We start from the raw sequence: 57,671 nt of genomic DNA, 5'->3' as shown, positions 1-57,671 counted from the left end.
GTAAGTTTGCCTGTGTACCAGAACTGCAGAAAATCGCCGCTTTATATCCATGACGTTCAGCAGACCACCGTTCTAAATCATTGACGGTTGGGTCATCTCCATATACATCATCCCCAACAGGAGCAGTAGCCATCGCTTGCTGCATCGACGGAGTCGGGCGGGTTACGGTGTCAGAGCGAAAATCTATCATTATTTTTAGCTTCCTATTGATCTGAAAGTATTAGCTTAGCTCACTATATCATCACGTCCTCATACGCGGAACCGCATGTTTTCAACCCAAGGTGAGGGGCAGAGGTAATGTTTTTGACAAAAATAAAACCTGTCACATTTTAAAGAAAATCGTTTTTTTAAGAGCTTTTACTACATTGAGTAAAGCATTATTGACTAAACTATTAGTAAGGGGTGTGGATTCGGAGGGACAGATCATGTTAGCTGAATATCGGAAATTTACGTTACCCGGAAAAGCTCATCTCCATGCTAGCGTTAAAGTGATCCCGACCGGTGAGGTGGAAGTGTTTATTAAGGAAAAACATGATGAGTTGCACGCTGATTTTGATGAGTTGTGCTTCTATTCATGCGGAAAGAACACGGAATTGATATGCAAAGAGCATGCTGGTCAGGATAAGGTTCGTTGGCATATAGATTTAGCAAACGAAGATGCCAGAGAGCTTGCGAAGCTGATCGAGTCAGCCGAAGAAGAGTTCGAAATACTGATGCGTGATTTATGAAGTGCTTGTCGGTTGGCAAACGGCAGATGGTATAAGCCCTACTCAATATGTAGGGCTTATTTTTGTGGCGTTAATGTAAAGGCAATTAGGCCGACGGTAGGTCAATTTTCTTAACCGATTAATATCAAGCCTTTCGCAAAGCCCAAAGCATCCAGGTTGTCAAAATGGCACTGCATAACGGCAAAGCAATCCAAACGCCATTGACACCGAATAATTTTGCCAACACGAAAATGAACAACGTGATAAAGATCAGTTTGCCACCGGTTAGGATTGATGCCTCTTTAGCCTGGTTAACCGATTGGAAATACGTTGCACCAACTAGCAGCATACCTTCCATGGGAAGCCCCCAAAAATAGCGTTGCATGCCGTTGATTGCCTCGGGTTGAAGTGTCGGATTATTACCGGCAAACAGATAAACGACCCACTCAGGGAAGCCGTACAGAATAAACAGACCAAAAGCGGCCACGATCAGTGTGGTCGCAAATGCGATGTTACGTACCTTGATAACGCGATCTTTCAGCCCAGCCCCTGTGTTATAGCTGGTGATCGGCTGAATGCCTAGCGCAATGCCTTCAAAAACCAGATAAAAGAAGGCTTCTGTATAACTGACAATACTGTAGGCCGCAACGTGAATTGCACCGCCTACCCAGAGGAAGGCTTTGTTATGCAGAATAAGTACCACAGACAGATACAGGTACATAAGCAGACTTGAGCTACCGAGGCGTAATATTTGAGTAACGATGTCCCACTTTAACTTCAGGCTGTCCCAGCCAAACCGCAGGCTGCTTCTATCGCTAAAGAAATGCTGCAGGCAGAGTAGGCAAGTCGCAGCCTGGGAAAGCATGGTGGCGATGGCAGCCCCTGTCAATCCGTAAGGAAAGACCACTATCAGTAACCAATCGAGAACGATATTGAGGATCCCGCCAAAAATCATGATCAGAGTTACGCGATTGGGCTGGCCATCATTTCGAAGCAGTGATGAAAAAGCCATGGAGATGATCGGAAAAGCGCCCAATAAGAAATACCAGAAAAGATAATCGGAGGCCATTGCCAAAATTTCGCCTTCTGCACCGATCCACAGCAAGATATCGCGCCCGAGTAAGATACCGGCACTGCAAAAAAACACGGAGGCGATCAGGCATAATGTCAGTGCATTTCCGACAATTTTTCTAGCCTGCTCGGTTTTCTGTTCGCCCAGTTTGATAGAGACTAACGCCGAAGATCCCATACCTAACATGGCACCGATGGCGTATAGAATTGAACCGATAGGGTAGCCAAGGATGATGCCTGCAAGTCCTTTTTCACCCATGACATGGCCAACGAACATACCATCAATAGCGACATATACTCCGGTGATTAACATTGCCGCGATAGTTGGCAAGGTATAACGCCAGAACAGACGGAAGATAGAATCATCACGTAATGATATAAATTGGGAAGAGCTGGATGCTGGCATAGTGAATCATCATTAATCAGGTTTGAAGGGGGCAGAATTAAGGTTGGCAGCGAGATTATAATCTTACGCTGCTTGCCATCTATATCGGGTAGTATGCCGTCAGCACAATGTATTTGTGCACAACTTTTTTATCTCCACTGCGTTTGAGTGGGTGATGAAGCTGTAATTGCCCTTCGACCAAAGAATAACGGTCAGCAATGCTGTCAGGTAGTGTACGTGATGTGTCGAGTAAACGAATGCCATCAAGACGGTAGTCATCCAGGTTTTCTGGTACTTGTCCCATCCACCATGCGGGAATTTCTTTACTGGCTTTACTGCGATCGAACCAATGGTCAGCGACAAGTAATAAGTGGTTGTTTTTACTTGGTTGGTATTTTTTCATTACCGTATCGATGGTCTCAACAAGTGCTTCTCGACGGGCGAGGTTGGCACTTAACAGATGATGAGAAATGATCCAAATTGTAAAGTCAGCTGAGCTGATGCTGAATATCGGTTGTGGCAAATCATTCTCATCGTCGGTCTGTTGCAACTCCACATTGAGTCCCGCCTGCTGGAAGGTCGCAATTATCCGGCGGCAAAGTGCCTTACCCAGATGGTTTTCGCGCATACCGCGATTATGCACTGTTGGGTAATGTTGCTCGCACAATTGTAAGCAGTCATTCTGAAATTGTTGAATGCTGACAGCAAGTAGATCACAGACCAAGAATAGCTAACCCCAAAAAAGCAACGATATAATTCAGAGATCTTATTAAACAGATAGTTATATCGTTCATGTTGGTCAGAACAGTATAACCCGAATATTATCGTGGATGATTCGGTATCGTAACAGAAAAAAAGCGATTGTCTTGCATCAATTCAATGAATTACAGGTGATTAGAGCAATTAGTATCTAGAAGCGTGAGCGAGGTAAAAAACAAGGTCCAATCTCACTGAACGGCCAGATTGGAACCTAATAAAAAATGATATATATCGACTGGTTAATGGCGATGAGACTCTAGGTGAGAAGGCATCGTTGGAAGCCAGCGTTTAATTGTTTTCCAGCGGCAGGCGAGCAAAATGGCCGCTACGATCAAATACAACCCCGGCTCAATGACCCCGGATTTCACCGACCAGTAATAATGAACCGGTGATAAGATCAATGCCAGGTAGACCCAATTATGAAGCTTTTGCCATTGACGCCCCAGTCGTCGTTGCATCCCTCGGGTGGATGTTGCCGCTAACGCACCGAGAATAATCCAGCTGATTGCGCCCAGCGTGAGGTAAGGGCGAGAGATGATTTCGCTACCGAGCAATTGCCAATTTAAGCCCAGATCTAAAATCAGATAGCCAGCCAGGTGCAAAGCAGCCCAAAAGAAACTGTACAGTCCCACCAACCGGCGTATTTTGACCAATGCACCTTGTTTGAAATATCGTGCGACAGGGGAAATCAATAAGGTAAACAACAAAGTATTCAATGCTGCTTTACCGGTGAAGTGGCTGATCCCTTGAATGGGATCTGCGCCTAGATTTCCCGTTAAGGTTTGCCCGATCAACAGTAGCAAGAAACCCATCGAAACCGCATGAATGAGTATTTTTAACCAGACTATCTGTCGCGGGGTAATTTTCATCAGAAATGTTTCCTTAAATCCATACCTTCATATAAATAGGCAACCTCTTTTTCATAGCCATTGAAATGTAAACTGGGCTGGCGACGACTACTGAACAGATTGCCTTCACCAATAAAACGTTCACTGGCCTGACTCCAGCGAGGGTGATCGACCTTAGGGTTAACGTTGGCATAGAAGCCGTATTCATTGGGTGCCAGGCGATTCCAGGTTGTTGGCGGCTCTTTATCTGTCAGCGTGATGCGTACAATAGATTTGATACTTTTAAACCCATACTTCCATGGCACAACCAAACGAAGTGGAGCACCATTCTGTGGCGCGAGAGTTCGTCCGTACAAACCGACAGATATTAACGCTAGCGGGTGCATCGCTTCATCTAAACGCAGGCCTTCTACATAGGGGTAATCGATTCCTCCGCCAATACGACGTGATGCTTGCCCTGGCATCTGTTCGGGATCATAGAGGGTTTCAAATGCGACATATTTGGCAGTGCTTTTGGGATCGGCAAGTTTGATTAAATCGGCCAGTGGAAAACCAATCCACGGAATATTCATTGACCAGGCTTCAACGCAGCGTAATCGGTAGATACGCTCTTCAAGAGGAAATTTCTTGAAGATATCGTCGTAGCCTAGAGTGATCGGCTTGTTGGCTAAACCATCAATTGTTACTGACCAGGGATCCGTTTTAAAATTCGCGGCCCGAACAGCAGGAGCCGATTTATCAGTACCAAATTCATAAAAGTTATTGTACTGAAGGATTTTACTCTCAGGGGTTAAGGATAAATCCGGGTGGTATCTGGATGACTCAGGAGCGGTTAAAGATCGGCGTAAATCTGGAACGCGATCGGTCTTTTTGCTGTCGGAGAACAGATCAAACACGCCCGCCTGGGCGCTAGTCGCAACAGGCATTCCCACTAAGGCGATACCCAACTTTTTCAATATATCCCGACGGTTCTGGTAGACAGATTCCGGTGTCGCTTCGTTTTCGTTTAATGTCCAGCGACTAGGCTTTCTAATGATCATAATTTTCCTCTACCTGTTCCGTATTGTTTGTTGTGTTGCCAGATTGCTGAATTATGGTTAATGGCAATATGTAAGGCAGTGTAGTCGAACTTCACTTTTTAAAGTGACCGGTAAAGTTGCAAAATAATTTCAAAAACTAATATTTTTTCTATGAATTCAAAAATAAAGCAGGTAATTTCCTTGTCGAAAAAGCCACAGAGTTCAGCGGCAGAGTGATGCTAGTTTGGACCGTTTAGGGATCAGGAATGATTAAAAAAGTAATATTATTTTCTTCGCTGTTGTTGCTACCTTCATACATATCGGCGATGACAACACCGCTTAGCACAGGTGTTTTTCTGGGATCGCCAACGTCAGGTATTACCGTTAAGTACCAGGATGATTTCAAGTTTGCTGTCGGTTTAGATACATTCAGCGTTTCTGCAGATGCGATGTGGAATCTGGGCCAGTTATCAGAACGTATGGAAAATTCACCGCTCTACTCTTTCGCTGGAATTCAGTGGGTTGATAATAGTGAACAGCAGTGGGGACCACGCGTTGGGCTGGGATTAGAGATCCCGTACCGTACATTCCACCTTTATGCTGAAGCGGGAACAACATGGTATCTTGAAAAGGACTCAGGATTTGAGGTAGAAGGCGCATTTGGTGTGCGTTTCAACCTGTAGTATCAACCCGTATTACTGACAACGAAGCGCGGTATATACCGCGCTATTGTGGCTGACGATATTACTGGACAACATCAGTTATGAATCAATTTCATGCCAATATGGAACTGCAGCATATCTATCTGGAAGTGTACGCCGAGCGGTTTCACTATTTGCGTCATTTTATCGAGGCTTATTACTGCTATCAGCATGGCCTGGTCACAAATAAAGGCAAAGCTGATTGGGAAGCGATTTTCGAGCATGGCACCCGATCGTTTTCTGCCAGTAAAGTGAGCAATCGCAAGCGGCTGGTTCGAGATATGCTGCTGCCATTATCCGTCATTACCGGAATGCTAAAAACCTTAGTACGAGATGATGAAGCTAATATAGAGCAGATACAATCCACGTTAGATCAGCATCTACATTACGTCATTATTACCCGCGAAGAACACCTGGCTTTGAAAAAGGCGGGTTTGTCAGAGCGTATGCCAGCCGGATTTTACCAGCAAGACACAGATGATTATCAGGATCCTTACTCGCGGTTTAATGCGATTAATATTTGTTTCGATTAACACACCTAGTTACGTTCGGTAACAAAAATCACATTTTCTGATTGACCCGGATCCATTCGATGATTATTCTGGCTTACACATGTACGCTGAATTGTAAAAGGGTTAGAAAATGTCAACCAACAGGCCTCCGATAATATGGCTGAATGCCTTTATTTTCACTGTCACGTTAGCTATCGCAGTGATAGCGACACCGCTGTATGCTTATTTTGTAGGCTTTGACTGGACACAGGCGATCATGCTGCTGTTCACATTCAGTTATTGCGGCCTGTCTATAACGGCGGGATACCATCGTTTATGGTCGCACAAAGCCTATGAAGCGAACGGTGTACTGCGTTTTATTTTTGCTGTTGGCGGTGCTTTTGCTTTGCAAAACAGTATATTGCATTGGTCATCCGATCATCGAGTTCATCATCGTCATGTTGATAACAATGAAAAAGACCCGTATTCAGCGAAGAGAGGATTCTTTTATAGCCATATTGGCTGGATGCTCAGAGAGTACCATGCGAGCCGTTACACGGATTACTCAAATTGCCGTGATTTGCAGAAAGATAAAATTGTGATGTGGCAGCATAAATATTATATAGCTTTAGCAATTGTAACCAATGTCGGGATCCCGTTACTGTTTGGCCTGATCCATGGTGATGTATGGGGAGCGCTATTGTTAGTCGGTGTCGTACGCTTGGTATTAAGCCACCATACAACGTTTTTTATTAACTCGTTGGCTCATATCTGGGGAGCTCAACCATACACCGATAAAAATACGGCACGTGATAATGGTTTTCTTGCGTTTTTAACTTTTGGTGAGGGTTACCACAACTATCACCATATCTTTGAGCATGATTACCGTAATGGCATTCGCTGGTGGCAGTTTGATCCGACAAAATGGTTGATAAAGTCATGCTTCTGGCTGGGGTTGACTAAAAATTTACGGGTTTGTCCGGAAGAGCGCATCGAGAAATCCAGAGCGACAATGACGCTTAAGCGCTTACAGGCAAAGCTATCCACGACATCGCATAGCAATGTGTGTCAGCAAAGGCTGGAAGAGGAATACGAAGCGCTGATGATCAAAATTTCAGATTATTATAGCGCCAAGAAGCGAATGATTGAGCTGAAGAAGGCACGTCTGGTCAAGCACTATGAAAATTTCGAGTTTGTACAGCAATACAGCGAAATGAAGAGGCACCTTAAAGAGCAGCGTAAAACCTGGAAGATGGTGACAGCACAATACGCTTAACTTTGACAGTACAAATGTAACGAGGATGTAAGCAAAAGGCGGGGGAGACTCCGTCTTTGTGATCTTTTTTCACGGAAAAACCGAATTAGAGTAGAATAGCTATAATGCCGATAAGGAAAGCTGCATGAGTTAGTTGGTCTCTTTACCGGTATGGTTAGGCCTAAGCGTCTTAAAGTTACGGATTTTTTGTCAACTACGACAGTTAAAACAAAACTTTGCCATAATTATCAGATTACTATTGGAGGCGTTTACGTGTATCGCTCATTACTTTTCTCGTTAGCGTGTTTAGTTTCAACGACAGTAAATGCAATTGAATACTCGTTGCCTGCTGACAACAGTAATATCATCGGTACCATGGAGTATTATCAGGTTAGCAAGGGCGACAGCCTGGCTGATATCGCGAATAGATACAATGTGGGATTTTTAGCGTTGCTGGAAGCCAATAAAGGGGTTGATCCGTTTTTGCCCGCGATAGGAACCTTGTTGGCTGTTCCTACCCAATTGATTTTACCTGATGTAAAACGACAGGGGATCATCATTAACCTCGCAGAGCTGAGGCTGTATTATTTTCCAGCCGATGATGATTCAATCGTTCATGTGTTTCCGATTGGTATCGGACGTGTCGGGCGTGAAACGCCGCCGATGGTGACCCGGATCAGTCAGAAAATAGAAAACCCCACCTGGACTCCTACTGCGAATATTAGAAAAGAGTATCTAGAACAAAGAAATATCGAATTACCTGCCGTTGTTCCAGCGGGGCCTGAAAACCCGTTGGGCGATTATGCAATGCGCCTTGGGTACGGTTATGGAGAATATCTAATACACGGTACCAATAAAGACTTCGGCATCGGCCTGCGTGTCAGTGCTGGCTGTATTCGAATGAATCCGTGGGATATCGAATGGCTATTTCCCCAAGTACCAGAAGCAACGCCAGTTCAGGTGATAAACCAGCCATTAAAGCAGACGGTAGAGCCGGATGGGACGCTATTTGTCGAAGTGCATCAGCCTTTATCAAAAACAGAGGAACAAGTCGGACAGCCTAAAAAAGTAAGAGCGAATTCGTTCTTAAAATCGGTAGTGGAAGATGACCGTGTTGCGGAATCAAGATTGAGTGCAGCACTTAGCCTGCAGATGGGGATTCCCGTCGAAATAACAAAATACTAGGCAGGGAGCAGATAAAAAGAAGAAGTGGCGTATGAACGCCACTTACAATTAGTAAATGACAGCTCTACTTAGTGTACGAACTAGCTATGTTATCGATACGCTGATTCGCACGCATTGCTTCTTGGTAGGCCGCATCTGAAGCTGCTCGCGAATCATTTACGGCACCTGCCATTTGATCTTGTTGACTTTGTAGAGCACTGACTTGATCAGAAAGCATGTCTACTTTATTGGTCAGCTGTTGCATTTGATCGACTTCATCTGAGCTAGAGCAACCAATTAAGCTCGCACTCAGGATCAGACCTGCAAGGATAGATAGGGAACGTTTCATTTTTCTTTCTTCTCCTTTGTTTGCCACTACAAACCGAGTGTTAAAAGTACCGGTCGGCACATTCATTATGGCATAACTTGCTAAAACTGCTCATTAAATGTCCTGCATTTGCAAAAAACTTCTCTCAAAGTCGAGAAAATTCTATCGTACAGGGTATGCGATGGGCTCTTTGGGAGTGGTTGTGGTTATTAGTATTTCTAGAAAGTATCTTTCAGGCGTAATCTCCGCAGGTACTTAATTGATCGGATTTTTATCTTCGTCATGCTGCATACCTTTCATTTCAGCCATTACTTTCTGTACGGGGACGAACATTGATTCGGTGCTCCCATCTGCGAAATGCAACGTCAGTACAACTTGTTCGCCTTCTTTTAAGGGGTGTTTCAAACCGAGTAGCATCACATGTAACCCGCCAGGTTTTAAAATGGTGGTGCCGTGAGATGAAATGGCAATCGAATCGACCTGGCGCATTTGCATCATCCCATCAACCATGGTGTGATTATGAAGTTCGACATTCTCTGCAATATCACTTTTGGCGGCCACCAGATTGCGGTCACTTTCGCCATGATTGATTATGGTCATGAAGATCGCACTGTTAGACACTCCGGGAGGCGTTGCGCGTGCGTATATACTATCAATCATCAGATCTGCATATACTGACGTTGAAGCCAGTAATAAACAGCTAAGAGCCAGAATTTTATATTTCATTATGAATCTCCATTTATTATTAGCAGGCGATCAATCGCATCTACCAGAATTGCTGAATTTAATGTATGTGGCACTTTTTCTAATAAGGAGCCGTCTGGTTTTAGAAAATAAAAAAATGAACTGTGATCTATAGCGTATTCCAGGGCGGAATTTTCAAGCTCGGTACGCATATAAAGCACCCCATATTTTTCAGCAAGGGCTTTTGTTTGTGTCGCATTGCCCGTTATACCAATGATGTTCTTATGAAAATATTGCGCATATTCGGCACTTTTCGCTGGCGGATCACGTTCAGGATCGAGTGTGATGAAGATAGGCCAAATTTGATCGAGCTGATCTTGCTTTACCTCTTTTAGTGCTGCAGAAAGTACGGCCAGTGACGTGGGGCAAACATCCGGGCAGTGAGTATAACCAAAATAGATGATACGCAGTCGGGGATCGTCCTGATCATAAAGGTTGACGGTTTGATCGCCACTTTCAAGAATATTCATCGGAGAGGCAGGTTCAATCGCGGTGGTAGAGTCGCGACTATCTACCACATAGCGGGTAATTAACCCTGCACCGAGTGCCAGAGTTAAGATAATCCATTGATACTTCACTTTGTCATCCTTAATGATACGTTAAGAGGCTTGACTTGTTTTGAACTGTGCAAGGGTTGAATTGTGCCTTGCCAGGTCATCGCCTTTGATGTGCAAAAGGGCAGCATTAACTCACCGTGAAATTCTCCTGAGGTATCTTTAGTTAATTTCAATCGGTAGACGCCCATCATCATCTCTTGTCCTTCGAGTGACAATGCCAATGTCGTAATTTCCAGCGGTAACTCTGGCCAGAATACCGTAATTTCGGTTGGTTCTAGCGGGTGAACAACATCAGTGCCCAATTGAATGCGGGCACCTTGTTGGTTACAGGCTTTAGAGCTTAATTGGCATACATCGCCTGGTTGTACCGCTGAGGTGCTGTTCGGTGATGTGGTGTCAGGTGTGGTGTTATTAGCGAGTGTGCTGAAATCAACCCAGAAATGGTCAATAAGCTGAAATGAACCAAAGCCGATAGTAAAGGCGATAAGCATTTGCGCCAACGCCGAACGATTTTTGTTTTTCTGTAATAGTGGCATGGCTAAAAGGAATAAGTTGTAATGTGTTTGTGAATATTATCATTCCTATTTTGCAAAGATCTGATTGATGCGGCCATTATGTGAGAAGGATTGGTATAAAACCCTGCTATTTCATTAAATTGCAATAACAGGGTTTGGGTAAGAAATGAAACGCTTATGACTGTTCAGAGCATTTTTCCAATCCCCATACCAGGGTAATACCCAGTAGCATGGCAAAAACAGCATAGCCAATCAGAGCGGGTTGTCCGGTGATCTGCTCAAAGCTGAACGGTGAGAGGTTGTGCTGCTGTAGCGGCACTAAAGTGCCACTGGAATTGGTACGCCAGGTTAACGTTTCTTTCCAAGGCCATATTTTGCTTAACGTACCGATCATTAGTCCCGTTAAGAAAGTCAGTGCAATATCGCGATAGTTACGTAAAACCCATGACAGCAGATGCGAGAAAGTCAGCAGACCAATCACGCAGCCAGTAGCGAATAGCGCTAGCGTAGCAATATCAAGCGATTTGGCTGCCGTGAGAATTGGCCCGTACATGCCTAGCAGCAACAGAATAAAACTACCTGAAATTCCTGGCAGGATCATAGCGCAAATGGCAATTGAGCCTGCAATCATGAAATTAAGAGAGGTCGGCTCCATATTAAGAGGATGGAGCACGGTTATACCGTAAGCAAACAGCGAACCAGCGATAATTGCTATGACGCGGTTGATCTTCCAGGCTTCAACTTGCTTGAGCATATGTACGACAGAGACAATGATCAAACCAAAGAAAAACGACCATAGTGGAATGGGATGAGTGTGAAGCATCCAGGTAATGAAACGGGCCAGGGTGAAGATACTGGTCAGAATGCCGGAGAACAGAACAATCAGAAATGTACCGTTGATATGCTCGAATGCGGCCTTAACCCCCCCTTTGCGTAAAATACCAATCAGACTTGGGTTAACACGGCGAATGCTTTCAAGCAATGTATCGTAAATACCGGTGATAAATGCAATTGTACCACCAGAGACCCCCGGAACGACATCGGCAGCCCCCATAGCGGCGCCTTTTAGAAAAGTAAAAAGTTTGCTCATTGTTGTCCGTAATATGCGTTAATGGAGCTGTGGAAGACAGGTTATACCAATCGAGGTAATACACTGAATTAGACAGATAATTGTCCTGATTGGCATTATACCGTGTTGCTGTAAAAAAAAAGCAATAATGACTAATTTTATGCTGGCTGGTCACTGCTTTTTCAGCCCTGTTGCAGGGTGATAATAGCGGTGCAACCTCCATTTTCATTATTTGTCAGATCGAGTAGCCAGCCATATTTACGGCAAATATCGTTGGCAATCACCAGCCCTAAGCCATACCCATCGATGCCCCGCGGTTTTGCGCCTAATCCTATGCCGCTATCAATGATTTTGATGGTCTGCGGCGATACATAAATTGTCACCTTGCCATCGTCGGTGCAGGCAAACGCATTTTTGATCAGGTTACCAATTAAGATCTTTAAAGTGGTCTCCGGTATTTTCACTTTGGTTTCGGCGCTGACAATCACTTCACATACCACTGATTTATTATTAAGTAAGTGTTTATGTGCAGAAACGATTTGCTGTAACTCTTTTTTATCTAGGCTACGCTCAGATAGCTTCGACAGATCTTCATCACGGGTGAGCGAGAGCAATGTCGTGACAAAGTCATTCATTTCGTTACTGGCATGCAATAACCGATTTCGCTGCTTCTCAATAAAAGCCGGCTCATTCGATTGCCCTAGCAGTGAAATTGCGCCTTTTATCACCATGAGTGGGGTTCGTAATTCATGGCTGGCATAACGATTGAATGAGCGTTCGCGTTCAATCGAATCATGGATCTGAGCCTGATATTGATTCAGGCTGTCAACAAGTTGTAGCAGCTCTTTCGTTGCTGTGCCTGGTGGTAGATTTATTGGAGAGAGATCATGAGGTGAACGATTTTTAAGTTCATCGGTTAATTGAGAAAAAGGGCTGGTTAATCGCTCTGAGATACGAAGAACCACAATCAGGGTGATGATAAGTAATGCAAAAGAAATAGATAGTTGCTTGGTCTGGGTCCAGAACATTTGTTCTTCACTGATCTCATAAATTTCATCGAAATGCAGTAGATAAGTGTCTTTCGGTTCACCTTTAATCGTGAACCGGGTTTTCATCATGAAATATTCAGCCGCTATAGGATCAGGGCTGGCGACTTCGAATGCTTGATCGAATTGGATATTATCGGGAATGACGATGCCATCTGGTAAATTCTCCTGGCCAATATACGCATGGCTATAAGGGGGAATCGCAATATCAGTTTCATCGCTGTCTGCCAGTAATTCTTGGGCGATTTGCTTGGTATAGATAAGGCGGTTTTGCGCATTTAATTGTTCTACGCCTTCAAGTGTAGAATCAAAGACTGAGAAATGAATCGCAATAATGGCAAATGCAACAATCGAAAAATAGGTGAATGTCAGTTGCTTGGCTGATTTGATTTTCTTCACTCTTTCTTCTCTCGAATAAGTTGATAACCTACTTTAGGTACCGTTTTGATGTATGCGTACTTAAACGGTTTGTCTATCTGAGCACGAAGTTGATAAATGTGACTTCTCAGCACATTTCCCTCAGGTTCATCATCGCCCCATAGCGTCGAAATAATTTCTTCTTTCGTCACGATATTCGGCGCTCTGAGCATCATGAGCTTCAATATGGTAAAAAGCGTTGGATTAAGTGAAAATTGACAATCATTGCGGGTGACAATGTGGCTATTCAGATCAAGCTCAAGATCGCCAAAGTGAAGTGTTTTTGTTGCGCTATTGCCAATGCGACGGCGGGTCAGGGACTTTATTCTCGCTTCCAGTATCTCAAGATCAAAAGGCTTCACCAGATAATCGTCAGCACCCAGAGCAAAGCCCTCCAACGTATCTTCACGAGTATCGCGTGCGGTCAGCATCAGAATTGGGGTATCTATTCCTTGTTCTCGCAGTTTCTGGCAAACGGTAAAGCCATTCATCCGAGGAAGCATGACATCCAGGATGACTAGATCGTAATGGTTAGTGCTGGCGAGATCATAACCATGCTGGCCATTGTTCGCATAATCAAGGGTGTACCCTTTGATTTCGAAGAAATCGAAAATGACACCAGCAATGTCTTGATGGTCTTCAATGAGAAGTAATTTCATCGTCTTATCTGTGTTCACACATTTTGAAGTCGTTTGGGGTCATATGATGGCACAAAAAAGGGTGAAAAAAATGTCGATGACTTTTTTGTGACGTTTTGAGCTGTAAAATTCATCCGGACAGAAAATACTCACAAAGTAAAAAAGATATTGTATGTTGACCATTGCTTTGATCAATTCTTGAATTGAACTCGCCCCCTTAATTCTGCGCCTTGAAGCCACTTGGGGTTACTTGCCCTTCTGGCCTAGAAAGGCCACAGGAGTTGCAAGCCAGTCTTTGAAATAAAATTGTTGTGGATTACTGGAAAAATCGACTTTGATGCTTTTTTGGGATGCTTGGAAAGACTATCAGGAATATTATTACTAAGTATGTTGTCAAGCTAACGATGTCTATTTAGCCGCCTAAAAGCATTAATCTTTTTTAATAAATTCACACCAGACGGTTACCTTTCACATTATCGTTTTAATCACTTGACGGTATCGGTCTGAGCTGCAACAGTATAAGAGACAGGCATTGTTTAATTAATAAGAATTGTCTGTGAGTTAACCAAGCATATAAAAAGAGTCGCTGATTGTCACTTCCCTATATAACGAGCGACCGTTTGGTTATTGTGTACTAAGAGCTAAGGATGATACGGCTATGATACCTAAAGACGCGACACTCCGCGTTGTAAGACCAACTGATAATTTGAAACAAATCGCTTTGATGTATAGCAAAGCGTTGGGTTTTGAAATGGTAAAACAATTTGAAGATCATGATGGATTTGATGGTGTAGTACTGAGTCATTCAAATCACCCTTATCATTTGGAATTTACCCAAGAACGTGGCGCCACTGTTGGTAAGGCGCCATCACAAGATCATTTGCTGGTATTTTATATTGCCTGTAGCCGCGAATGGGAGCGGGCATGTCGTGGCATGATTGATGCCGGTTTCGCTGTGGCTGAATCGCATAATCCATACTGGGAGCGAATCGGTAAGACATTTGAAGATGTTGATGGCTATCGGGTCGTGTTGCAAAATAGCGACTGGTCAATATAAAAAATCGCATTGTAACTAAATAAAAGCACAGAACTCTGTGCTTTTTTGCTGTTTGTGGCAGTATTTATGATGCGTAGTAACATCTCAGTTATAAATTTGGCGTTACTGTTCTGAATTTAGGGCAACTTTCAATAAATCGGAAAAAATCTCGCAAGGTTGGTTGTAGAATACCAAGGCATGATGATTTTCACCGATGGCATCCAATAGCCGCTCTTCGGCGAATTTTTTCGCGTTCAGCCGGTCGTCGGTATTAAAGTAAGCTAGTATTGGTGATGCTAAATGTCGGTCAATTTGTTGCAGGTCATAATAGCAATGATTGATGGCCATATTTTCAATGAATATTGTTTTTGCTTGTTTTAAGGTGTGGGTTTGGACGTCATTTGTGTAGACATCAAACAGTATGTCCCACTTTCTGGTCGCGAGTATCCCCATGACGACGTATTCAGGCCTTTCATAGCTCGAAAGTAGCATTTTTTCATAGTCATCTCGGATCTGATTGTTATTCAGGTCTCTACCGTAAAGATCACCTACATCTATATCATTAAAAAAATCAGTATGTTGTGGTAATTCAGTACTACTGACTCGCCATTTTGCCAGTAATGCCAGTGCATAATATTCATTGAAAGGCAGCGATATATCTTGTTTTTGATCTTCTGAGCGTTGTGTTGCGGTGTTTTGCGACTCCATAGCCAAGAGAGGGGAGATTGTGAATATAAACAGTAAGGCGAGTAATCCTTTCATGGGGTACAGTATTCGAATGGCTGTGTAAGAATGAATAGACCAGCTTCTTTGACTGGAGCAGTGGCAGCAAGTGGCTTTGAATATAAATGCGAATAAAGACACGAAAATGTTCCACAGTTACATTTTTTGCAATGGTAAGTCTCACCGCACTCTCAAGTATATGTTTACTTTATTATGGTTAAAGCTGGGGAGTCATTACTATGTTATAAAGGTGAAGTTGTTCAGGTTATATTTGGCTTCTTCTTGTAATATTACTTGTAAGTTATAAAAATAGAATAAATATCATTGTTAGCTGGTTGCTTTTGTTATTAATAATTAATGATTGGCTGAGTAAAACATGATGCTGAAAATTAGGATTGTAGTGTTTACTGGTTGGATGAATGATGCAAGAAATGTTTTTTGAAGCTCTGCTCGCGGTTGCTGCCATTCTTATTGCTATTGGTTTATTTATGGCAACTGTATCGGCATAATAATACCGCTGAATATTCACTTAATATGGGTATCTCACCCATAAACAGACCGTTTTGTTACGAAAGAGGTAACAGTAGGATGGCTTCTACCCCTTTGTTATCAGCTCTGTTACGTAATCGGATGCTACCCTGATGATATTCGGAAATTAAACGAGCGATAAATAAGCCCAGACCTAAGTGTGGTTTGGTTTGTTTATCTTGCGTACGAACGGATACCATTGAGTTGAGCAGTTGATCGGACATGTTTTCTGGCAACGGCGGCCCTTGGTTACTTACCACCAGCCGTGCTTCATTATTGTGTCGTTCCAGACTTACTTCTATCGGGTCTTGGTTTCGGCTGAAGTCTTCTGCATTGGCGATCAGTTTATCCAGCAATTGTGCAAGGTAGTCAGGCGCACCGTTTATTATTATTGCAGAATCAGGTAGCTTCACGTTAAAAGTCTGCTCCGGATATGCCATCTGATAGCCCTGCATACAGCCTGATATCAGCTCATTGAGAGGGAAAGACTCTTTTTCTGCACCCTGCAAGCTCTGCTCGATCCGCGTTGCTTCGGTCATATTTGATAAAATGGTGCTTAAGCGATGAATACCATCATGAGCCCGGGCAATATAACGCTGAGAATCTTCATCTTGATTCTGCATCGATAAGTTCTCAATCGATGAGCGTACTACCGCGACCGGCGTTCTGAGCTCATGAGATAATCGCGACGATAAACTTTCCAGGTAATGATTGTATTGACTCAAACGACTGACCATTGCGGCTAAACTCCGCGATAAATCACCGATTTCGTCAGTTCCGCTGGTTGGCGAGATGGTTTTTGTGATCCGTCCCTGGCTGTCTATTGCTTGTTCTGCTTCATCGCGGAGCAAACGAATACGTGATGAAATATTCGATGCAAATAAGAAGAGAGTAATCGTCCCAATTGCAATGATTGCCAGAATGACATTGAACAGTTTTTCCAGTGCTCGATTACGCAGAGTCTGAATTCCATTGGTGGATTCTTCTGCCACAACCGCTCCCATTACATGATCGCTGAGCCAGATTGGATAAGCAGCCGCTAAGATCATTGCGTTGCTGTCTTCTGATAAACGCCAGTGAGAATAACCTCGGCCTTGCAGTGCCTGAGAGATATGTACCCCTTTCAGGTAGGCAGTATCTTGATGGGAGTCGACAAAATCGACTGGCTCTGAAATCAGAAATTTATAATAAAACGGGTGCAAAAAACGCTCTTCGAGGTGAGACCACCAAGAGTCAGTCTCTTGACCATATTTGATGGATGTCGACCAGACACCGTTTGATTGCTGAATATCGCCGGTTTGTGCTAAAACCCGCTGGTGGCGATCAATGATCCAAATGCGTGAACCGGTGTGCCCCATGCCTTTCAAAATATTGTCAATGTCAGGCGAGGGAATTAAGACTGTGCCGAGGCGATTCAGGTGTGAAGTGTTTGAGGTACCAATGATGGTGTCTATTTCTCGATCACGCTCATTATTAACATCATAAAAAGCGAATCCTAATTTACTGCCAACCAAAGCTAATGGAATGCGTAGTTCTACGTTATAGCCTTGTTCGGTTGTTTGCCAGAAGCCCTGAATATTACTTTCGGTAACCACAGTTGCAGAGGCTATACGGGTTGGATCGGTGTTTGAAGGTTGAGTGTCATTCTGCTTGCTATCAGGCTCTTCCTCTGAAATCTGAAATGCATTTACCCGACCGTCTTGATAAGGAGATATAACATAGCGCTGGAAGTCGCCATCGGATGATGTCATGGCAATAACCAGATGATCATTGCGATCAACCTGCATGGTGTCGGTACGACGCATTACAGGCTGCTGATCTTTTACTGCAAAGACCGCATACAGGTAACCTTGATAATGACCAACCATATGTTTGAAGCTGATACTGTTTGCCGTATAGGGCCGGCGGCTGAATTGGACGTGATCGCGACCATAGACCATCATTTTGTCATCATATTCCACCCATTCGCCGATCTTACCGTCGAGCAGTATCGGGCTATATAACTCGTAGGCATACAAATCACGGCCTTTTTCAACGGATTGCAAGAAACTCGCCTGGCGATTAAATAGTTTGGGGCGTTCATTTAATGCCGTCGCCACCGCTCGGGTAGTGCCGATCAGTGTCTGCTCTTGCCCTTGACGTAACAGCTTCTCCATTTCCCAGACATATTTATAGCCAAGCCAGGGTAAGATCAACAGGAAGCTGGAAATCAAAATGACTTTGGTACGCAGACCAAGACGCAGTTCAAGCATAAGAGTTATGATCCCCAGCGATAGCCCATACCATAAACGGTATGGATGCAGTCAAATGCGGGATCGCTTTGGACAAACTTTTTACGAACACGTTTTACGTGAGAAGTGATTGTGCTGTCATCAACGACGATCTGAGCTTCCTGCATTAAGTCATCACGACTCTTTACGTGTCCGGGTCGTTTGGCAAGGGCGTAGATCAGCCAGAATTCAGTGACCGTCAGTTCGATCTGTTGCTGTTTCCAGAATACCTGCATTTTGTTTTTGTCGATGGTCAGCGAGCCTTGTTCAACTAAGCTTGCTTGCTCTGTCGGGGTTGCCATTAAATCGCTGCGTCGAAAAAGGGCAGCAATACGCGCAATTAGGTGGGGCAGGCTAACGTCTTTCGTCAGGTAGTCATCTGCTCCCATTCGTAAACCGCAGACGGTATCAAAGTCACTGTCACGGGCGGTTAAAAAGATAATCGGTACAGTAGGTGACATCGCCCGTAACGATTGACACAGGGAAAAACCACCATCAATTTCATCTTGCAGGCCAATGTCAATAATAGCGAGGTCGGGCAAGCGTTGCTCAAAAGCGGCGAGCGCCCTCGGGCGATTATCATAGCCTTGGACACTGTATCCATGTTTCTTTAATACATCGATATAGTTTTCACGGATCGCAGTTTCATCTTCGACTATGGCAATTCTTTTCATGGTTTACCTTGTTGTTTTGTCTTTATAACGTGGTTGTTGATATCGCGTTTGCCGTTTTATGTGCTGACTATACAACAAAAAGTTTGCTAAAAAAGCATGGAAAACAGATTGCCTTTTTTCTGCCACATTTGATCGCCACATTGCCATTTTTCATCCCCGGTATTGCCAGAACCGTTTGGTTTAATTACCTCATCGAAACGGGAACGCTTGTGTTAACAAGACCGTTAGTTTAACCACATACCCAGAGTAACTGATGAGGAAAACAAAATGAAAAAGCAGCTTATCTCCACAATGATCGCTACCACTCTGCTTGTTTCAGCCATTGCTCCTAGTGTACAGGCGAGTGAGGCCGATATCGCACAGAACCACGACATTGTGGCTGAGCAGGAACAACTTATTGGTTTAGGCTCGGGAGCCGCGCTGGGCGCACTAGTCGGCGGCCCGGCAGGGGCCATGATTGGTGCGATTATTGGCGGTATTGTCGGCACGACTGTCGGTCAGGAAGAGTTCATTAAGTCACAAGATGAAGAGCTGATCGAGCTGTCTGCGCGTAATACTGAACTTGAACGGGTTAGTCAGAAATTTAACCAGGCGCAAACTGAGATTGCTCATCTGCAGCAAGATCTGCAAGTGCAAAGGGATCAACAACAGGAATTGGACTTAGCGCTTGAGACGAATGTGCACTTTCGCACTGGTTCAGATTTGATTGAACCTCATTTTCAACAGCAGCTTGATGAGTTGGCCGAATTAATGAAGCAAGCACCGGAAGTAAAATGGCAGCTGTCGGGTTACGCAGATCGCCGTGGTGACAGTCAGAAGAACCTGGCCTTATCGATGCGTCGTGTGGATGCCGTGAGTCAATATCTGGCGGCTCGAGGTGTTGAGCGTGACCAGTTTGAAGTAGAAGCCTACGGGGAGTTAGAGCCGGTTAAATCAGAACAAAACTTCGAAAGTGACTTCTTTGACCGTCGTGTCACGTTGCGCAGTGAACAGCCTGAGATGCGTACAGCCCAAATGAAATAACTGCCGTAGGGGTGTTATGTGATGAAAGAAAATAAATCGGGAACACCGCGCTGGGTGCTTCCAGTTGCAATCATCGCGCTGATGACAATGCAGCTATCGCTGAAAACCGACGATGTACGGGCGCAGAAAATTGATACGCTTTATGGCGAATCGCTTGATCTTGTTAATGAAACGGTGAGTGATGGACCCTATTGGCATGAGTTGAACCGATCTGAACAAAACAGCGATGAGCCCTACCGGTATTTTTAATGGTTAATGGATTTAAAAACAGACCATTACCGTTGCACTGTAATGGTAATGAGTTGTGGTTTGTAACGTGGGGGGGAGTGGAGAGGAATGAAAATCGCGCAGGGTGTCGGTTATGACAGCAGAAGTAACAAGCTCGATTTTAACGTAAGCCATACTATTTGCTTGATTAGACAACGGTTATTACATGTATGTCTACTGGATGAGCACCAGATGATGAGAGCGGTACTCAGGTTGTCGATTATCCATTTAAGTCTGGTTTATTGCTGATTTATATTGCTTTGAATTGCCAGTTCCAGGGGATTAGTTAAATACTAATATTGGTATCGGTAAACGAAAACTCGCCTCTGGGCGAGTTTTGCTGTGAGGGCCTCGTTTGAGTGAATCTCTAGATTTGTGTTTTTTACTGCGTGATGACTTCGCGCAAACGGTCCTGAACAACTTCGACCAGTAAATCCGGTTGAAATTTTGAGATGAAGCGGTTACACCCCACTTTTTTCACCATAGCTTCGTTAAAACGACCGCTCAACGAGGTATTTAACGCGATATGAAGATCTTTCATTCGAGGATCATTTCGCACTTCATTGGTGAGCTTATAGCCATCCATTTCCGGCATCTCGGCATCGGTAAACATCATTAAGATTTCCTCATTGATGTTCTTACCTTGATCACACCAGCCTTTCAGCATGTTAAGGGCTTTCAGGCCATTACTGGCTTCGATAACGTCGACGCCAAGTTGAGCCAGAGTTTCTCGGATCTGAGCTCGGGCCGTTGATGAGTCATCGACAATTAAGATTTTACGGCCTTGGAGCTGGCTGACAATCGTGTCGTCGAGTATGTCCTCTGAAATCTGGATATTGTAGTCAATAATTTCAGCTAGCACTTTTTCAACATCAATGATGCTGACGATGCGCTTGACACCTTCGCGTTCAAGGTTGGTGATCGCCGTGAGGTAATTATTTCGGCCAACCTGATCGGGCGGTGGTTGAATATCTTTCCAGGTCATGTTGACAATATTCATAACCTGGCCTACGAGGAAAGCCTGAACTGTGCGGTTATATTCAGTAACGATCATGTTGCAATCGGGAGTTTGCTCAGTGCTTCTCATCCCAATGGCACCGCGCAGATCAATAACAGGAATAGAAATACCACGGATATTGGCGACCCCGCAGATATTGGGATGAGAGCCTGGCAAAGCGTGAAGGTGCGGAAGTTTAACAACTTCTTTTACTTTAAACACATTAATGGCAAATAGCTGTGAAGTATTCAGTTGGAAGATTAAAAGTTCAAGCCGGTTTTCACCAACAAGCTGTGTACGTTGATCAACAGAGTCTAAAATATTGGCCATAACCTGTCCGGAAAATCACTGAATAATTAAAGTTATCATTAAATTATAAAATGACATGGCTGGCAAAGTCACGCCCTATATGCATCTGTTAGACACAGATCTCCCTACAGATGCGAGGGAATTATAAAAGAGTGCTTCTTACCAGTTAAGAATAACCGCCATTTTCGTTCATGTGTAAAAGTGATAGAAATAAAGCTATCAGTGTTTTAAATCAAAGAATTTTGTGCTGCATTTGATACGTTTGGGAGATAATAAAAAATTGATGATTTTTCCCCCAATCATCCTCGCGCAACTGCTATTCGCACAATTGCTGCTATTTGCACAAAGCGAAGTTTGAGAAGCAATGGGTCACTGAAGCCAAAAGATCATTCTCGACCGAATGCCTTTAGCTCGTGGTGATCATAATGATGCATTGCCGAGAAAAACAAAGAGGCAATCAATGATAAATGTCACGATAGATGAACAGGCTTATACCGTCGATGATCAACAGACCCTGCTCGACGTTGCAATGCACTGCAAAATTGAAATTCCGTCACTGTGTGGATTAAACAAAAGTGGTGAAAAAGACCCATGTGGTTTATGCGTAGTCGATGTTGAAGGGCTGGGTATTCAACGGGCATGTGAAATAAGACCCGTTGAAGGTATGACGGTGACAACCGCCTCTGATGAGATTTCGTCGCTTCGTCAACAGGCACTTAATAGAATTTTGTCAGATCACTATGCGGACTGTGAAGCGCCATGCCAGACAGCGTGTCCCGCAGGCGTGGATATTCAGTCATATTTGTACCATATCTCGCAAAATGATCATCAAAAAGCTGTTGAGGTGATCAAGCGAACGCTGCCTATGCCACTGTCGATTGGACGCGTCTGTCCGGCTTTCTGTGAATCAGAGTGCCGTCGAGGGCTGGTGGATGAACCGGTCGCTATCAGACAGCTTAAACGTCATGCCGCCGATATTGATTTGGCAGCACAAGAAAGCTATGTGCCGGAGAAAAAACCAGCTAAAGGCAAATCAATCGCGGTGGTCGGTAGCGGCCCGGGCGGTTTAACCTGTGGTTATTATCTGACCAACGAAGGCTATGACGTTACCGTTTATGAGTCGATGCCAGAAGCGGGTGGCTGGCTCCGTTACGGGATCCCGGAATACCGTTTACCAAAAGCAATTTTAAATAAAGAAATTGAGCTGATATGCCGCAACGGCCTGCAGGTTGAGACCTCTAAAAAGCTCGGTGTCGACTTCACCCTGTCTCAGTTAAGCAAAGAGTTTGATGCTGTCTGCCTCGCGGTGGGCGCATCGAAAGCCGTCGAGATGAATTACCCGGGCAGCGATCTTAATGGTTGCTACCTGGGCGTCGATTATCTTAAAGATTATGTGACCGATCAGCGTTTTATTACCGGTAAAAAAGTGGCCGTTATCGGCGGCGGTAATACTGCCATTGACTGTGCCCGAACAGCTGTTCGTGACGGGGCCGATACAACGTTAATCTATCGACGTACCCGTGATGAAATGCCGGCGGAAGATTATGAAATTGTTGAGGCCGAACATGAAGGGGTGAAATTCCATTTCTTAACCAACCCGGTTGAAAATATTGCAGACGACCAGGGACGTGTTTGCGATATTAAACTGGAAAAAATGGCATTAGGTGAAGCGGATGCGTCTGGTCGTCGCAGACCTGAAGCAACCGGAGAGTTCTTTACCGAAGCTTTCGATACCGTGATAGCGGCGGTATCGCAAAAGCCGGATCTTGATTTCCTTGAAGGTGAAGAGCTTAAGCTGCCGGTGACGCGCTGGCTAACGCAAGAATCGGATCCGAATACCATGCACTCAGGGTTGGAGAATATCTTCAGTATCGGTGATTTCCGCCGAGGTCCGGCGACTGCCATTGAAGCGGTCGCAGACGGGCGTATTGCTGCCGAGGCGATTGATCGTTTTTTTAATGGCGATATGGAACATATTCCGGTTAAGCCGTTCAATTCGCAAAAAGAAAGCAAACTGAAGCAGGTCGATCCCGAACACTTCGCCGGTATTAAAAAAGCCATGCGTGCTGTGATGCCGGAATTAAGTAATACCGATCGTGCATTTAATTTAAGTGAAGTGGAAACCGGGTTTAGCAACGAAGAAGCCATGCGCGAAGCAGCTCGCTGTCTGGAGTGCGGTTGCCAGGCGAATACCGACTGCAAGCTGCGGGACTATGCGACCGAATATAAGGTTGCCGAAACCAATCTCAATCACGAGAGCCGTCAGAAATTCAGTGTTGATGATAGCTCGGAATTTATCGTTTTTGATGCCAATCGCTGCATCAGCTGCGGCCAGTGTGTCAAGGCCTGTAATGAGCAGGGGGTACACGGCGTACTCAACTTCTCATCAAGCGCGCCCGTCAGTGGTGCTGGCGATAGCGAAACGCGTGCCAACCGTCCCGCATGTCGACCGGGCTTTGAAAATGGTTACAGCATGGGCGATTCAAATTGTGTGCAGTGTGGCGCCTGTGTCCAGGTATGTCCGACCGGGGCGCTCGTAGACAGCCGGGATAAGTCGCAAGGCCGAATTGAAATGCTGACTCCCGTCGATACCATTTGTACCTATTGCGGCGTCGGCTGTAAGCTGACCATGTTTGTTGACGAATCTCTGAACCAGATCCGTTATGTGCAAGGTGCAAAAGATTCCCCGGTGAACCAGGGAATGCTCTGTGTTAAAGGTCGTTTCGGATTTGATTTCATTCATAGCAATGAGCGCCTGACTACGCCATTGATCCGCAGAGATGGCAAATTACAAGCTGCAAGTTGGGAAGATGCATTAGCGTTGGTAGCGGATAAGCTTAAGGGGATTAAAACCGAGCACGGTGGCAATGCCTTAGCGGGGTTCTCATCGGCCAAAACGACCAATGAAGATAATTATGCCTTCCAGAAATTTATTCGCCGCGAGCTCGGCACTAATAATGTCGATCACTGTGCGCGGCTTTGTCATGCATCAACAGTGAGCGGGCTTGAGGCATCTATTGGCAGTGGTGCGATGACCAATGATATTCCAAGTATTGCGCACTCTGATGTGGTGTTTATTATTGGCTCTGACACAACCTCTGCCCACCCGATCATTGCTTCACATATCAAGCAAGCCATTCGCCATGGTAAGGCACGCTTAATTGTGGCCGATCCGAAGCGTATTGATATTGCCGAGCATTCAGAGATCTATGTGGCGCATCGTCCGGGCACGGATGTGATGTTGCTGAACGGGATCATGCAGCAAATCATTAAGCATGGCTGGCACGATCAAGTCTATATTGCCGAGCGTGTTGAAGGATTTGATGTACTTAAAGCAGAAGTGATGAGCGAAGAGTACGCACCCGATAAAATCGAGTTGATCACCGGCGTTAAGGCATCTGACGTGATTAAAATGGCGGAAATGATCGGTAAAGCCGAGCGTACTGCAGTTTATTACTCAATGGGTATTACCCAGCATACGACGGGTCACGATAACGTCCGCTCCATTGCTAACCTGCAACTGCTGTGTGGCAACATCGGCATTGAAGGTGGCGGCATTAACCCACTACGTGGCCAGTCAAATGTACAGGGGGCCTGTGATATGGGGGCCTTGCCTGATAACCTCCCGGGTTATCAGAAAGTCTATTTGCCTGATGTTCACGCCAAGTTTGCTGACGCATGGAATAAACCGGATTTGCCGAAAGAATCTGGTCTGACTCTGACTGAAATTATTGATGCGGCATGCCATGATCAGGTCAAAGGCTTATATGTGATGGGTGAAAACCCTGTACTGAGTGATCCTAATCAGGCGCATGTCATTGAAGCACTGGAAAAGCTGGACTTCTTAGTCGTACAGGATATTTTCCTGACAGAAACAGCGCAGTATGCAGATGTGGTGTTACCGTCTTGTTCATTTGCTGAAAAATCAGGTAACTTCACCAATACTGAGCGGCGGGTGCAGCGTATCTCTCCGGCGGTGAATCCACCTGGTGAAGCCAAAGAAGACTGGTGGATCATCCAGAGCATCGCGAATGCAATGGGCAGTGACTGGACCTATCAGTCGGTGCAGGATATTACCGAAGAGATCACTCAGTTGACGCCTCAGTATGCAGGTATTAGCTGGGATCGTGTCGGTAAAGAGGGGGTTCAGTGGCCATGTAATGAGAATGCGCCCGCCGGCACCCGTATCATGCATACCGAGCAATTTACCCGTGGTAAAGGCGAAATGACCGCAATTCCGTTCCGTTATGCTGCAGAATTGCCAGATGAAGAATACCCGTTGATACTGACAACCGGTCGTCTGTTAGAGCAATTCCATACCGGGACCATGACACGCAAAACGAAAGGGTTGGATAACCTGGCCGGGCCGCGAGCCATGATTTCGGTTGCTGATGCTGAGCGGTTAGGTATTCATAACGGCGAAATGCTGAGAGTATCGACGCGTCGCGGAAGCATAGAAACGCCGGCATTCGTGACAAAGAGAATGCAGCAAGGTGTGGTTTTTGTACCATTCCACTTTGTCGAATCGCCAGCTAACCGCCTGACCAGCTCTGCAACAGATCCTTACGCCAAAATTCCGGAATTTAAAGTAGCTGCAGTGAAGATAGAGAAAGTCGAGGAGCTGGCGTCCGTATAAGATTTATTCACCGATCTAACCTATTATGAGTCAATAAACCACCAATAACTTATTGTTATTGGTGGTTTTTTTATGACAGGACCGTGATCCTGATGATTCTTTGGTTTCAATAATGAAATATAAAATTCCATATCTAGTGCTGTTTTCTGGCCAAAATAGGCGCAGAACTATCACTGGATTTTGAATTTAACAGTCAATTTCAGAATAATTAATTACAAAAGTATGTTTGTAAAAACTTCTTACAATTTACCGGTTATTTAACATGACCTTAGCCACTTTGGTAAAATTAAATAACTATCAATGGATTGGGGGGGATCTGGTTTTAAATTAATGGAAAAAAACTCTTTTATTCTGTAACGACCAAATGGCGCTTTGTATGAAAACCGAACAGAAAATGTAAAAATAAGACTGTGGACAAAGATTATTTTTGAAGGGACGCTTTATCCAATAATACTCGTTGAGGCGTTTATGAAATTCGGTCTGATCTTTCTGGTTTCGATAGTGGCAGGTGTTCTTTCTGGTGAACATTTCCATTCATTTATGGTTGGCTTTGGTATCGCAGCTGTTGCTGTCGGTGCTGGTTATTGGCTGGCGTTCCGTTCAACGCGTTATCCGCAACTTGCTGCATTGTTGTTGTTGATGGGAATGATGGCGAAAATGACCGTTACCGTTGTGGGGGTGATGTGGAGCTTAGAAGCGAATCTGATCAACTCCCCATTGGTTTTCTCATTGTCTTATTTGTTCTTTTCTATCGTCGTGACTTACCTGTACTTTAAACTACGTGAGTTCCAGATGAACAGAACATCAAAATCCGCTATGAAAAAGAAGCCATTGGCGGCATAAGCTGCGTAATGGCTGAAGAAAGTAGCTTGTCAGATACTGTTTGTTATTAAAAATGAATTATTAAAAAGGGGCTAAGTTAGCCCCTTTTTCGATCTCGACTGTAATCACAAGAAACGTATTACGCGAATATGTAACGTGGCAAACTTAAATTGTGTGCATCTGACCCATTTGGAAAACGGTCTGTATCTGATTATTCTCATCAAGTAAGGCGATGTTCGCTTTGTAACCGGTTTTTAATCGACCATATTCATTATCAATCTTTAATGCTTTTGCCGGGTATAAACTTGCCATCCGCAATGCTTCTTCGCGGCTAAGGCCGACGTGATCAATCAGGTTTTTCACCCCATCAATCATGGTAATGGCAGATCCGGCTATTGTCCCGTCTTTATAATGGCACTTACCTTCTGTTACATATGCAGTAGTACCAGCCATATTATATTCGGTTAAATCCGTTCCGGCAGGCGCTACAGCATCAGTGACCAAGAATAATTTTTCCCCCAGCACCTGGTGGGCGATACGGACGGAAGCATATGAAGAGTGAATGCCGTCGACAATAATGCCGGCATGGGGTTTTTTATCGAAGATGTAACCCACCGTGCCCGGTTCACGAGAGCCTAAAGGTGTCATGGCATTGTAGAGATGAGTCGCCATTGTTACGCCTTGCTTACTGATCAGCTCATCGTAGCTAGCGTTGGTATGGCCTAATGAAACGGTAATACCTGCTTGTGTGAGAATATCGATAACCGATTGTGGTGTGTTTTCAGGCGCAAGGGTAACGACACGGATCTTATTCGCATTATCAGCAAGGTAATGGGCGGTTGTCTCATCCAGTTGGCGTATGAAACTCTCTTGATGCGCCCCTTTTTTTTCTTTACTAATAAATGGACCTTCGAGGTGCAGGCCTAAGATACCCTGACTGGCCGGATCGTCGATATCTGCGATCAAGTCAATCACCTGTTTCATCAACGGAGCCTGACTGGTAATAAAAGTCGGCAGATACTGCGTTGTACCATTTTTGAGGTTGGTGGCATTCATGACATCGAGGGTATTTTTCCTAATATCGGTATTGAGTAATACACCTCCACAGCCGTTTAATTGAATATCAATAAAACCGGATGTTGCAAGTAACCCATTGGCATTGAAGGTCTTCTCAGGAAGGTACGCTGCAGACATCGGTACGATAGCCTGAATAGTATCTTGCTCAATGATCATTGCTTGGTCATAAAGAACGCTGCGACCATCAAAAACGTTAACATGAGTAATTGCAAACATAAGCATCTCAATTATTAAGCGTGTTTATAATTATAGATGGGGGTAGCGTCGGTTTTATCACAACCGCATTCCCAACCAATGGTGATGAAAAGATATGATTGTCTATCTTATTTCTCATTAAAAAATAAGATAGACAATCAGCGCGTTTTAGTCAATGGGTAAAGACGCATTTTTTTAAATGTTATTTTTGTAGGTATCAAGAGGTAGCCAGTGTTGAAAAATAAAGTCGACCAACGCCTGAGTACGTTCTGAAAGCAGTTTTCGTTGTGGATGCAGCATAAAGACATCTGAACCTTCCATTTGCCAGTCGGGCAACAACTGCACTAACTGTCCGTTTAGAAGCGACGATTTCGCGTACCATTGAGGCAAACGAGCAATACCCAAGCCGGCAATGGCGGCATTATAAATACATTCCAGCTCATCGGATTGAATTCGAGCATTGGGGCTTAGCCTAAATGTATCAGCTTCAGTCTGTGTAAATACCCAGCGTTGTTTGGGGTTTGGTGAAAGCAGATCATAGCAGCTTAGTTGGTTGGGGTGGGTCAATCCCGGTTTGTTTTGTAAGTAGCTCGGTGTTGCGCACAGTACCGATGGACTGTGTGACAGTTTACGTCCTACCCAGTCTGAGGCTGGCTGGTGACCAAATCGCAGCGCGATGTCGATGTCACCACGCAGATAATAATCATTTTGGTTACCCAATTGAAAACGGATCTGTACTTGGGGATGCTGTTTGGCAAACTCTAACGCAATCGGTCCAATCTGATGCTGAAGCGGAATGATCGGGGCATTGATGACAATAAGTCCGGAAAAGTCTTCTTTTTCTTTATCGACATTTTCCAGACGCAGGTGAATATCATCAAACAGCGATGAGAATTGCTGTACTAACAGTTGCCCGTCTTTTGTCAGACTCAACTCTTTGGCATGTCGCAGCAGTAACTTACGTCCGGTATCTGATTCTAGCTGTTGGATTCTGCGACTAAGAGTACTGGTAGGGACAGCCCTTTGCCGGGCGGCAATGGCAAAGCTGCCAGCCTTCACTACAGATAAAAAAAGGTCTAAGTCATCAAGCTTCATTTAATGATCCCATATTTGGAATGATGAGACTCATTATATCCTGTTTTCGAATCGGTTAAGTTGTTTTAACATTGTTTATTTATGGGGGAATGTATGTCACCTAAGACAATTTTTGCTAGCGTTGCGCTCGTTATCGCTTTGGGTTCCTTAGAAAAAAGTATTGTCACAACCCCTTTGCCTATTATTGGGCAAGAACTAGGGGCGGGGCAGGCGCTCACTTGGGTGGTCACGGCTTATTTGCTAGCCGCAACAGCGGTATTGCCAGTCTATGGCAAGTTAAGTGATATGTTCGGTCGCGTAAAAATGCTCAATAGCAGCATATTTCTATTTGTTGGCGGCTCTGTGGCTTGTGCATTGTCACAAGATTTAACGACATTGATTGCTTCACGGGTGCTGCAAGGGATCGGTGGTGGTGGCTTGATTGCCTTAGCATTCACGGTGATCGCCGATAGTATTCCTGCCCGTGAAGTGGGTAAATATCAGGGCTATATCTCTGCGGTTTATGCGGTATCCAGTATTGCTGGCCCGATGCTGGGGGGGTATTTTGCTGAGCATTTGAGTTGGCGCTGGGTGTTTTGGATTAATATTCCGCTGGGAGGCCTGGCTTTATGGATGATCAATAAAAACCTCAAGCACCTTAATACCGGGCGTAAGTCTAAGTTTGACTGGAAAGGTGCAGGGTTGCTAATGACCACAACGACCTTGCTGCTGTTACTTATTTCACCTGAATCGACTATCGATATGGGAGTCATAGGCGGCGCTCTGGCTGCGACGGTGATGCTATTGGTCTGGGTTGAGCGAAAAGCAAAAGATCCCATTCTACCCGTACGGCTGGTTTTTTTACCGGGGTATTTGGTGAGTGTATTGCTGATGCTCTGCTCACAACTGCTGATGTTTGCGGTATTGGTTTATCTGCCATTACAAATGCAGTGGCAAAAGGGTATGACGGCATCCGGCAGCGGTCTGGTGATGATGATCTTTATGTGCAGTATTACCGCAGGGGCGTATTTCGGTGGTAAACAAATTGCAAAGAGAGGCTATTATAAACCCTTTGTTGTCGTTGGTTTTTTATTGGCAACCTTAGCTTTGTGGCAACTTCATGCTGATGTGTTACTGCCGTTCGCTTTGGCGTCAGCAGGTCTCGGGTTAGGATTTACGTTACCGGCATTGAGTGTGGTGGTTCAGAATGTGTTGCCAGCAAGAGATCGTGGCATCGGAATGTCGTTATTTGGCTTTGGCCGGGAACTGGGTGGGGCGATTGGTGTTGCGATTTGTTCAGCGCTGTTTCACAGTAAGGTTCCGACCTTGATCACGGAAGGTAGTGACGGTGCTTTAGCGCACTTTGACTCAACAATATTAGAGCAAGGCTTCAGCTTAATCTATGCAGGTATGGCGGTGGTCGCTGTGGCGGCATTACTCATGGCGGTCTTCGCAATGAAGGCGCAGTCACTGTCGAGTGAAATCGCCCGTCATTCGGTGAAAGATAAGTAATAGGAATTGAAGTCGATATAGCCCAGTGAACAGCATTGGGCTACATTCTAACTTTCTTCTTTTAAGCCTTTCGATTATTTGATGATTTTTAGCATTTGTTTGAAGCGCTCGCCTTCCGCGATAGATTGCAACTCAAATAGCGCCATTTCCGTGCAAGTAAGGTTGATTCCGGCGTGCTGCATTTTATCTAGAGCAAGCTGTTTGTTTTGCGGGGTCCGTGAAGATACGGCATCGCTAATCACTTCGACATGGTAGCCGGCGTCATGTAAATCTATCGCTGTTTGATACACACAAATGTGGGCCTCAATACCGGTCACTAACACGTTTTTACAATCTGTTGCTTTGAGTGCAGCAGCAAATTCCGGGTTACGATAAGCACTAAAGGTGCTTTTAACTACAGGTTTTTGCAGTTCGATATTATCCGTAATCTGAGAAATAGTTGTTCCGAGTTTGTCCGGCAATTGTTCTACCCAAAGGGTAGGTAGTCCAAGGATATTTGCGCCTTTGACCATGGTTTCAAGATTACCGAACAGTGCCTCTTTCTCGTCCATGATCTGTGCCAGTTTACCCTGAACATCTATAATCAGTAGTGCCGTATTAGTGGTATCAAGCATAGTGGGATCCCCTTGAAATAATCAGCTAAACAGGTCCCAGCATAATCGCTTTTTTCTGTTATGCAATTAGACGTTAGCTATCTGTGAATAAGCACAGAATACATTGAGCAACAATACTTCAATCCCGCTGTTTAAACCCTGAGTATTCAATACCGGCTAATCTTGCCATCTCATGATCCCATGTTGCCAAATCATCTTTATTAAATTGATTTAAGTGGCGGTGGCCACAGGCTCTTGCCATTACTTGCATCAGTTCGGTTGAGGCGGCAAAAAAATTAGCCAGCTGTTTGGCCGCTTTGTCGGGATTTAACTTCTGGCGTAAATCCTTTTTCTGCGTCGTGATACCTGCCGGGCAATTATTAGTATTACAGATACGAGCAGCCACGCAGCCGATCGATTGCATGGCGCTGTTAGCAATGGCAATGCCATCGGCACCCAATGCCAGGGCTTTGATAAAATCACTGGGCACCCTTATGCCACCAGTGATGATCAGAGTGACATAGTCTGTCATGCCTTGCTTATCAAGAAAGTAACGGGCACGCGCTAAAGCCGGAATGGTAGGCACGCTGATGTGATCCCTAAATAATTGCGGGGCCGCTCCCGTACCACCGCCACGACCGTCAAGAATGATATAGTCTGCGCCAGCTTCGAGAGCAAATCCCATGTCACGTTCGATATGGTTAGCACTGAGCTTGAATCCAATGGGGATCCCGTTGGTGATTTCCCTGACATTATTAGCGAACTCGGCGAAATCCTTCACGGTTTTTAGATCGGTAAATGTAGGAGGGGAAATTGCGTCAGTCCCCTCTGTTAATCCACGTACTTGCGCAATTCTTCCGACATTCTTGGCTGCAGGAAGGTGACCGCCTGTCCCCGTTTTAGCTCCCTGTCCTCCTTTAAAGTGAAATGCCTGTACCATTTTCAGTAATTCCTCGTGGTAACCAAATTTGGCGCTGGCCAGTTCATAAAAATAACGGCTGTTAGCTTGTTGCTCTTCTGCGAGCATACCGCCTTCACCTGAGCAGATCCCCGTTCCGGCCAGCTCAGCCCCCATAGCTAATGCCGTTTTGGCTTCTTCCGAAAGCGCACCAAAGCTCATGTCAGAGACAAAAAGTGGTATATCAAGCACTAATGGTCGTTTTGCTTTCGGGCCTATAACCAGTTCGGTACCCACTTTCGTCTCTTCCGGTAATGGCTTGGCGGCCAGCTGCGCCACCATGATTTGGATGTCATCCCACAGGGGCAATTGGTAGCGTGGCACTCCCATGGCCGTCATAGGGCCGTGGTGGCCCAATGTTGACAGGCCTTCCCGAGCCAGTTGATGAATGAAAGCGACTGTGGGCTCTTCCTTTGTTGCGGTGGCAACTGGCATCTCATCATGACGACTTAGTACACCTGGACCTTCTTTACCGATATCACTTACTGAGAATTGCCGATGAGTGCCATCACAGAAAGGGGCATTTTGAGTATGTTTACAGGCACATAAGTATTCTTCACTGCTTTTATCCGCTTTAAAAGCCTTTGGGGTCATACCTGTACCTTGATGAGAGCCATCACAAAATGGTTGGTTGGCTGAACGGCCGCAAGCACAGAAGTGATACTCCTCGCCCGCATTAAGGTGAACTTTGAGCGGACGGTTATTGGCCACAATCGGTTTAGTCATCACTCGACTCCTGTTTAAATTGTGTGATGTACGCACAACGCCATTTCGTGTTTTTTGATTTCGTACGTATCGGATTGAGTATGGAGGAGGAGGGCAGATTTTGCCTGTACGAACTAAATGAGGGATTGTTCAAAATAATAGAACAAAGTGTTCCAAAACGACGTGTTTAAAAAATGACAGGAGCGGAGTACAGTAGCGTTCAACAATTTGATGGCATGCTATATATCCAAGTACCTCAAGATACAGTGGAAGTTCTGAATCTCACATCATGAGGGGTTGGGTATCGGATACACACAATGAATAAGTATAAAAAAGTAAAGAGTGTAATGAATGTGATGATTTATGCCGCAGGCATAGTCGGGGTGGCGTTTATCTTGCCGGCTTGTATTGGTTTTGTTTTGTCAGAGTTAGCACCATCTGTTCTTCTTCACTTTCCCTAATGGCTGATGGGGAATTAGGGCGCATTAAGGCAATATCAATCAGTTAGAACGGTCTTCAGTACGGAGGTTATTTTATACCAGCTATCAGTGTATTGTAGAGCTTTCCGGTTCTGATGGTCCTCTACTTTAATGCTTTGTAACGTGATACCTCTTTACAGCATCGAAAAATAGCGGAACAATGGACCGGCATTTCTTTAGTAACCTTTGAATGAGATTATGGCTGAAAAAAAAGCGAACCCATTTACTGATTTGATCTTTAACGTCATTGTACCGTCTGTCATTCTGATGAAATTGAGTGGTGACGACCATCTTGGCTCGGTTGGTGCGCTTGTTATCGCATTAGCATTTCCTGTTGTTTTTGGTGGCTACGAACTGATCCGATTCAAAAAGTTTAATTTTATTTCATTGCTAGGCTTTGTCAGCATCTTGCTTACTGGTGGTATAGGTCTGTTAGAACTGGATACCAAGTGGTTAGCCGTTAAGGAAGCCCTGATCCCTGGCTTAATTGGCTTGGGGGTATTTATTTCAACCTACACTAAATATCCTGTTGTCAGTAAGATGCTTTTAAACGATAACGTTTTAAATCTTCCTTTGATCAGGGAAAAATTAGCGATGAATAACAAGCAAGATCAATTTGATCGTTGTCTTGTACAGTCTAACTATTTATTTGCCAGCACGTTTATTTTCTCGTCGGTGATGAACTATATCTTAGCTACCACGATTGTAACCAGTCCTTCCGGCTCTGCGGCTTTTAACGAAGAACTCGGAAAGTTAACCTTAATGAGTTATCCGATGATAGCGATTCCATCAATGCTCATGATGATGGGCATTTTTTATTTCGTCTGGCGCAAAACTCGCCAGATGACACAGCTTGAATCAGCTCAGATCTTTAAAGCTCAATAATCAGCAAAAATCCGGAACCAATTGGTTCCGGATTTTTTATTCCAGAGTTCACCTTTCGTATTAATTCCACGTGCAAAACGCTCTGAATCGCTCAGATACTCCGCCCTCTATTGCATAAGAAATACTTCGTTGCCGCAGAGCCATCTGTAAGTGAGCGAAGGAACGGTCTTTTTGAAATTACACTCTAAATCAAATGCTTATTAATATAATCCTGCCGGCTTAGCGGGTGATGGCGTCTTATAGTTGAGACTATATGGGGTTTACATAGACACTCTGGAAGAATCGGTAATACTTTACTAAGAACACCACCGGGGTGTTCTTAATTTTCCTGTGGTGGGTTATGAAGTTGTTTTCAGGTTTTCTATCACTTTGTCTGGTCACGGCTTGTACTTCTCAGGAGCCTTTTCATGATCAGTTAAGCCAGCAAGGCCAGTTTGTGCAAGACAAGTGCTATAGCACATCGACATACAGCTTATCAGAGTCTTTTGACGAATTTATCCATGAACGTCAGCAGGAGCTGAGTGTACTGCGCCCAGAGCTGACAGATGAAAACTATGATCAGTTAGATTTTGCCCTAAAATATTTTTCAGCTCAGTGGGATGAATTGAGTTCAGAGCGGGACATGGCATGTGAACAACGTGCCACATGTGAGTTTTTCCAAACTAAAAACGCCAAGAAGCAAGGCTATGCTCAGGATATCTGCGAAAGTACAGATTTTAAATACAATGTAAGCAGAGCCAAGATCATTACTTTTTTCAGTGATATTGAGCAACTACAGCTGCAAAGAAACGAATAAACCTGCCATAGAAGCCAATAAACCTCGCTCAGAGAGTGACTGAGCGTCCCCAGTTCAGCCTCAATGAGCTTAAAAGGGAGTAATCATTCCGATACTTATTGTGTTTGAACTGAACTCGTTGAGCTGCTCTGACTCCTCCATATTGAGATCACTTGAGCATAGATTGCGCAGTGTTGAATCTACTTTTACTCCGTGATGTCTTGTATACTGATATTTAAGATAATACCGATTGGTATCACGCCGTATAGACTACTCATCGGATTCAATAAGAGCCTAGTGTGCCTGGTATAAAATATGTGACTTTTCTCTCGGCGAGAGTTGGAACTGGAATAAATAATGAAGTTAATTACTGTTGATTGCCCCCACTGTGGCAAGGGGGCAGATATCGCGGCTCAATCATTGTCAAATACGGTGAGTTGTGACCATTGCAATAAACCATTGTTAGATGGGAAGCCTGTGGAAGCGAATGCAAATAATTTTGAGCAGCTGATCCTGAGCCCTAAACCTGTTGTGGTGACTTTTTGGGGAGCGAACTGTACGCCATGCAATATGTTTAAGCCCATTATTGAAAAAGTGGCGGCTGAACGTAAGCAGCAGTTACGTTTTTTAAGAGTGAACAGCCATCAGCACAGGGCGCTGGCTTCACGATATCGAGTCCGAGGTGTTCCAACGATTATTGTGTTCAAGAAAGGTAAGCAGCAGGCTGTTCTGAATACCGCCTTACGGAAAAAAGAGTTTGGACAGTGGCTTGATGATGTATTGCCTTCCTAAAGAACCTGACCTGAAACGTTCTAGTTACTTGATTATACGCGTTCCCTAACATGTTTTTATACCCGCTATCACATTCCCATCGTATACACAAATTTCGATGGTGACTAAATAGTGATTTTGAAAAAGAGCCGTTTTGAGATATAACGGTGTTGAAAGATACATTTATTACAGAAAGTGAAAGGAGGATAATATGGCTACTAGCCGTAAAATTAGTAAAGAACGTCTTGCTCTGAAATTATCTCTAGCTGGTACTGTTTTAGTTGCCAGCCTGGGTATTGGCTATGGATTGTATGTTGATTCTAATGCCATTTTGCTTGACGGTATGTTTTCATTTCTAAGTATGGGTATGACGGGTTTAAGTCTGTATACCGCGTATTTAGTCTCCAAACCTGATGACAGGCAGTTCCAGTTCGGCTATGCGCATATCGAACCGCTTATTAATGTCATCAATGGCTTGCTCATCTTAATTACCTGCTTGTTCGCTTTCATTAGCGGTGTGCAAACCATTGTCAAAGGCGGTCATGATATTGTCCTGGAACACGCACTGACCTATGCAGTGCTATCAACCATTTGTTGTTTTGCTATTTACTATACAGAAACCCACATCGCTAAAAGTGTGGATTCAGAACTGGTTCGTATCGACTCACAAGAATGGTTAGTCGATGGCATACTGAGTGCCGCCATCTTAGTTGGTTTCATTATGGTGGTTATTTTTGACTCAATGGGTTATTCCCGTTGGAACGCTTATGTTGACCCAATCCTCGTCTCCACTCTTTCTATTGCGGCATCAGTTTTACCGATTAAGGTGTTACGTCGTAACATTCGAGAGGTGTTATTGGTTGCGCCGAAAAATAAGGCGCAGCGTCACGTCGATCGTGTGATAGAAGCCCTTTCAAAAAAATATCACTTTGATGGTTATACACACCACTTTGCTAAAATCGGGCGTCAGTATGATCTTGAAATCAATATTTTGGTTAAAGATGATGCAAGATGGACAACTAAGCGGCAGGATCATATTCGCCAGCTGTTATGGGATGAGTTATCCGATGATCTAGGTGAAACCTGGTTGTCAGTTAGCTTTACAGGGCAGGAACGATGGTTGTAAGCGGCATCATTTTCCAGTGATCTGAATTACTCGTTGTGAGTAGTTTGATTATAGACAGCGGCTTCGGCCGCTTTTTTGTACTTGATCATCCAATCATCAGTCGTAAGCTAATGTCAATTTCTGCTAAAGTTAGTGTGTATAATACAAAGATATGACTTTAAAGGACTCGCTGCTTGAAAAACAGGCCATTTTTTATCACAATCTGACAAGTCATTTGTGCAAGATTAAGCCAAGTAAGGTATCTTCTTTTCAAGTCTAAAAATTGTTTTTAGTGAGAGACATTTTTTAGACCGTAACTTAACGTTTTAGGCTGACCATGAGCTGAATATGGTATCAGTCATTTGTAACCGAGACTGTATAAGGTTAAATTATGGAAACCGTGTTAGTTCTGGCCTTTATCATTGGTGCTGTTTACATCATTGTAAAAGAGAAAAAGTGTACCAAAGATGTAGACCGTTCACGTGATGCACTTTAGCTTCTAAGGTCCTATCTGGCGTTTTGACGCTGTTCTATCGAATATGATTAATTTCTTAATCGTATTTTTCTGCTGTTTCCTTTGCTGCCGTTCTCTATATGACCTTTTTGCAAAGGTACGTTGATTTCTGAGCTTCTCTCCTCTCTGGTTATACGGGTTATTTTATTTATCTACGCTATACGGTATAACCATTGTTTATACTATTTCGGTAACTTTTTTTTCTTTGAAAATTTTTTGAACTAAGGCGTGATCTGTGTCGCTAACTTATTGAAATAATTGCTTGTTAATAATCTTGCTAATGAATATGGTTAACGAATATATGGAGATAAAACTTAGTTATATTACATAGCTTAAGTTCAGCTAATTTACAGACGGATATGAAGAAATGAGCGCGTTCACAAAGATAGCCCATTTTAAAACGGAGCTTTATGCACTCGCATTTGTGATTGGCTTAGCTTTTCTTTTTTCACTATCGACTGGATACTTTTCCAGGCTACAGCTTTCCTACGTTATTCGTACAGATTCTAAAGAGTTACTTCAGACCTATTCAATGAATTTTGCTGAACTTCCAGCTGTTTTGGGTAAGTTATCGGAAAAGTTTCAATTAGATTGTGGGGCTCTGGATGAGCATCAACTGCAGCATATTGCTTACAATGATTATATTATTCGACGTATTACCCTACAAACGCGAAATGGCAAACAATGCACCAGCTTTAAAGGCGCTGATACAGAGAGCCGTCTGACGCCCTTAATCAAAAATTTAAGTTCAAATATTTCGCTATGGGTGACATCAGAATCCCGTAATGAACAAAATATATTGGTGACTGAGTGGAAAGATGAACGAGGGACGATGCTGGTCCATATGGAGCCTTTGGTATCAGATACTCTTCGCAATAAATATTGTGATGATTGTATACTGAGCTCAATGTCATCGATAGACAATCCCACCGTTTCTTTCTGGCGTGGTGACGCATTTCTGCTGTCAAAAGAACCATTGTTCAGTTCAGAATTTGTTAACGGACTCCGGCTGAATACATTTGTTAAAACAGAGTTACTTGATAGGTATGAAGATAACCTTTGGCTACCTTTGTTTCTGTTCGGTGGTGCGATGGGAGGGCTATTTATTTTTCTTTATCGTACAGCGATAAGAAAAAAAATGTCACTACATTCTTTGGTAGAGCAGGGAATAGCAAAGCGAGAGTTCGTTCCTTATTATCAACCGATAGTGAATGTCGCCACAAATTCACTGTATGGCTGTGAAATGCTTGCTCGGTGGAAGCGTCCCGGACAGGATATGATATCGCCGATGGAATTTATTCCTTATGTTGAAAAAAGTGGTCAAATACTCCCGATCACCGAACAATTGATGGAAAAAGCCATTAATGAGATCGGTAAGTTAAACTGGCACGTCACTAAGCAAATTATAAGTATTAACGTAGTGCCTGATCAGTTAGAGAGTCTTGAAGTTATCGAAAAATCACTCGATTTATTACGAAACTCAGATCTGGAACCCACTCAAATAGCGTTTGAAGTGACCGAACGTAAACGCTTTAATAATTTGGCTATTGCATCAGATGTTATTGAGCACCTGCGACTTAAGGGTGTTGATGTTAAGTTGGATGATGCCGGTACAGGGTATGGGGGCTTTAGCTATATTCAGCAACTTAATATCCGCAGCCTGAAAATTGATAAAATGTTCGTCGAAAACATCGGAACATCGGATATCAAGCTGTCTTTGCTTGATTCAATAATTGCTTTTGGTAAAGAAGCCGGAATGGAAATGATTGCGGAAGGGGTTGAAACCGAAGAACAATCTCAGTATTTGGCCGATCAAGGGGTTAATTTGCAGCAAGGGTTTTATTTTGGCCGGCCGATGATTTTCAGAGACTTTGCCTATTTCAGTAAAACGATGGCGTCACATAAAAATGACAATCATCATATGGGAAATCAAATTGTCTGTATTGATTAAACGGAGAAAGGTGAACCGATTTTCTTTGAGCTCACCTTTGTTCAACAGCTCCGCTTACTGATCTCGGCAACGTCTATTAAGCGTTCTTATCTCGCCATGACTGAGTCAATCGGTTGATATCATTCTCTGTTTCTTGCCACATTCTGGTCTTGATCAGATCGCGGTATTCGCCAGTTGGCTTTTTCAACAGCGTATCGAGTAGCTGTACCTGGGTTTGGGGTAACCCATCTAAGGCCTCAATAGCACCGTCACGGTTGTTACACAACATTACCATGTCACAGCCAGCACGTTGTGCTGCAATGGCTCTTTCACTGTAACTGCCCAGGACATCGGCACCTTTCATATTTAAATCGTCAGAAAAAATGACTCCGGTGAAGCCGAGTTCCCCACGCAAAACATCTTTCAGCCAATAGTCTGAACCGCTTGCGGGTTTGTCATCAAAAGCCTCGAAGACCACATGGGCTGGCATCATGCCATCGAGAAGGTTTTGTTCGATTAGGTGCTGAAAGACAGTCATATCGTGTTGCTTTATTGTCTCTCGTGGATCGACAGGGGTCTCTAGATGAGAATCCGCAATGACACCTCCGTGTCCTGGGAAGTGTTTGCCTGTCGCTGCCATTCCTGCCTGTCTCATGCCCTGAATAAACTGGCTGGCATACTTTATTATTTGTTTCGGATCGTCGGAAAATGCGCGATCACCAATGGCCTTACAGTCAAAGCCTAAATCTAAAACAGGGGCGAAGCTGAGGTCAATATCCATAGCAAGCAGTTCTGCTGCCATTATCCACCCTCCTTGTTTTGCCAATTCAATTCCATTGTCCTGCTCGGCAAAAGCTTTTGCCGGTGGAAGGTGAGTGAATTCATGACGAAAGCGTTGAACACGGCCGCCTTCCTGATCAACGGCAATAAGAAGAGGGCGTTTGGCTGTTTGGCGGATATCTTTTGTCAGAGCACGTAATTGAGCTCGATTGTGATAATTGCGTGCGAACAAGATGATCCCTCCAACAGTAGGATGCTGGATAATTTCACGTTCTTCAGCGTTAAGTTCACAGCCTGAGACATCGAGCATTAAAGGGCCCATGGGTTGCTCCGAAGTTTATAAATTGGGGATATAGATAACAAAAAGCTTAACTTACCATAGCTTGAGATAACCGCAATTTGAAAAGTGTAAATACAGGTCACGGTGATCAGTATCCTCGCTTGGATAGATACCTTAGACGGAATTATATGAGTTAACTGTTTCCACATATCAACACTGGGTTGATGGTAATACAGAATGCTTAACGATAAAAAATATACAGATTGCAGTCATGTTGAAAAGTGCCTGTTTTGTGTGAGATCGATCATCTTCTCAAGAAATTGCATGCAACAAAATTTTATATAGTGTGATCGATATCTCTTTTGTTTATTTTGTAGCTGACTACACTGTTTACGAATTCAAGTGCTTTTATATATTTACGAGATCACAACATGACGGTACTGGTAGCAATTTCATTAACCACAGGTATTCTTTCTGGTATTTGGGGATGGGTGGCTGTTTCCCTGGGTCTATTGAGCTGGGCAGGATTTCTGGGTTGCACAACCTACTTTGCTTCCCCTAAAGATGGTATCAAAGGCCTTGGCCTGAGCATTGTGACAAATATGAGCGGCGTCTTTTGGGCGATGGTCATTATTCACCTGTCGAGCCTGTTCAGCGTTGAAATTTTAGGTTATATGGCCACTGCTATCGTATCGTTTTTCATGTGTTTTCAGGCAAAGAAAACATGGTTGAATTATATTCCGGGAACCTTTATCGGAGCATGTGCAACCTTTGCTGCGAACGGTGACTGGCAACTTGTCATTCCGTCGTTGACTGTTGGAGCACTGTTTGGTTATACCATGAAGGCATCTGGATTGTGGTTACATCAGAAGCTCAACCAACCCAATTCAAAATTGGCTGCAGCTGAAGCAGAGTAATACCAAATAATATTCCCTCCTTGATATCCCTTTGTGGAATGTTTTGCGCACATATCTTTATGATATGTGCGTTTTTTTGCTTTCGGGGATCTGTTTTTTTAAACATTAGATACAAGGAATAAACAGCCCCTTTATTTCTTGGCACAAAGAGGTTAGCGTTTCAGGGTGAGTGGCTTTAGGGGCCAGTACACAAACGCGTAATCCTTCATTTAATAACGCATGAACCTGATTCTGAAGTGTCTCTGGTATGTACGGCTCACGGTCAGCATCCCGGCGGCATAGATCAACGAAAATATCATTGCTTCCTTCCGGGTACAGCACAACGTCAGATTGCTGCATTACACGTAGTGCTTTTAGTGTCAGCATTTCCGGGTCGAGACCTGTTTCTATCAGGTAAAGGTGACTGGTCTGGGCTTCGGGCTTGGACAGTAACAGTGTGAATGCCTGCTCTAAACTGGCAATATTGCTTGCTTGTTCGACAGTTGGCAGGCGGAAAAAACGCTCCCAGAATTTTCTTCTTTCATCCACTGTTTTGAAATGCTGTTTGATGCGCTCTCTTTGTTTACCTGAAAACTCAGCCAGCAAACTCAGGTTCTGTGGAAGCTGGGTTTCAAGTTTTTCTCTGATAAAACGTACCAGAACGGGTGAGGCTCCGCCGCTGGAAATCGCGACTTGAATCGGGGTCCGATCAATCATTGACGGGGTAATAAAATGGCAATGGCGTGGATCGTCAACAACATTGGTCCAGATGCCTTCGTTTTCGGCATCAGAAAAAACCTGATGATTCAGTTCGGGAGCATCGGTCGTTGCCCAGATCTGATGGAACCCTATAACGCAAGATGGATCGTACTTTTGCTTAATGTAGGTCAGTCGCTGATCAGCCGCTAAGCGAGACAGGTGGGGGTGTAACTGAGGTGAAATAATTGTGATATCAGCGCCGGCACGAAGCAAGAGATCAACTTTTCTGCATGCGACGTCACCGCCGCCGACAACAAGCACTTTTCTATTCTTCAGGTTTAAAAAAACAGGGAAAAAATCCATTATATTAATACTTCCTCGGTATCCTAACGCCAATAGTATCTTATATCTATTGGTCTTATCACTAGCCAGTTATTTTTCTTGCCTTCCCGACGTTGAAATGTTTTGAAACATAAAACTGTCCAAAAACCGGTGTTATCAAAAGTCATTCAGCTTTCATTAAAGCCGGGTTGCTAACGTACCGGACAAGGAAATTATTGATATTTATTGCGTGATTTTTAGCAGGTTGCCTTGAATTCGCACATCAGAAATTTATTTTTTAATTATAACTATGGTCGGCAAAATGAAGAGAAGACTTATTATCGCGACACTCGTAAGTTCGGGTTTACTTATGGGGTGTGGTGATAATCAAAAAGGACAACAAGCCCCGGTAATTCCGCTGGTTGCAGCAGAGCCTGTGAGTGTCATTGATTACCAGCAAGGCAAGCAATATGTCGGGAGGACTAACGCCATTGAAGACGCGGCAATCACGGCGCAGGTTTCGGGTTATCTGAAAGAACGATTATTTACCGAAGGCCAGACGGTAGAAAAAGGGCAGGTGTTATTTCAAATTGAACCTGCCGCCTATGAGGCAAGAGTAGCCAGTGCTCAGGCAGCAATCTCTCAGGCTGAATCCAGTTTAAAAAATGCCGAATTAGATTTTAATCGAGGTCTGAATCTATTGCCGAAAGGCAGTATTAGTCAGTCGGAATTCGATAAGCTGACTGCGGATAAGCTAGGTGCTGAAGCGCAACTGAAATCGGCTAAAGCCCAGTTATATGCCGCTGAAGTTGATCTGTCATATACCCGCGTTGTTGCTCCGTTCAGCGGCCGGATCAGTGACAGTAAGGCCAGTATTGGTGATCTGGTTTCTCCCTCATCTGGTGTGCTGACGACTTTAGTCAGTCTTGACCCGATCCATACGGTGTTCAACCTCAGCGAACGTGAGCGGTTAGATCTGGGTATCGATACTCTTGATGGCAGCGGTCGTGGTAACGGCGATGTCGAAGTTGTTCTGACATTAAATGATGGTAAAGAGTATCCGCTTCTCGGCGAAGTCGATTTTATTGGTAATCGCATCGATTTGAATACCGGGACAATCGCCATGCGCGCAAGTTTTGCAAATCCATCTCAAGCATTGCTGCCGGGCCAGCATGTGCAAGTGTTGTTACGTGAAAAACAGCCGGTGAAAATGATGGTTATTCCACGTCGCGCGGTACAAAGCGACTTGGAAGGTGACTTTGTGATGATCCTTACCGAGGGTAACGTTGCCGAGCGTCGCAATGTGGTACTTGGCCCTCAGACCGATCAGGGGGTGATTATCCGTCAAGGCGTAGTCGCCGAAGAGGTCGTGCTGACTAAAGGTCTGCAACGTGTGCGTAATGGTATGGCCGTTCGTCTTGAAAATACGGATGCATAAGGAAAGAATATGCTGAGTCGCTTTTTTATCCAGCGTCCTAAATTCGCGCTGGTGATCTCTATAATCTTGACCTTGGCAGGTCTAATTGCCGTATTGAATTTGCCAGTGGCAGAGTACCCTAAAATCAGTCCGCCATCGGTGAGTGTAACGGCTTATTATTCAGGAGCGAGTGCGGAGGTTGTCGAAGAGGCCATTGCTGACCCGATTGAAGCCTCTGTGAATGGCGTTGAGAACATGATTTACATGTCCTCGAAAAGTGCCAATGATGGTTCTTATAACCTGAACGTGACATTTGATATCGGTACCGATCCTGATATGGCCCAGGTGAATGTGCAAAACCGTGTTGCTCAGATTGAATCGAAGCTACCGGCTGAAGTTCGCATGGTGGGTGTGACAGTAAAGAAACGTTCGCCTGACTTACTGATGGTTTTAAACTTCTATTCACCGGATGGCAAATACGATGATAAGTTCCTGATTAACTACATCAATCTGAACATCAAAGATCAGCTGGCGCGGGTACAGGGGATCAGCGAGGTTAATGTTATTGGTGGCGGTGAATACGCAATGCGTGTTTGGCTTGATCCCGACAGGATGGCGAATCTGGGGCTGACAACGTCTGATGTCAATGCCGCTCTCGCCGAGCAGAATGTGCAGGTTGCGACAGGCAAAGTGGGTGCGCCTCCTTATAACAACGCGCAGGAAGTCCAGTTTAATCTGGTGACCAAGGGCCGACTCGAATCCGCGGAAGAGTTCGAGAAAGTTGTGCTGCGCGCTAGTCCGGACGGTTCGGTTGTTTACCTCAAAGATATCGCACGGGTAGAGTTGGGTAAGAAATCCTATGAAGGATACGGTACTTTCCGAGGCAAGCCGGCTTCCATTGTGGCTTTATCGTTACAATCTGATGCCAATGCGTTAGAAAGTGGCGAGGCGGTAATGGAGTTGCTAGAGAAGCTCAGTCACAATATGCCTGATGGTATGGCCTATGAAACCAGTTATGATACAACCCTGTTCGTCGCCGAGTCGATTAAAGGTGTGGTTAAAACGCTGGTTGAAGCGGTTATTTTGGTCATTGCCGTGACTTACCTGTTTTTGGGTAGCGTACGCTCGACCCTGATCCCTGTTGTTGCTATTCCGGTTTCGCTCATTGGTACCTTTGCCGTCATGCTTGCGGCTGGTTTTACAATCAATACGGTGACGCTGTTTGGTTTGATCCTGGCGATTGGTATCGTGGTGGATGATGCCATTCTGGTTATCGAAAACGTAGATACTAATATGAGTCGCGATCCGAGTCTGACGCCGCGGCAAGCTACCCTGATTGCGATGAAAGAGGTCACGGGCCCGATCATCACCTCAACAATGGTATTGCTGGCTGTATTCCTGCCTGTTGCTATGCTACCTGGTATCACGGGGATCATGTATCGCCAGTTTGCTTTGACTATCTGCATTTCAGTTGTTATCTCCTCGATCAATGCGTTGACCCTGTCTCCGGCGCTGTGTTCTCTGGTATTAAAACAAAACGGAAATAATACTGCTCGCTGGTTCCAGAAATTCAATAAAGGGCTGGATACCGTTACGCTTAGATACGGAGTCATAGCGGGTTTCTTGGTTCGTAAAGTTGCCCTGTTAGGCAGCTTCTTCGTGATTGCTGTTTTAGCGGTTACCTTATTGGCGAAGACTACGTCTACGGCATTTGTGCCACAGGAAGATAAAGGCATTTTACTGGTTAATGTCCAGTTGCCGGATGCGGCATCGCTGTCACGTACTGAAGAAACGGCGATTAAACTTCAGAATATCATTGAGCAGGAACCTGGGGTTGAAGGGATCACGGTTGCCAACGGTTATGCATTCCTGACGGGTGCGGCTGCATCAAACGGGGCATCGATGTTCATCAAACTGAAAACGTGGGATGAGCGTAGTGAGCTGGCCGGGGATCACTCTTCATTCGCGATCACTCGCCGTATTAATGCCCGTGCCGCGATAGAATTGCCCGAAGCGGTTGTGTTTGCTATGGGTCCGCCAGCTGTTCCGGGAATGGGCGCAGCATCGGGATTTGAATTTGTATTGGAAGACACGCTCGGGCGAAGCCGAACGGATTTGGCCAATGTTATGGGAGAGTTGATTCAGAAAGCCAGTGCTCAGCCGGAGATCCAGCACACGTTCAGTACGTTCCGGGCCAATGTCCCGCATTTCTATGTCGATGTTGACCGGATTAAAGCGAAGCAGCTGGGGATTCCCCTGACCGACGTGTTCCAGACCTTGCAAGGCAATCTGGGATCTATCTATGTGAATGACTTTACCCTTTATGGTAAGAACTTCCGGGTAACACTTCAGGCAGACAGTCAGTATCGTAGCGATTTGCAATCGCTGGAGCGGTTCCATGTACGTTCATCGACTGGTGAAATGATCCCGCTAAGTACCTTGGCAACCATTGAGCAGGTGTTCGAGCCGGATGTTGCATGGCGCTACAACATGTACCGTGCTGCAGTGATCCAGGGCAGTCCCGCTCCGGGCTATTCAAGCGGCGACGCGATTGCGGCGATGGAACGTGTCGCGGCTGAAGTCTTACCGCAGGGTTATCAGTATGAGTGGACGGGGATGGCTTATCAGGAAGTGAAGGCTGGTAATCAGGCAATTTATGCTTTTGCTCTGGCGTTGATCTTCATTTATCTGTTCATGGTGGCACAGTATGAGAGCTGGAGTATTCCGCTGGCAATTATTCTGGTCGTGCCTGTGGCTACGCTAGGTTCATTCTTAGCACTGAGTATGACTGGGACACCGTTGGATCTGTATGCCCAGATCGGCTTGGTTCTGCTGATCGCGCTGGCGGCGAAGAATGCGATTTTGATCGTGGAATTTGCCAAGATTGAACGGGAAGAAAAGGAGCTGGATATTGATCAGGCGGCGGTACGTGGTGGTAAATTGCGTTTCCGCGCCGTGAATATGACGTCATGGTCATTTATTCTGGGTATCTTACCGCTGATATTTGCGTCGGGTGCCGGTCATATCAGTCAGAACTCGCTGGGGATATCACTGACGGGCGGTCTGGTATTTGTATTGCTTGCCGGTACTTTCCTCATTCCGGGTTTCTTTGCTGTTATTCAGCGCCGCCGTGAAAAAATTCATGGTGGCTCAACCAAGCTGGTGGAGTTAGCTGACGAGTAATCTCGACTAGCGTTATTAAATAAAAAGGGTTCCTATCGGAACCCTTTTTCATACGTTTTAAACACAAACTACGATGAGGATATAGTGCTATTTTTTCGCCGGAACAAGCCGACAGCGGCAAGAGAGAGTACGGCAAGCGGCGGGACAGATCCTCCGCTGCTTCCTGTACGAGCGCTGGCTTTTGTCTGAGAGCTGAGCTCTGTTTCAATCCAGCTTAAATAAGTAGAAACTTGGGTGTATAGGCCATTAAATTGTGCACCTGAAACGCCTGAATTTTTCATATCACAATTAGGACCGTTGCTGGTTACCCCGACAAGCCGTTGGCCTTTATCAGAATCGGATATATGTGTCGGGTTCTGCCAAATTAAAGGGCCACCTGAATCACCGGCACAAACGTCTTTTTTCAGTGCCGGATCATTAGAGTCAGCGCAGACAAAATGAGTTTCATCTTTTACTTGGTACGGTGTATTACACAGTGAATCTGGAATACCGGAAAGTTCTACGACTTGCAGTTCATTTGGCGGTAAATCAGTCTTGGTGGTATCCCCCCAACCAGATGCAATCAGGTTGGGCTCAGAATAAGCATCAGGTGTCCAGCTATTGGCAAAATGGTTATCAGCCATTGCTTGTTCTGCAGTTGTGGCAATTTTGATTGGTGTTGCTACGTTCAGTAATGAACGGTCAACCTCTAAAAGGGCAATATCATGATCCAGACTGGACGGATCATAATGGCCGGTATAATCTGGGTGGCGGATCTTTTTGATAACATTGAAACGGTATTGGTTGTCAATGTCTGCAGTTGCTCCCTGCAGAATATAGGAAGTTCCGGCGATCACCGTATCACTTAATAGTGGATCTACACAGTGGGCGGCTGTTACCAACCATGTGTCAGCGATCACCGAAGCGCCACAGCCTGAGATATACCTGTCAGCCGTGAGGATCGCGGCTTGCCAAGGCTGCAGGTTATCCGCATAGCCTGAAGCATTCTCTCCGTTAAGAACCTTAGCCTGTGGAGTGGCAGGGGATTGCTCGGTTTGCTGCGCCATGGCTGGTGATAACATCATGGTTATGAATGTAGCGGTTAAAGCGATTTTTTGATTGATCATCCTGATACCAAATGTACACGGCTTCAATAGGGCATAGAGGCCAATGGCTATAATGCCAGTGTGAAAAATTATACCTTTATAGCATCTGGGTTTGGTGTAGATATATTATTTCTGTGAGTGTCATTCAAATAAATCTGAACCCCCATCAATTCTTTATTTTTTAAAGGATAAAACAAAGTTCAATTATCTTGAGCTAGCACAAAATTAAGTGCTGTGAGCCTCGCAACAGCTAGGCCAGCTCGCTAGAATAGAGCTTGTTCGAATGCATCCTCAATATGAATAGGCGATTATGACTTTTAAACGTGTGATTGGTTTTGGTGTGGCGGGTAACTTTGCCGGCCATTTAGAACAGGCTGGCGAGGCTAATGATTTTCTGACGGTTGAAGTAAAAGAACAAATTCAGCCGAAAGCCATTTTTCCATTCTATGTGCCTTCTGAGAGCGCGGGGTTCTTATCCACTTATCCGCTCTCTAGCGATACCATTATTCCACCGAATGATGCTGACAATTTACAAATAGAGCCAGAAGTGGCTCTGTTATGTGATATTGAATATCAGGACAATCGTGTTACTGCTCTCAAGCCAATACGGTTTGCTGCTTATAATGACTGCTCGATTCGCAAACCGAATGCCAAGAAAATCAGTGAGAAAAAGAACTGGGGGGCGCAGACCAAAGGCGTCGCTGCTACCATGTTTGATATTGACGGGCTATCACAAGGTGGTGTGCTTGATCGTTACCGTATCGCCAGTTTTCATAAACGGGGTGAGGACGTTTCTCGTTACGGCGAAGATAGTCCTGTGATTGGCTATAGTTACTTCCATGAAAAATTACTGGACTGGATTGTTGATCGTATGAATCATCAGCAAGATATTGGTCCGGCAGAGAACATTGCGGAGCATTTAGCGAACGCTAATTATCCTGAACAGACATTAATCAGTATCGGGGCCACGCGTTATACCGAATATGGTGAAACGCACTTTTTGCAGTCGGGTGATACCAGTATTGTCGTGGTTTATGACGGTGAAAAATACAGTCAGGAAGATGTTGCTCGAATGGCCGAAAATAATACTTTCGCCGAAGATAGCTTGTCAGCGCTTGTTCAGCAGGTCGTTTAAATAGATGTGACTCGACAAATAAAAAGCCTGACTTTCAGGCTTTTCTATTGTTAGAAACCGATGGGCTACGCCCACTCTGATTTTCTCATCAGGGTTACTATTGTATCTACTGCATTGATACGAATATATTTTTTACCAGCAACTCGAATTGCTGAAGATTTCATTATTTCCCTCCTTCCTCAACTAAACTAACCAGATTCGTTTTAACGATGGCAGAGGTCTGGTGTGACAGCTAATATTTAAGTCGAGAGACAAGCTATTATGCAACCAGTGCCATTTTAGGGGGCGCTTCCCCATAGCTTTGCTAAAAGGATCTGTGCATGACAACTGAGCAGTATCAGATCACCTTCATCGTGCTGATGGCTTTGCTGCTGTTTATATGGGGACGTATTCGGCACGATATTGTTGCGATTATCACATTAGCATTGTGTGTGATTATCGGTTTGATTCCTGCCGACGAGGCGTTCATGGGAGCCGGGCATCCGGCCGTGGTAACAGTGGCTGCGGTACTTGTGATTAGTGATGCACTAAAGCGATCGGGTGTTGTTGACATGATTACGCACCTCATTTTGGATTATATTCATAACCCATTACTGCACGTATTTTTATTGACTTCCATTGTCGCGGTGGCTTCGGCATTTATGAATAATGTAGGAGCCTTAGCTTTGATGCTACCAGTTGCTCTTGCTACTGCCAGTAAGCATAAACGCTCTCCTGCTATGCTATTAATGCCTCTGGCGTTTGGCAGTATTCTTGGGGGAATGATGACATCGATAGGCACCCCTCCAAATATTATTATTGCCTCTTTGCGCAGCCAGACTGCCGGAACCCCGTTTAACTTTTTTGACTTTAGCGCCGTAGGTGCCACCGTGGCGGCTTTAGGCGTATTCTTCATTTCCTTTTTCGGCTGGCGGTTGATTCCTAAAGCTCGTATGGGAAAGAGCCCGACTGAACAGCTATTCTCAATTGATGATTATTTGACAGAAGTGATTGTGCCTGCCGATTCTAAATTGATCGGGACTGGTGTCAAAGAGCTGGAAGAACTGGATGACAACCATGTTGAGGTGATTGGATTAACCCGGGAATATGGGAGGGCGATAAATTTGCCATATAAATACCAATTGAAGGCTGGCGATATTCTGATACTTCAGGCTGATCCGGGTGATATTCAAGCCTTTTTGAATAGTTGCGATCTGGAGCTTATAACCAGTGCAGACGGTGAGTTCAAAAGGCTAACCAGTGGTGATTTGTCGCTGGCAGAAGGAGTGGTACAGTCAGGCTCTGTTCTTGAAGGGCGAGATGTGAATTATTTACGGCGTCTGAGTGGAAATTCTCTGGCATTGGTGGGTTTGGCTCGACGAGGAAAGCAGATCAGACGTCGATTGTGCCGTCAAACATTCCGTGTCGGTGATATCTTGCTGCTACAGGGAACTGGTGACAGCCTGGAAACACAGCTACCGGAGCTAGGGATGCTGCCGTTGGCGGAGAGAAGCTTGAGTTTAGGATTACCGCGGCGTATCGGATTAGCTCTGGGTATTTTTGTGGCAGCCATTGCGCTTGGTGTAGCAGAGGTATTACCGTTATCCATTGCTTTTATATTGGCTATACTGGCTTATCTGTTTTTGAGCATTTTACGCGTTCAGCAACTCTACCTTCCGATTGACTGGCCGGTCATTGTTCTATTGATGGCTATGATCCCGATAGGTGAAGCTTTGGAGACGACGGGGCTGACTAAGATGCTGGCCGAACAAGTTCTCAGCTTGACAGTCTCATATCCATTATTCTTGACGCTGGGGTTGACTCTGGTCGTCACAATGTTTCTCTCGGATGTGATTAATAATGCGGCAACTGCCATCATTATGGCTCCGATTTCGATTGATATCGCTGCAGGGATGAATGTGAGTGCAGACCCTTTTTTGATGGCTGTTGCCGTCGGTGCGTCTTGCGCCTTTTTAACACCGATCGGTCATCAATCGAATACCTTAGTGATGGGACCGGGCGGTTACAAGTTTGGCGATTATTGGCGTATGGGCTTGCCGTTAGAAATCATGATTGTTCTGGTTGGTATTCCGATGATTTTAATGGTTTGGCCACCATAAGAGCCTCAAAATAATGTTGGCCTTTAATGTGCTAGATTGCACTGCGGTGTATTTAATATTCCTCGGTAATTTATAAATGAAAAAAATTATAATTGGATTAAATATCATTGTCGCCCTGTCTCCTGCGTTGGCAAGTGCGAAAAACATGAGCGGTGCATATGTCGGTGGCGTCATTGGTGTAACCCAATTTGAATTTTCATCAGAAGATAAGGCATGGATAGCTGATGGCAGTGGAGCAATAGATGATTCCGACACGGGTTTTAAACTATTCGGAGGATATCAGTTCAATAGGTACACTGCTATCGAGGGGTTCTACGCTGATCTAGGCGGAGTAAAAATCAAATACCCCAACGAAGAACTCAAAATGAATACTGGGGCTAACAGTTTTGGTGTTTCTGGCTTAGGGATCCTCCCCGTAAGTGATAATTTAGAAATTTTCGCTAAAGTGGGTTTGCAATCATGGAACGCTAAATTAATCAATAAAGACGGCTTATTTGTCGGTGATAATGGAACTGACCTGATATTTGGTGTTGGCGTTGCATTCAGGGTCGCTCAAGTGTCACTTCGCGGGGAATTTGAACGATATGATTTTGATGACACCAATGTTGAGATGATCTCGGTTGGAATTAATTACAATTTCTATTGATATCGTGAAGGGGTAAAGATGGGTCCAGATCCATTTTAACATCAGCTCTGATTTTCTTCGCAAATTCTCAAGGTTGCGTGCTTGATGGTCGCGTTTACTATGATGTTATTTATAATTTCAGCTATCGTGGTAAGAGACGAAATCTTTCCAGATCACGATATCCATGATTTAACCCTGTCTTGAATCTGTATTTTCGTCAATATGCTCCCGCCAATTTAGAGCCGTGTCTTTATAGAGTGGAGAAGGAATTATTGTTATGCATATGGATCCAGCAATGCCGCAGGTCGTGGGCGCTCTGTTATTAATCTTGTTAACCGGTTTGTTACTTAGGTTATTACATCAGCCGCATGTTATCGCCTATCTCGTTGCCGGTGTATTTGTGGGGCCATGGGGACTGGCACTGATCACTGATGTTGAGGTGATCAACCGTCTCGGCGCGATGGGGGTGGTACTGCTGTTGTTTTTTGTTGGCATGGAGACGGACGCCAGGAAGTTGATTGCCAATTGGAAGCTAGCAATTTTCGGTACGCTGTTACAGGTGGGTTTGAGCGTCACCTGTGTCTGGTTGCTGGGCCTCTGGTTTGCATGGCCGATGCCTCGGATAATCCTGATAGGATTTGTCATTAGCCTGAGCAGTACTGCTGTCGTGATTAAGCTATTACAGGATAGCGGCATACTCAATTCCAAAGTCGGGCAAGGTGTATTAGGTGTATTGTTAGCCCAGGATTTGGCGATTATCCCAATGCTAATCATACTGGGTTTATTAGGCGCAGGAGAGGTTGACGGATATCATTTGGCAAAACAGGGGGCGGGTGCTATCGCCGCGGGATTACTTTTTGCCTATATAATCGTTCGTCAGCAGATCCATCTGCCATTATCACGCTGGTTGAAAGATGATCGTGAATTGCAGTTGTTCACCTCATTAAGTATTTGCTTCGGCTTAGCATTGATTACCGCATGGTTTGACTTATCCACGGCATTAGGCGCTTTTATTGCGGGGATGTTGATAAATGCTGCCAAAGAAACTCAATGGGTCCATCATACCTTAGAATCGTTCAGGGTACTTTTTATTGCCCTATTTTTTGTCTCTATTGGCATGTTACTTAACCTTGGTTTTTTGCTTACAAACTGGCTTCAGGTCGGTGTGCTGGTCGTCATGGCGCTGCTGACGAATACGTTTATTAACGCATTTATTCTTAAAGTTGCCAGTTTTAACTGGCGCGACAGCTTATATGCTGGCGTGCTGTTGTCACAGATAGGCGAATTTAGTTTTGTGCTGTCTGCTGTAGGAATGCAGTCAGGACTTATCAGTGAGTATGGTTATCAACTGGCATTATGCGTGATTTCTCTGTCGTTGCTGGTAAGCCCGATTTGGATCAATATGGGTAAGCGATGGCTAAAGTGGGATAATCAATAAGCATAAAATTATTTACTTATCAATTGGCTATATTTTTTGCAGAATAGGTGTCTATTAAATGACAATGTTGACTGGCTCAGGAGTATAGAGTTAATGAACGATTTTATCAGTGAAAATAAATTAATTGCCTCCATAGTCTTAGTTGTAATTGTGTGGAGCGCTCGTTGGTTGATTGTACGCCATCTTAGTCAGCGACCTTCTGGTGAAGATGAGCTTCCGCGTCGATGGATAAACAGTATAAAAAATGCGACGAACCTTTTAATCGCCATTGGCCTGATAATTATCTGGTTATCTGAACTTCGTTTTGTGGCGCTTTCTATTGCCGCCTTCGCTGTCGCACTTGTTGTTGCAACACGGGAATTTATTCAGTGTTTTCTTGGTTCATTATATCAGGCAAGTAACCGTACTTTTGTTGTTGGAGACTGGATACGGGTTGGTTCTAACAATGGCGAGGTTGTCAGGAGCGACTGGTTTAGTACTGTGTTGCTTGAAATTGATCTGGAAACCATGACTTATGGCTATACAGGAAGAACGTTGATTATTCCTAATAATCAATTTATTTCCAACACGATTCAAAACTTAAACTTTATGCGCCGCTATGTTGCTCATTCCTTTGCCATTGTTCGTGACGCAGATCCGGTCAATTTCTTCGATGCGAGAGATTTTATCTTGGAGAGAGCAAAGGAGTACTGCATGCCATTTCAAGATGTTGCCCATCGATACAGTGTGCTGATTGATAAGCGCCTGGGAGTCAACCTTAGTGGAAGCGAGGCAAGTGTCCGGATTACGAGCACTAATTTAGGGAAAAATATGTTAACGGTCACTGTATTTTGCCCAACGAAAGAGGCGGTCAATATTGAGCAGCGAATAACCGCCGATTTTATGGCGTTCTGGTACGCTGAAGTTGAAAAAATCAAAGCACAAAAAGATAAAAAATCTCATACGCAAGAAAAGAACCTTGTTGCCGCAGAGGCGGAATAAAAATGGGGAAAAAGAAAGTTGTGCTTGGCTGGCGGGAATGGGTCGATTTACCCGTTTTTGGTATTGCCGTTAAAGCCAAGGTTGATACCGGAGCCAAAACGTGTGCATTGCACGCATTTCGTATTGAACCTTATCAAAAAGAGGGAGAGTCTTGGGTGCTGTTCAACATTCATCCTTATCAAAACGACGTTGAAACAGCGGTTGAATGTCATGCTCGATTGGTCGATCAACGTGATGTTACTGATTCGGGGGGACATACTGAACAGCGTTATGTCATATTGACTACAATATCTATCGGAGCAGAACAGGTTGAAGCCGAAGTCACTCTGACCGATCGCGAATGTATGCGTTTTCGAATGTTGTTGGGGCGCAACGTGCTCAATAATCGTTTTTTGGTTGATCCGGTGAAATCTTATCTGTTGGGACCGCCGTTTCGGAAAAAGCAGGTAGACAGTGATTCAGGGGAGGATGAGGATTTATAGCAAATTATATATCAAAGAGTGATGTGAAATTAGCGACTGTTTATATACGTTGCAAATATTGGCATGTGCATAATATTCAATAAAATTATTTTATCGTCACAACGGAAATTGTTTGATTTACAAGCTGTCAATTCTGAAAGAATATCAGCGGAAACTATCAGGAGAAAGACTGTAATGAGAAATTCCGGAAAATTTTACGACGATAAAAATTTCCCTCACGGGTTTAATCGTTCAGGTGTTTTCACCATCAATGAAGCCGCTCTTTTAGAAAACTATGGCCGTACAATGCTGGGACTTCGCGATGGTATATTCATGCCGGGTGAAGAGTCTGAGCATCAATTTCTAGCTGAAATCAGCGGACAACAGGCGGTTACCTCTGATTTTGGTCGGTGTTGGGTCAAATATTCAAATCAAATCAGTCAGAAAGTACGTCGCTATAATTTATGTGCTTCGCAGCGTGTTCAGAAAGGTATGTACGATGAAGATGATGATATGGGTACTGACAACGATATCGATTATTAATCCGCTCGAGTAAATCATTACCTTCTATACCCAATTAACTTGAAGATGCAGGCTTGAGCACTTGAAAGTTTGATAAATTCGAGACCTCAAAGAGCCTGCGTTCTCTGGAAGGGTGACCTAAAAAATTGCTCAATGACTTCCTTTGAAGTCACTTTTGCTTTTGAAAGAAACGTTATTCCTCGACTTCTCGTTGATCACTTTAAAAAGCGCATTGAGCGCGTTATAAGATTCGATAAAAGCGTGCTGCTTTGCTTCATGAACTTATGTGGAAATCTCTCTAAAAAGAACTAAAGAGAGCAGTGCTCCCTCTAATTCTTGACCGCACGAAATTGTAATAGCTTGCACTAACGAGTGATCTTTTTTATATCTGAAGTTTTCATTTCGTACATAAGACGCTGAGGCTGATATTACGCTTTAGCGTCTTGTGCGGTTAGATCTCTGTCTTGTTCAAAGATCTCATTGTCAGCTTGACCCAGAACACGAGAGGTAATTGTACCCGCCGTCATCGCGCCGCTTACGTTTACCGCCGTACGGCCCATATCAATGAGAGGTTCGATTGAAATCAATAGGCCAGCTAGCGCGACAGGCATATCCAGTGCAGATAGAACAATTAGTGCGGCGAAGGTTGCACCGCCGCCAACACCAGCAATACCGAAAGAACTGATTGTGACAATCGCAATCAATGTTGCCATGAAGCTTGGATCGAGCGGGTTGATACCGACTGTAGGAGCGATCATCACCGCCAGCATCGCTGGGTAAAGGCCTGCACAACCATTTTGGCCCATAGTGGCACCGAATGAAGCTGAGAAGTTGGCTACGCCTTCTCCGTTACCTAATTGTTTAACCTGAGTTTCTACGTTAAGAGGAATGGTGCCAGCACTTGAACGAGAGGTGAATGCAAAGGTCAAGACTGGGAGAATTTTCTTCAGGTAACGAATTGGGCTCACACCAACAAATGTAACCAGAATTAAATGCATTACCAGAATAAGTCCAAGGCCAACATATGAAGCGGCAACAAAATTAATCAGGCTAAGAATATCATCGTAGTTTGAACCCGCGACAACTTTAGTCATCAGAGCCAGTACACCATAAGGCGTCAGGTTCAACACCATGCGAACTAACGTTTTTACAATTTCCTGAGCAACATTGATAAACTTTTCAAAGCTTTTACCCAACTCTGGTTCTGTTTTCATTAAGGTTAAACCGGCAACGCCAATAAAAGCAGAGAAAATCACCACAGCAATAGTTGATGTTGCACGGCTGCCAGCTAAATCTGCAAAGGGGTTACCTGGGAAGAACGAAATCACCATGTCAGCAAACGACACAGATTCAATAGTTGATAGGCGGTTTGTCAATACTTCGCCTCGTGCGATTTCACGAGCACCTTGTACAATGCCTTCGGCGGAAAGGCCAAAGAGATTACTCACTAAAATACCGATCAACGCAGATGCCGCCGTTGTCGCCAGTAAGATACCGATAGAAAGGCCTGAAATTTTACCCAGTGAACCCGAATCTTTCACTTTGATAATGGCACCAATGATCGACACCATAATTAGTGGCATGATGATCATCTTCAGTAGGCTAACATAACCTGCACCCACGATATTAACGTACTCTAGCGTAGTTGCAATAACATCACTACCGCCGCCATAAATAAACTGTAGTGTTCCACCGAAAATCACACCTAGCGCTAGGCTGGTAAATACACGCTTAGACAGTGTATTTTCTGAACGTTGTAACTTGAATAATAATCCAATGAGAAAAGCAAAGATTATAAGGTTTAAAATTGGATACATCATGAGGTGTTCCTAACAAGGTAAATTGGCAGCGAATAATTTCGTTTATCTGCTTTAAATCGAAGACGCTGGAGAGCGTATTCGATTTATCATACATTTGTGAAGCGTTTTTAATTGCTTGAGGTATAAGAAAATCGCACAATATAAAACTTTTAGTAATAAAGGATTTTGTTGCAGAGTTCAGTCTAACTACACGTGCACTAATTTACAGATACAATTAGGGCTCTGTTCAGTACTCAAGTTGATAAACTATATTATAGATAGATATGCTAACTCCTTGAGGCTACCAGCATGGAAGACTTCAATTTTACGCAACTATTAGAGTCTATCCAACGACTTACACCTGAGCAAAAACAGTGC

Annotated in this window: 51 protein-coding genes and 1 pseudogene (1 of these 52 running past the window's edge); 27 read left to right on the top strand and 25 right to left on the bottom strand. The window is 44.4% G+C overall.

Features of this window, described 5'->3' with window-relative positions; genetic code table 11:
• Positions 1-190: the 5' end (the start) of a low-specificity L-threonine aldolase gene (gene ltaE / locus AC2204_RS07265; protein ID WP_318924848.1), read on the bottom strand. Its footprint begins 821 nt before the window's first position; the window shows 190 of its 1,011 coding nt (coding positions 1-190); it begins with the start codon at positions 188-190; its stop codon lies beyond the left edge, outside the window.
• A gap of 235 nt (positions 191-425) precedes the next feature.
• Between ltaE and AC2204_RS07260 the strand changes: the two genes are divergently transcribed.
• Positions 426-728, top strand: a complete 303-nt coding sequence (locus AC2204_RS07260; RefSeq protein ID WP_318924847.1) for a hypothetical protein — start codon at positions 426-428, stop codon at positions 726-728.
• Positions 729-852: 124 nt separating this feature from the next.
• Here the strand turns inward: AC2204_RS07260 and AC2204_RS07255 are convergent, their stop codons facing one another.
• From AC2204_RS07255 to msrP, 4 genes are all read right to left on the bottom strand, one after another.
• Complete coding sequence (locus AC2204_RS07255) at positions 853-2,184, bottom strand: MATE family efflux transporter (protein ID WP_318924845.1); 1,332 nt, start codon at positions 2,182-2,184, stop codon at positions 853-855.
• Positions 2,185-2,263: 79 nt separating this feature from the next.
• A complete protein-coding gene (locus tag AC2204_RS07250) occupies positions 2,264-2,791 on the bottom strand; it encodes a hypothetical protein (protein ID WP_318924844.1) in 528 nt (175 codons plus the stop codon).
• A gap of 370 nt (positions 2,792-3,161) precedes the next feature.
• Positions 3,162-3,791, bottom strand: coding sequence for a protein-methionine-sulfoxide reductase heme-binding subunit MsrQ (gene msrQ, locus AC2204_RS07245; protein WP_318924843.1), 630 nt, complete (start codon positions 3,789-3,791; stop codon positions 3,162-3,164).
• Positions 3,791-4,810: a protein-methionine-sulfoxide reductase catalytic subunit MsrP gene (msrP, locus tag AC2204_RS07240; protein WP_318924842.1), complete on the bottom strand. Its 1,020-nt coding sequence runs from the start codon at positions 4,808-4,810 to the stop codon at positions 3,791-3,793. Before msrP ends, msrQ begins: the two co-directional genes overlap by 1 nt.
• A gap of 245 nt (positions 4,811-5,055) precedes the next feature.
• On the opposite strand from msrP, the gene AC2204_RS07235 reads away from it, so the two are divergent.
• The 4 genes from AC2204_RS07235 to AC2204_RS07220 all read left to right on the top strand — a co-directional run bounded on the left by AC2204_RS07235 (position 5,056) and on the right by AC2204_RS07220 (position 8,421).
• Positions 5,056-5,472 (top strand): hypothetical protein, encoded by a 417-nt coding sequence (locus tag AC2204_RS07235; RefSeq protein WP_318924841.1) that lies wholly within the window; start codon positions 5,056-5,058, stop codon positions 5,470-5,472.
• Positions 5,473-5,552: 80 nt separating this feature from the next.
• Positions 5,553-6,023 carry a hypothetical protein gene (locus AC2204_RS07230; RefSeq protein ID WP_318924840.1) on the top strand — a complete coding sequence of 157 codons (471 nt, stop codon included), beginning with the start codon at positions 5,553-5,555 and terminating at the stop codon, positions 6,021-6,023.
• Between the two features lie 109 nt (positions 6,024-6,132).
• Positions 6,133-7,257, top strand: coding sequence for an acyl-CoA desaturase (locus AC2204_RS07225; RefSeq protein ID WP_318924839.1), 1,125 nt, complete (start codon positions 6,133-6,135; stop codon positions 7,255-7,257).
• A gap of 252 nt (positions 7,258-7,509) precedes the next feature.
• Complete coding sequence (locus AC2204_RS07220; protein ID WP_318924838.1) at positions 7,510-8,421, top strand: L,D-transpeptidase family protein; 912 nt, start codon at positions 7,510-7,512, stop codon at positions 8,419-8,421.
• A 64-nt stretch (positions 8,422-8,485) separates the two neighbouring features.
• On the opposite strand, the gene AC2204_RS07215 is transcribed toward AC2204_RS07220, so the two are convergent.
• The 7 genes from AC2204_RS07215 to AC2204_RS07185 all read right to left on the bottom strand — a co-directional run bounded on the left by AC2204_RS07215 (position 8,486) and on the right by AC2204_RS07185 (position 13,735).
• On the bottom strand, positions 8,486-8,749 hold the full coding sequence (locus tag AC2204_RS07215) for an Lpp/OprI family alanine-zipper lipoprotein (protein WP_318924836.1): 264 nt from the start codon (positions 8,747-8,749) through the stop codon (positions 8,486-8,488).
• Positions 8,750-8,983: 234 nt separating this feature from the next.
• Positions 8,984-9,454: a copper chaperone PCu(A)C gene (locus tag AC2204_RS07210; RefSeq protein WP_318924834.1), complete on the bottom strand. Its 471-nt coding sequence runs from the start codon at positions 9,452-9,454 to the stop codon at positions 8,984-8,986.
• Complete coding sequence (locus AC2204_RS07205; protein WP_318924833.1) at positions 9,454-10,050, bottom strand: SCO family protein; 597 nt, start codon at positions 10,048-10,050, stop codon at positions 9,454-9,456. Before AC2204_RS07205 ends, AC2204_RS07210 begins: the two co-directional genes overlap by 1 nt.
• Positions 10,047-10,520 (bottom strand): hypothetical protein, encoded by a 474-nt coding sequence (locus AC2204_RS07200; protein WP_318924832.1) that lies wholly within the window; start codon positions 10,518-10,520, stop codon positions 10,047-10,049. Before AC2204_RS07200 ends, AC2204_RS07205 begins: the two co-directional genes overlap by 4 nt.
• 199 nt (positions 10,521-10,719) lie before the next feature.
• Entirely contained in the window at positions 10,720-11,634 is a 915-nt protein-coding gene (locus tag AC2204_RS07195) for a polyprenyl-phosphate transporter (protein WP_318924830.1), read from the bottom strand.
• 161 nt (positions 11,635-11,795) lie between these two features.
• The gene (locus AC2204_RS07190; RefSeq protein WP_318924829.1) at positions 11,796-13,058 is read right to left on the bottom strand and encodes a sensor histidine kinase; all 1,263 of its coding nucleotides are present in this window, start codon (positions 13,056-13,058) and stop codon (positions 11,796-11,798) included.
• Positions 13,055-13,735, bottom strand: a complete 681-nt coding sequence (locus AC2204_RS07185; RefSeq protein WP_318924828.1) for a response regulator transcription factor — start codon at positions 13,733-13,735, stop codon at positions 13,055-13,057. The genes AC2204_RS07190 and AC2204_RS07185 overlap by 4 nt, the downstream gene beginning before the upstream one ends.
• Before the next feature lie 637 nt (positions 13,736-14,372).
• Between AC2204_RS07185 and AC2204_RS07180 the strand changes: the two genes are divergently transcribed.
• Positions 14,373-14,771, top strand: a complete 399-nt coding sequence (locus AC2204_RS07180; RefSeq protein ID WP_318924827.1) for a VOC family protein — start codon at positions 14,373-14,375, stop codon at positions 14,769-14,771.
• A 102-nt stretch (positions 14,772-14,873) separates the two neighbouring features.
• Here the strand turns inward: AC2204_RS07180 and AC2204_RS07175 are convergent, their stop codons facing one another.
• The 3 genes from AC2204_RS07175 to pdsR form a co-directional block, all read right to left on the bottom strand.
• Positions 14,874-15,512 (bottom strand): hypothetical protein, encoded by a 639-nt coding sequence (locus AC2204_RS07175; protein ID WP_318924825.1) that lies wholly within the window; start codon positions 15,510-15,512, stop codon positions 14,874-14,876.
• A gap of 527 nt (positions 15,513-16,039) precedes the next feature.
• Positions 16,040-18,253 (bottom strand): proteobacterial dedicated sortase system histidine kinase, encoded by a 2,214-nt coding sequence (gene pdsS, locus AC2204_RS07170; RefSeq protein ID WP_318924824.1) that lies wholly within the window; start codon positions 18,251-18,253, stop codon positions 16,040-16,042.
• 5 nt (positions 18,254-18,258) lie between these two features.
• Positions 18,259-18,945, bottom strand: a complete 687-nt coding sequence (gene pdsR / locus AC2204_RS07165) for a proteobacterial dedicated sortase system response regulator (RefSeq protein ID WP_318924823.1) — start codon at positions 18,943-18,945, stop codon at positions 18,259-18,261.
• A 267-nt stretch (positions 18,946-19,212) separates the two neighbouring features.
• Between pdsR and pdsO the strand changes: the two genes are divergently transcribed.
• On the top strand, positions 19,213-19,968 hold the full coding sequence (gene pdsO, locus AC2204_RS07160) for a sortase-associated OmpA-like protein PdsO (RefSeq protein WP_318924822.1): 756 nt from the start codon (positions 19,213-19,215) through the stop codon (positions 19,966-19,968).
• A 21-nt stretch (positions 19,969-19,989) separates the two neighbouring features.
• On the top strand, positions 19,990-20,217 hold the full coding sequence (locus AC2204_RS07155; RefSeq protein ID WP_318924821.1) for a hypothetical protein: 228 nt from the start codon (positions 19,990-19,992) through the stop codon (positions 20,215-20,217).
• Between the two features lie 400 nt (positions 20,218-20,617).
• Here AC2204_RS07155 and AC2204_RS07150 read toward each other — a convergent pair whose 3' ends face one another.
• On the bottom strand, positions 20,618-21,562 hold the full coding sequence (locus AC2204_RS07150; protein WP_318924820.1) for a chemotaxis protein CheV: 945 nt from the start codon (positions 21,560-21,562) through the stop codon (positions 20,618-20,620).
• Positions 21,563-22,001: 439 nt separating this feature from the next.
• Between AC2204_RS07150 and fdhF the strand changes: the two genes are divergently transcribed.
• Entirely contained in the window at positions 22,002-26,177 is a 4,176-nt protein-coding gene (fdhF, locus tag AC2204_RS07145; protein WP_318924819.1) for a formate dehydrogenase subunit alpha, read from the top strand.
• Between the two features lie 468 nt (positions 26,178-26,645).
• Positions 26,646-27,020, top strand: a complete 375-nt coding sequence (locus tag AC2204_RS07140; RefSeq protein ID WP_318924818.1) for an NADH:ubiquinone oxidoreductase — start codon at positions 26,646-26,648, stop codon at positions 27,018-27,020.
• 144 nt (positions 27,021-27,164) lie between these two features.
• On the opposite strand, the gene nagA is transcribed toward AC2204_RS07140, so the two are convergent.
• Both nagA and AC2204_RS07130 read right to left on the bottom strand, forming a co-directional pair.
• Complete coding sequence (nagA, locus tag AC2204_RS07135) at positions 27,165-28,292, bottom strand: N-acetylglucosamine-6-phosphate deacetylase (RefSeq protein WP_318924817.1); 1,128 nt, start codon at positions 28,290-28,292, stop codon at positions 27,165-27,167.
• A gap of 174 nt (positions 28,293-28,466) precedes the next feature.
• Positions 28,467-29,366: a LysR family transcriptional regulator gene (locus AC2204_RS07130; protein ID WP_318924816.1), complete on the bottom strand. Its 900-nt coding sequence runs from the start codon at positions 29,364-29,366 to the stop codon at positions 28,467-28,469.
• Positions 29,367-29,459: 93 nt separating this feature from the next.
• On the opposite strand from AC2204_RS07130, the gene AC2204_RS07125 reads away from it, so the two are divergent.
• Positions 29,460-30,857, top strand: a complete 1,398-nt coding sequence (locus AC2204_RS07125; protein WP_318924815.1) for an MDR family MFS transporter — start codon at positions 29,460-29,462, stop codon at positions 30,855-30,857.
• A gap of 74 nt (positions 30,858-30,931) precedes the next feature.
• Here AC2204_RS07125 and AC2204_RS07120 read toward each other — a convergent pair whose 3' ends face one another.
• Together AC2204_RS07120 and AC2204_RS07115 are read right to left on the bottom strand one after the other, a co-directional pair.
• The gene (locus AC2204_RS07120) at positions 30,932-31,471 is read right to left on the bottom strand and encodes a hydrolase (RefSeq protein ID WP_318924814.1); all 540 of its coding nucleotides are present in this window, start codon (positions 31,469-31,471) and stop codon (positions 30,932-30,934) included.
• A gap of 118 nt (positions 31,472-31,589) precedes the next feature.
• Complete coding sequence (locus AC2204_RS07115) at positions 31,590-33,134, bottom strand: glutamate synthase-related protein (protein ID WP_318924813.1); 1,545 nt, start codon at positions 33,132-33,134, stop codon at positions 31,590-31,592.
• A 296-nt stretch (positions 33,135-33,430) separates the two neighbouring features.
• Between AC2204_RS07115 and AC2204_RS07110 the strand changes: the two genes are divergently transcribed.
• From AC2204_RS07110 to AC2204_RS07085, 6 genes are all read left to right on the top strand, one after another.
• The gene (locus AC2204_RS07110; RefSeq protein ID WP_318924812.1) at positions 33,431-33,574 is read left to right on the top strand and encodes a hypothetical protein; all 144 of its coding nucleotides are present in this window, start codon (positions 33,431-33,433) and stop codon (positions 33,572-33,574) included.
• Between the two features lie 216 nt (positions 33,575-33,790).
• On the top strand, positions 33,791-34,477 hold the full coding sequence (locus AC2204_RS07105; RefSeq protein WP_413466685.1) for a VC0807 family protein: 687 nt from the start codon (positions 33,791-33,793) through the stop codon (positions 34,475-34,477).
• Between the two features lie 340 nt (positions 34,478-34,817).
• Entirely contained in the window at positions 34,818-35,273 is a 456-nt protein-coding gene (locus tag AC2204_RS07100) for a hypothetical protein (RefSeq protein WP_318924809.1), read from the top strand.
• Between the two features lie 336 nt (positions 35,274-35,609).
• On the top strand, positions 35,610-36,044 hold the full coding sequence (gene trxC / locus AC2204_RS07095) for a thioredoxin TrxC (RefSeq protein WP_318924808.1): 435 nt from the start codon (positions 35,610-35,612) through the stop codon (positions 36,042-36,044).
• 190 nt (positions 36,045-36,234) lie between these two features.
• Complete coding sequence (locus AC2204_RS07090) at positions 36,235-37,149, top strand: cation diffusion facilitator family transporter (RefSeq protein WP_318924807.1); 915 nt, start codon at positions 36,235-36,237, stop codon at positions 37,147-37,149.
• Between the two features lie 860 nt (positions 37,150-38,009).
• The gene (locus tag AC2204_RS07085; RefSeq protein WP_318924806.1) at positions 38,010-39,593 is read left to right on the top strand and encodes an EAL domain-containing protein; all 1,584 of its coding nucleotides are present in this window, start codon (positions 38,010-38,012) and stop codon (positions 39,591-39,593) included.
• A gap of 76 nt (positions 39,594-39,669) precedes the next feature.
• Here the strand turns inward: AC2204_RS07085 and nagZ are convergent, their stop codons facing one another.
• The gene (gene nagZ, locus AC2204_RS07080) at positions 39,670-40,674 is read right to left on the bottom strand and encodes a beta-N-acetylhexosaminidase (RefSeq protein WP_318924804.1); all 1,005 of its coding nucleotides are present in this window, start codon (positions 40,672-40,674) and stop codon (positions 39,670-39,672) included.
• A gap of 389 nt (positions 40,675-41,063) precedes the next feature.
• Between nagZ and AC2204_RS07075 the strand changes: the two genes are divergently transcribed.
• Positions 41,064-41,549 carry a DUF1097 domain-containing protein gene (locus AC2204_RS07075; protein ID WP_318924803.1) on the top strand — a complete coding sequence of 162 codons (486 nt, stop codon included), beginning with the start codon at positions 41,064-41,066 and terminating at the stop codon, positions 41,547-41,549.
• A 105-nt stretch (positions 41,550-41,654) separates the two neighbouring features.
• Here AC2204_RS07075 and AC2204_RS07070 read toward each other — a convergent pair whose 3' ends face one another.
• The gene (locus tag AC2204_RS07070) at positions 41,655-42,590 is read right to left on the bottom strand and encodes an NAD(P)-dependent oxidoreductase (RefSeq protein ID WP_318924801.1); all 936 of its coding nucleotides are present in this window, start codon (positions 42,588-42,590) and stop codon (positions 41,655-41,657) included.
• A gap of 280 nt (positions 42,591-42,870) precedes the next feature.
• Between AC2204_RS07070 and AC2204_RS07065 the strand changes: the two genes are divergently transcribed.
• Positions 42,871-43,986: an efflux RND transporter periplasmic adaptor subunit gene (locus AC2204_RS07065; RefSeq protein ID WP_318924799.1), complete on the top strand. Its 1,116-nt coding sequence runs from the start codon at positions 42,871-42,873 to the stop codon at positions 43,984-43,986.
• Between the two features lie 9 nt (positions 43,987-43,995).
• Positions 43,996-47,148: an efflux RND transporter permease subunit gene (locus tag AC2204_RS07060; protein WP_318924798.1), complete on the top strand. Its 3,153-nt coding sequence runs from the start codon at positions 43,996-43,998 to the stop codon at positions 47,146-47,148.
• Positions 47,149-47,216: 68 nt separating this feature from the next.
• Here the strand turns inward: AC2204_RS07060 and AC2204_RS07055 are convergent, their stop codons facing one another.
• Positions 47,217-48,254, bottom strand: a complete 1,038-nt coding sequence (locus tag AC2204_RS07055) for a S1 family peptidase (protein ID WP_318924797.1) — start codon at positions 48,252-48,254, stop codon at positions 47,217-47,219.
• A gap of 289 nt (positions 48,255-48,543) precedes the next feature.
• Here AC2204_RS07055 and AC2204_RS07050 point away from each other — a divergent pair, with 289 nt between their 5' ends.
• The 7 genes from AC2204_RS07050 to AC2204_RS07020 all read left to right on the top strand — a co-directional run bounded on the left by AC2204_RS07050 (position 48,544) and on the right by AC2204_RS07020 (position 55,515).
• Entirely contained in the window at positions 48,544-49,368 is an 825-nt protein-coding gene (locus AC2204_RS07050; protein ID WP_318924796.1) for a DUF5718 family protein, read from the top strand.
• Between the two features lie 320 nt (positions 49,369-49,688).
• On the top strand, positions 49,689-51,467 hold the full coding sequence (locus AC2204_RS07045; protein ID WP_318924795.1) for an SLC13 family permease: 1,779 nt from the start codon (positions 49,689-49,691) through the stop codon (positions 51,465-51,467).
• A 76-nt stretch (positions 51,468-51,543) separates the two neighbouring features.
• Positions 51,544-52,113: an outer membrane beta-barrel protein gene (locus tag AC2204_RS07040; protein ID WP_318924794.1), complete on the top strand. Its 570-nt coding sequence runs from the start codon at positions 51,544-51,546 to the stop codon at positions 52,111-52,113.
• A 256-nt stretch (positions 52,114-52,369) separates the two neighbouring features.
• Positions 52,370-53,530, top strand: coding sequence for a cation:proton antiporter (locus tag AC2204_RS07035; protein ID WP_318924792.1), 1,161 nt, complete (start codon positions 52,370-52,372; stop codon positions 53,528-53,530).
• Between the two features lie 93 nt (positions 53,531-53,623).
• Positions 53,624-54,511, top strand: a complete 888-nt coding sequence (locus AC2204_RS07030) for a mechanosensitive ion channel family protein (RefSeq protein WP_318924791.1) — start codon at positions 53,624-53,626, stop codon at positions 54,509-54,511.
• A gap of 2 nt (positions 54,512-54,513) precedes the next feature.
• Complete coding sequence (locus AC2204_RS07025; RefSeq protein ID WP_318924790.1) at positions 54,514-54,993, top strand: ATP-dependent zinc protease family protein; 480 nt, start codon at positions 54,514-54,516, stop codon at positions 54,991-54,993.
• Positions 54,994-55,167: 174 nt separating this feature from the next.
• A complete protein-coding gene (locus AC2204_RS07020) occupies positions 55,168-55,515 on the top strand; it encodes a MaoP family protein (RefSeq protein ID WP_318924788.1) in 348 nt (115 codons plus the stop codon).
• A 34-nt stretch (positions 55,516-55,549) separates the two neighbouring features.
• Here the strand turns inward: AC2204_RS07020 and AC2204_RS07015 are convergent.
• Positions 55,550-55,722 (bottom strand): annotated as a pseudogene (locus tag AC2204_RS07015) (IS630 family transposase); the annotation flags it as partial.
• Positions 55,723-55,922: 200 nt separating this feature from the next.
• Positions 55,923-57,314 (bottom strand): L-cystine transporter, encoded by a 1,392-nt coding sequence (locus tag AC2204_RS07010; protein WP_318924787.1) that lies wholly within the window; start codon positions 57,312-57,314, stop codon positions 55,923-55,925.
• Between the last annotated feature and the right edge of the window lie 357 nt (positions 57,315-57,671).

The sequence above is a fragment of the Photobacterium sp. genome (assembly GCF_057456235.1).
Note: the sequence above shows the minus strand (reverse complement) of the source record. Positions and strands in the feature narration are given on the sequence as shown.

Bases quoted from the DNA above. Each gene is read 5' to 3' on its own strand.
- AC2204_RS07010 (WP_318924787.1), bottom strand. From the start codon at position 57,314: ATGATGTATCCAATTTTAAACCTTATAATCTTTGCTTTTCTCATTGGA.
- AC2204_RS07150 (WP_318924820.1), bottom strand. From the start codon at position 21,562: ATGGCCAATATTTTAGACTCTGTTGATCAACGTACACAGCTTGTTGGT.
- AC2204_RS07025 (WP_318924790.1), top strand. From the start codon at position 54,514: ATGGGGAAAAAGAAAGTTGTGCTTGGCTGGCGGGAATGGGTCGATTTA.
- AC2204_RS07260 (WP_318924847.1), top strand. From the start codon at position 426: ATGTTAGCTGAATATCGGAAATTTACGTTACCCGGAAAAGCTCATCTC.
- AC2204_RS07040 (WP_318924794.1), top strand. From the start codon at position 51,544: ATGAAAAAAATTATAATTGGATTAAATATCATTGTCGCCCTGTCTCCT.
- AC2204_RS07175 (WP_318924825.1), bottom strand. From the start codon at position 15,512: ATGAAAGGATTACTCGCCTTACTGTTTATATTCACAATCTCCCCTCTC.
- AC2204_RS07045 (WP_318924795.1), top strand. From the start codon at position 49,689: ATGACAACTGAGCAGTATCAGATCACCTTCATCGTGCTGATGGCTTTG.
- AC2204_RS07250 (WP_318924844.1), bottom strand. From the start codon at position 2,791: ATGCGCGAAAACCATCTGGGTAAGGCACTTTGCCGCCGGATAATTGCG.
- AC2204_RS07090 (WP_318924807.1), top strand. From the start codon at position 36,235: ATGGCTACTAGCCGTAAAATTAGTAAAGAACGTCTTGCTCTGAAATTA.
- AC2204_RS07255 (WP_318924845.1), bottom strand. From the start codon at position 2,184: ATGCCAGCATCCAGCTCTTCCCAATTTATATCATTACGTGATGATTCT.
- nagZ (WP_318924804.1), bottom strand. From the start codon at position 40,674: ATGGGCCCTTTAATGCTCGATGTCTCAGGCTGTGAACTTAACGCTGAA.
- AC2204_RS07140 (WP_318924818.1), top strand. From the start codon at position 26,646: ATGAAATTCGGTCTGATCTTTCTGGTTTCGATAGTGGCAGGTGTTCTT.
- AC2204_RS07035 (WP_318924792.1), top strand. From the start codon at position 52,370: ATGCATATGGATCCAGCAATGCCGCAGGTCGTGGGCGCTCTGTTATTA.
- AC2204_RS07215 (WP_318924836.1), bottom strand. From the start codon at position 8,749: ATGAAACGTTCCCTATCTATCCTTGCAGGTCTGATCCTGAGTGCGAGC.
- nagA (WP_318924817.1), bottom strand. From the start codon at position 28,292: ATGTTTGCAATTACTCATGTTAACGTTTTTGATGGTCGCAGCGTTCTT.
- AC2204_RS07125 (WP_318924815.1), top strand. From the start codon at position 29,460: ATGTCACCTAAGACAATTTTTGCTAGCGTTGCGCTCGTTATCGCTTTG.
- AC2204_RS07065 (WP_318924799.1), top strand. From the start codon at position 42,871: ATGAAGAGAAGACTTATTATCGCGACACTCGTAAGTTCGGGTTTACTT.
- fdhF (WP_318924819.1), top strand. From the start codon at position 22,002: ATGATAAATGTCACGATAGATGAACAGGCTTATACCGTCGATGATCAA.
- AC2204_RS07200 (WP_318924832.1), bottom strand. From the start codon at position 10,520: ATGCTTATCGCCTTTACTATCGGCTTTGGTTCATTTCAGCTTATTGAC.
- msrP (WP_318924842.1), bottom strand. From the start codon at position 4,810: ATGATCATTAGAAAGCCTAGTCGCTGGACATTAAACGAAAACGAAGCG.
- AC2204_RS07195 (WP_318924830.1), bottom strand. From the start codon at position 11,634: ATGAGCAAACTTTTTACTTTTCTAAAAGGCGCCGCTATGGGGGCTGCC.
- pdsO (WP_318924822.1), top strand. From the start codon at position 19,213: ATGAAAAAGCAGCTTATCTCCACAATGATCGCTACCACTCTGCTTGTT.
- AC2204_RS07085 (WP_318924806.1), top strand. From the start codon at position 38,010: ATGAGCGCGTTCACAAAGATAGCCCATTTTAAAACGGAGCTTTATGCA.
- msrQ (WP_318924843.1), bottom strand. From the start codon at position 3,791: ATGAAAATTACCCCGCGACAGATAGTCTGGTTAAAAATACTCATTCAT.
- AC2204_RS07120 (WP_318924814.1), bottom strand. From the start codon at position 31,471: ATGCTTGATACCACTAATACGGCACTACTGATTATAGATGTTCAGGGT.
- AC2204_RS07225 (WP_318924839.1), top strand. From the start codon at position 6,133: ATGTCAACCAACAGGCCTCCGATAATATGGCTGAATGCCTTTATTTTC.
- AC2204_RS07210 (WP_318924834.1), bottom strand. From the start codon at position 9,454: ATGAAATATAAAATTCTGGCTCTTAGCTGTTTATTACTGGCTTCAACG.
- AC2204_RS07020 (WP_318924788.1), top strand. From the start codon at position 55,168: ATGAGAAATTCCGGAAAATTTTACGACGATAAAAATTTCCCTCACGGG.
- AC2204_RS07070 (WP_318924801.1), bottom strand. From the start codon at position 42,590: ATGGATTTTTTCCCTGTTTTTTTAAACCTGAAGAATAGAAAAGTGCTT.
- AC2204_RS07130 (WP_318924816.1), bottom strand. From the start codon at position 29,366: ATGAAGCTTGATGACTTAGACCTTTTTTTATCTGTAGTGAAGGCTGGC.
- AC2204_RS07185 (WP_318924828.1), bottom strand. From the start codon at position 13,735: ATGAAATTACTTCTCATTGAAGACCATCAAGACATTGCTGGTGTCATT.
- AC2204_RS07155 (WP_318924821.1), top strand. From the start codon at position 19,990: ATGAAAGAAAATAAATCGGGAACACCGCGCTGGGTGCTTCCAGTTGCA.
- pdsS (WP_318924824.1), bottom strand. From the start codon at position 18,253: ATGCTTGAACTGCGTCTTGGTCTGCGTACCAAAGTCATTTTGATTTCC.
- AC2204_RS07100 (WP_318924809.1), top strand. From the start codon at position 34,818: ATGAAGTTGTTTTCAGGTTTTCTATCACTTTGTCTGGTCACGGCTTGT.
- AC2204_RS07105 (WP_413466685.1), top strand. From the start codon at position 33,791: ATGGCTGAAAAAAAAGCGAACCCATTTACTGATTTGATCTTTAACGTC.
- AC2204_RS07030 (WP_318924791.1), top strand. From the start codon at position 53,624: ATGAACGATTTTATCAGTGAAAATAAATTAATTGCCTCCATAGTCTTA.
- AC2204_RS07050 (WP_318924796.1), top strand. From the start codon at position 48,544: ATGACTTTTAAACGTGTGATTGGTTTTGGTGTGGCGGGTAACTTTGCC.
- pdsR (WP_318924823.1), bottom strand. From the start codon at position 18,945: ATGAAAAGAATTGCCATAGTCGAAGATGAAACTGCGATCCGTGAAAAC.
- AC2204_RS07055 (WP_318924797.1), bottom strand. From the start codon at position 48,254: ATGATCAATCAAAAAATCGCTTTAACCGCTACATTCATAACCATGATG.
- AC2204_RS07230 (WP_318924840.1), top strand. From the start codon at position 5,553: ATGAATCAATTTCATGCCAATATGGAACTGCAGCATATCTATCTGGAA.
- AC2204_RS07110 (WP_318924812.1), top strand. From the start codon at position 33,431: ATGAATAAGTATAAAAAAGTAAAGAGTGTAATGAATGTGATGATTTAT.
- AC2204_RS07180 (WP_318924827.1), top strand. From the start codon at position 14,373: ATGATACCTAAAGACGCGACACTCCGCGTTGTAAGACCAACTGATAAT.
- AC2204_RS07075 (WP_318924803.1), top strand. From the start codon at position 41,064: ATGACGGTACTGGTAGCAATTTCATTAACCACAGGTATTCTTTCTGGT.
- AC2204_RS07235 (WP_318924841.1), top strand. From the start codon at position 5,056: ATGATTAAAAAAGTAATATTATTTTCTTCGCTGTTGTTGCTACCTTCA.
- AC2204_RS07115 (WP_318924813.1), bottom strand. From the start codon at position 33,134: ATGACTAAACCGATTGTGGCCAATAACCGTCCGCTCAAAGTTCACCTT.
- AC2204_RS07060 (WP_318924798.1), top strand. From the start codon at position 43,996: ATGCTGAGTCGCTTTTTTATCCAGCGTCCTAAATTCGCGCTGGTGATC.
- trxC (WP_318924808.1), top strand. From the start codon at position 35,610: ATGAAGTTAATTACTGTTGATTGCCCCCACTGTGGCAAGGGGGCAGAT.